General features: G+C 49.7%; 39 protein-coding genes and 2 pseudogenes. 29 read left to right on the forward strand and 12 right to left on the reverse strand.

Annotated features, from left to right (window positions below; all coding sequences use genetic code 11):
• Positions 1 to 19: 19 nt before the first annotated feature.
• From J4F31_03655 to sucC, 4 genes are all read right to left on the reverse strand, one after another.
• Positions 20 to 658 (reverse strand): DUF4294 domain-containing protein, encoded by a 639-nt coding sequence (locus J4F31_03655; protein ID MCE2495667.1) that lies wholly within the window; start codon positions 656 to 658, stop codon positions 20 to 22.
• Positions 659 to 685: 27 nt separating this feature from the next.
• A complete protein-coding gene (gene accC / locus J4F31_03660; protein MCE2495668.1) occupies positions 686 to 2,176 on the reverse strand; it encodes an acetyl-CoA carboxylase biotin carboxylase subunit in 1,491 nt (496 codons plus the stop codon).
• Positions 2,177 to 2,179: 3 nt separating this feature from the next.
• A complete protein-coding gene (locus J4F31_03665) occupies positions 2,180 to 2,806 on the reverse strand; it encodes a T9SS type A sorting domain-containing protein (GenBank protein MCE2495669.1) in 627 nt (208 codons plus the stop codon).
• Positions 2,807 to 2,975: 169 nt separating this feature from the next.
• Positions 2,976 to 4,166, reverse strand: a complete 1,191-nt coding sequence (gene sucC / locus J4F31_03670) for an ADP-forming succinate--CoA ligase subunit beta (GenBank protein ID MCE2495670.1) — start codon at positions 4,164 to 4,166, stop codon at positions 2,976 to 2,978.
• Positions 4,167 to 4,333: 167 nt separating this feature from the next.
• On the opposite strand from sucC, the gene J4F31_03675 reads away from it, so the two are divergent.
• The 6 genes from J4F31_03675 to J4F31_03700 all read left to right on the forward strand — a co-directional run bounded on the left by J4F31_03675 (position 4,334) and on the right by J4F31_03700 (position 11,537).
• The gene (locus J4F31_03675; GenBank protein ID MCE2495671.1) at positions 4,334 to 5,080 is read left to right on the forward strand and encodes a carbohydrate binding family 9 domain-containing protein; all 747 of its coding nucleotides are present in this window, start codon (positions 4,334 to 4,336) and stop codon (positions 5,078 to 5,080) included.
• 66 nt (positions 5,081 to 5,146) lie between these two features.
• Entirely contained in the window at positions 5,147 to 6,754 is a 1,608-nt protein-coding gene (locus tag J4F31_03680; protein ID MCE2495672.1) for a hypothetical protein, read from the forward strand.
• Positions 6,751 to 7,419 carry an ABC transporter ATP-binding protein gene (locus J4F31_03685; protein ID MCE2495673.1) on the forward strand — a complete coding sequence of 223 codons (669 nt, stop codon included), beginning with the start codon at positions 6,751 to 6,753 and terminating at the stop codon, positions 7,417 to 7,419. Before J4F31_03680 ends, J4F31_03685 begins: the two co-directional genes overlap by 4 nt.
• Positions 7,412 to 8,173: a TIGR02757 family protein gene (locus tag J4F31_03690; GenBank protein MCE2495674.1), complete on the forward strand. Its 762-nt coding sequence runs from the start codon at positions 7,412 to 7,414 to the stop codon at positions 8,171 to 8,173. The genes J4F31_03685 and J4F31_03690 overlap by 8 nt, the downstream gene beginning before the upstream one ends.
• Before the next feature lie 86 nt (positions 8,174 to 8,259).
• On the forward strand, positions 8,260 to 10,284 hold the full coding sequence (locus tag J4F31_03695; protein ID MCE2495675.1) for a BatA domain-containing protein: 2,025 nt from the start codon (positions 8,260 to 8,262) through the stop codon (positions 10,282 to 10,284).
• Positions 10,281 to 11,537 carry a dihydroorotase gene (locus J4F31_03700; protein MCE2495676.1) on the forward strand — a complete coding sequence of 419 codons (1,257 nt, stop codon included), beginning with the start codon at positions 10,281 to 10,283 and terminating at the stop codon, positions 11,535 to 11,537. The genes J4F31_03695 and J4F31_03700 overlap by 4 nt, the downstream gene beginning before the upstream one ends.
• A 1-nt stretch (position 11,538) precedes the next feature.
• On the opposite strand, the gene J4F31_03705 is transcribed toward J4F31_03700, so the two are convergent.
• Positions 11,539 to 14,463 (reverse strand): T9SS type A sorting domain-containing protein, encoded by a 2,925-nt coding sequence (locus tag J4F31_03705; GenBank protein MCE2495677.1) that lies wholly within the window; start codon positions 14,461 to 14,463, stop codon positions 11,539 to 11,541.
• Positions 14,464 to 14,556: 93 nt separating this feature from the next.
• Complete coding sequence (locus tag J4F31_03710; protein MCE2495678.1) at positions 14,557 to 15,312, reverse strand: MBL fold metallo-hydrolase; 756 nt, start codon at positions 15,310 to 15,312, stop codon at positions 14,557 to 14,559.
• 61 nt (positions 15,313 to 15,373) lie between these two features.
• Here J4F31_03710 and J4F31_03715 point away from each other — a divergent pair, with 61 nt between their 5' ends.
• Positions 15,374 to 16,804, forward strand: coding sequence for a TonB-dependent receptor (locus J4F31_03715; protein MCE2495679.1), 1,431 nt, complete (start codon positions 15,374 to 15,376; stop codon positions 16,802 to 16,804).
• On the opposite strand, the gene J4F31_03720 is transcribed toward J4F31_03715, so the two are convergent.
• A complete protein-coding gene (locus J4F31_03720; GenBank protein MCE2495680.1) occupies positions 16,805 to 17,941 on the reverse strand; it encodes a cysteine desulfurase in 1,137 nt (378 codons plus the stop codon).
• 5 nt (positions 17,942 to 17,946) lie between these two features.
• Positions 17,947 to 19,332: a phosphoglucosamine mutase gene (glmM, locus tag J4F31_03725; protein MCE2495681.1), complete on the reverse strand. Its 1,386-nt coding sequence runs from the start codon at positions 19,330 to 19,332 to the stop codon at positions 17,947 to 17,949.
• A 139-nt stretch (positions 19,333 to 19,471) separates the two neighbouring features.
• On the opposite strand from glmM, the gene J4F31_03730 reads away from it, so the two are divergent.
• From J4F31_03730 to J4F31_03800, 15 genes are all read left to right on the forward strand, one after another.
• Positions 19,472 to 20,866: a tetratricopeptide repeat protein gene (locus tag J4F31_03730; GenBank protein MCE2495682.1), complete on the forward strand. Its 1,395-nt coding sequence runs from the start codon at positions 19,472 to 19,474 to the stop codon at positions 20,864 to 20,866.
• 3 nt (positions 20,867 to 20,869) lie between these two features.
• Positions 20,870 to 21,172 (forward strand): rhodanese-like domain-containing protein, encoded by a 303-nt coding sequence (locus tag J4F31_03735; protein MCE2495683.1) that lies wholly within the window; start codon positions 20,870 to 20,872, stop codon positions 21,170 to 21,172.
• Positions 21,172 to 22,095: a DUF368 domain-containing protein gene (locus J4F31_03740; GenBank protein MCE2495684.1), complete on the forward strand. Its 924-nt coding sequence runs from the start codon at positions 21,172 to 21,174 to the stop codon at positions 22,093 to 22,095. Before J4F31_03735 ends, J4F31_03740 begins: the two co-directional genes overlap by 1 nt.
• Positions 22,095 to 23,012 (forward strand): DUF368 domain-containing protein, encoded by a 918-nt coding sequence (locus J4F31_03745; protein MCE2495685.1) that lies wholly within the window; start codon positions 22,095 to 22,097, stop codon positions 23,010 to 23,012. The genes J4F31_03740 and J4F31_03745 overlap by 1 nt, the downstream gene beginning before the upstream one ends.
• Positions 23,009 to 23,764 carry a shikimate dehydrogenase gene (gene aroE / locus J4F31_03750; protein MCE2495686.1) on the forward strand — a complete coding sequence of 252 codons (756 nt, stop codon included), beginning with the start codon at positions 23,009 to 23,011 and terminating at the stop codon, positions 23,762 to 23,764. The genes J4F31_03745 and aroE overlap by 4 nt, the downstream gene beginning before the upstream one ends.
• Positions 23,765 to 23,824: 60 nt before the next feature.
• Positions 23,825 to 26,191, forward strand: a complete 2,367-nt coding sequence (locus tag J4F31_03755) for a DUF349 domain-containing protein (protein ID MCE2495687.1) — start codon at positions 23,825 to 23,827, stop codon at positions 26,189 to 26,191.
• A gap of 2 nt (positions 26,192 to 26,193) precedes the next feature.
• Positions 26,194 to 28,209, forward strand: a complete 2,016-nt coding sequence (uvrB, locus tag J4F31_03760) for an excinuclease ABC subunit UvrB (GenBank protein ID MCE2495688.1) — start codon at positions 26,194 to 26,196, stop codon at positions 28,207 to 28,209.
• Positions 28,209 to 28,829, forward strand: a complete 621-nt coding sequence (locus J4F31_03765) for a LysE family translocator (protein MCE2495689.1) — start codon at positions 28,209 to 28,211, stop codon at positions 28,827 to 28,829. The genes uvrB and J4F31_03765 overlap by 1 nt, the downstream gene beginning before the upstream one ends.
• 46 nt (positions 28,830 to 28,875) lie before the next feature.
• Positions 28,876 to 29,493, forward strand: coding sequence for a GAF domain-containing protein (locus J4F31_03770; GenBank protein MCE2495690.1), 618 nt, complete (start codon positions 28,876 to 28,878; stop codon positions 29,491 to 29,493).
• Between the two features lie 8 nt (positions 29,494 to 29,501).
• Positions 29,502 to 30,053, forward strand: coding sequence for a HAMP domain-containing histidine kinase (locus J4F31_03775; GenBank protein ID MCE2495691.1), 552 nt, complete (start codon positions 29,502 to 29,504; stop codon positions 30,051 to 30,053).
• A gap of 52 nt (positions 30,054 to 30,105) precedes the next feature.
• The gene (locus J4F31_03780; protein ID MCE2495692.1) at positions 30,106 to 32,061 is read left to right on the forward strand and encodes a tetratricopeptide repeat-containing sensor histidine kinase; all 1,956 of its coding nucleotides are present in this window, start codon (positions 30,106 to 30,108) and stop codon (positions 32,059 to 32,061) included.
• Positions 32,062 to 32,076: 15 nt separating this feature from the next.
• Complete coding sequence (locus J4F31_03785; protein MCE2495693.1) at positions 32,077 to 33,714, forward strand: amidohydrolase; 1,638 nt, start codon at positions 32,077 to 32,079, stop codon at positions 33,712 to 33,714.
• Positions 33,715 to 33,931: 217 nt separating this feature from the next.
• A complete protein-coding gene (locus tag J4F31_03790) occupies positions 33,932 to 34,531 on the forward strand; it encodes a hypothetical protein (protein MCE2495694.1) in 600 nt (199 codons plus the stop codon).
• A gap of 6 nt (positions 34,532 to 34,537) precedes the next feature.
• Positions 34,538 to 34,972 (forward strand): hypothetical protein, encoded by a 435-nt coding sequence (locus J4F31_03795; GenBank protein ID MCE2495695.1) that lies wholly within the window; start codon positions 34,538 to 34,540, stop codon positions 34,970 to 34,972.
• A gap of 41 nt (positions 34,973 to 35,013) precedes the next feature.
• A complete protein-coding gene (locus J4F31_03800) occupies positions 35,014 to 35,256 on the forward strand; it encodes a hypothetical protein (GenBank protein MCE2495696.1) in 243 nt (80 codons plus the stop codon).
• Here the strand turns inward: J4F31_03800 and J4F31_03805 are convergent.
• Positions 35,251 to 35,667 carry a TonB family protein gene (locus tag J4F31_03805; GenBank protein MCE2495697.1) on the reverse strand — a complete coding sequence of 139 codons (417 nt, stop codon included), beginning with the start codon at positions 35,665 to 35,667 and terminating at the stop codon, positions 35,251 to 35,253. The two genes, J4F31_03800 and J4F31_03805, sit on opposite strands and share 6 nt — an antisense overlap.
• 47 nt (positions 35,668 to 35,714) lie before the next feature.
• Here J4F31_03805 and J4F31_03810 point away from each other — a divergent pair, with 47 nt between their 5' ends.
• Genes J4F31_03810 through J4F31_03830 form a run of 5 tightly spaced genes read left to right on the forward strand, consistent with a single transcriptional unit; the run spans position 35,715 to position 38,316 of the window.
• Positions 35,715 to 36,650 (forward strand): hypothetical protein, encoded by a 936-nt coding sequence (locus tag J4F31_03810; protein MCE2495698.1) that lies wholly within the window; start codon positions 35,715 to 35,717, stop codon positions 36,648 to 36,650.
• A 37-nt stretch (positions 36,651 to 36,687) separates the two neighbouring features.
• Complete coding sequence (locus tag J4F31_03815; GenBank protein MCE2495699.1) at positions 36,688 to 37,380, forward strand: PorT family protein; 693 nt, start codon at positions 36,688 to 36,690, stop codon at positions 37,378 to 37,380.
• A gap of 1 nt (position 37,381) precedes the next feature.
• Complete coding sequence (locus J4F31_03820) at positions 37,382 to 37,549, forward strand: LysR family transcriptional regulator (protein MCE2495700.1); 168 nt, start codon at positions 37,382 to 37,384, stop codon at positions 37,547 to 37,549.
• Positions 37,507 to 37,959, forward strand: a complete 453-nt coding sequence (locus J4F31_03825) for a hypothetical protein (protein ID MCE2495701.1) — start codon at positions 37,507 to 37,509, stop codon at positions 37,957 to 37,959. Before J4F31_03820 ends, J4F31_03825 begins: the two co-directional genes overlap by 43 nt.
• A 42-nt stretch (positions 37,960 to 38,001) precedes the next feature.
• Positions 38,002 to 38,316 carry a hypothetical protein gene (locus J4F31_03830; GenBank protein MCE2495702.1) on the forward strand — a complete coding sequence of 105 codons (315 nt, stop codon included), beginning with the start codon at positions 38,002 to 38,004 and terminating at the stop codon, positions 38,314 to 38,316.
• Between the two features lie 364 nt (positions 38,317 to 38,680).
• Here the strand turns inward: J4F31_03830 and J4F31_03835 are convergent.
• The 3 genes and pseudogenes from J4F31_03835 to J4F31_03845 form a co-directional block, all read right to left on the reverse strand.
• Positions 38,681 to 39,379 (reverse strand): annotated as a pseudogene (locus tag J4F31_03835) (S46 family peptidase).
• A gap of 2 nt (positions 39,380 to 39,381) precedes the next feature.
• Positions 39,382 to 40,230 carry a S46 family peptidase gene (locus J4F31_03840; protein ID MCE2495703.1) on the reverse strand — a complete coding sequence of 283 codons (849 nt, stop codon included), beginning with the start codon at positions 40,228 to 40,230 and terminating at the stop codon, positions 39,382 to 39,384.
• 67 nt (positions 40,231 to 40,297) lie between these two features.
• A complete protein-coding gene (locus J4F31_03845; protein MCE2495704.1) occupies positions 40,298 to 40,873 on the reverse strand; it encodes a S46 family peptidase in 576 nt (191 codons plus the stop codon).
• Between the two features lie 193 nt (positions 40,874 to 41,066).
• Here J4F31_03845 and J4F31_03850 point away from each other — a divergent pair, with 193 nt between their 5' ends.
• Together J4F31_03850 and J4F31_03855 are read left to right on the forward strand one after the other, a co-directional pair.
• The gene (locus J4F31_03850) at positions 41,067 to 41,378 is read left to right on the forward strand and encodes a hypothetical protein (protein MCE2495705.1); all 312 of its coding nucleotides are present in this window, start codon (positions 41,067 to 41,069) and stop codon (positions 41,376 to 41,378) included.
• Positions 41,379 to 41,565: 187 nt separating this feature from the next.
• Positions 41,566 to 41,811 (forward strand): annotated as a pseudogene (locus J4F31_03855) (SulP family inorganic anion transporter).
• Positions 41,812 to 41,906 lie beyond the last annotated feature (95 nt).

A 41,906-nucleotide genomic window follows, 5' to 3' on the forward strand; every position in this document is an offset into this window, starting at 1 on the left:
TTTTATCTATCCACTGCACTCAAGCACCATCCGCGCTCTTGACCTTATCCGGGTCAGGCTTTTCGACTGACTCTATAAGTCCGGCTTCCAAGGCGCGATTGACGATATTTTCGATCCAGGCATCGTCGCGATTCGACGCAGGATCGAACTCGGACTTCAGGTCATTGTCGTAAATGGACGCCATGGTTTGCCAGAAAACGGCGTTGACTCCCCCGCGGTATTCCTTAATGATATCGTGTGTGGTTCGCCCCGTTTCGCGATTGACCAGCTTTACGAGCACTACGCCCTCGCTTCGAGTTAAAGTCTTCAGCGTGTCCTTGAAATTCTCGGACATATACTTCTGGATGTACTTGGCATATTTTCGCCGTTTTCTTCGGCGATCCTCACCCTCGAGTTCGGCCTCCATCCCGTACAGCTGCTCTGCCGCTTCTTTGGCGTAAGGCCACACCTTAAGCACTTTTCGGCGGAGAATGTAGTAATCGCGTCGGTCGTCGTAACTACTTAGGTCCGGTAATGCCGTGATCGTAACCTCTTGTAGCATGCTGATCTTCAAGGTGTCGTACCCACGCTCCTGATCGAGTAAAACGGAATCGGGTTGAGCCATTGCCGTTGAACGGCTCAAGAACAAAAGAAAACCAATGATGACTAAGGCTCTCACGATATAAAAACGCCCTTGAAAGGCCTATTATTGGAGGCGGTTACGCTTCCATTTCGACGCACTTGTTCCAGTCTCGGTGGCCGGTTTCAACATTTTTGATTGATTGGCGTGACGAATGAGTGCCGCTGCCACTATCGCCGCGATGGTCTCTTCATCACCTTCTGTGCGATCGAGCATTTGGGGCTCAAAGTACTTCTTAACGAAATGAGTATCGAAGTTTCCGCTCGTAAAAGCTTCGTGATTCATAACGAAAGCTCCGAACGACAAGGTGGTCTCTACACCTGAAATCTCGTAGTCGGCGATAGCTCTTTTCATTCGCTGGATCGCCTCGGTCCTATCTTTCCCATAAGTGACCAGTTTGGAGATCATCGGGTCGTAGTAGATAGGCACATCCATACCCTCTTCGAATCCGTCATCGACTCGAATACCCGGCCCTGCCGGACGTTTATACGTTTTCAATCGACCGATGTCCGGCAAAAAGTTGTTCTGAGGATTCTCGGCGTATACCCGCACTTCAACAGCGTGTCCAACCAATGGAATATCTTCCTGTGAATAACCTAACTCCTCCCCTCGAGCTACGCAGATCTGTTCGCGAACTAAATCGAATCCAGTGATCATCTCGGTAACGGGATGCTCCACCTGCAGACGAGTATTCATTTCGAGGAAGTAGAAATTTCGATCTTCATCGACCAAGAACTCCACAGTTCCAGCACTAACATACTTGCAAGCTCTGGCCACATCACATGCCGCTTCGCCCATTCGCTTGCGCATTTCTGGAGTCAAGATCGCCGATGGCGCTTCCTCCACGACTTTTTGGTGACGGCGCTGGATCGAGCATTCGCGCTCGTGGAAATACACCACATTTCCTTGCGTGTCGGCCATGATCTGAATTTCGATATGTCGAGGTCCGGCTACATACTTTTCAATGAATACCGCTCCGTTTCCAAAAGCACTTGTGGCCTCCGACACGGCCAACTCCATTTGCTCCAAGAACTCCGAACTTTCCTCTACGATGCGCATTCCTTTTCCCCCACCTCCGGCAGAAGCTTTGATCAAGATGGGAAACCCGATCTCCTCCGCGATCTTCTTCGCCGCTTCAATGTCTGAAATAGCTTCATCGGTACCCGGAACCATAGGAATATCGTAGCCTTTAACCGCAGCCTTGGCCGAAAGCTTATCACCCATAACTTCCATGGCTTCCGGTGATGGACCGATCAACGTAAGACCGGCATCGGTTACCTTTCGTGCGAACGCGGCATTCTCCGACAAGAACCCGTAGCCCGGATGGATGCCTTCGACACCGAGATCTTTGCAGATGGCAATGATCTTGTCCATATCCAAGTAACTCTGATTCGATGGCGGGGGTCCTACGCAAACGGCTTCATCGGCATAGCGTACGTGAGGAGCCTTTCGGTCGGCTTCACTGTAAATGGCTACTGTCGAAATCCCCATGTCCTTGGCTGTACGCATGACCCGCTGTGCAATTTCTCCTCGATTGGCTACTAAAATCTTCTTCATCACTTATTTTTTGATAAGGCGTACCACGCCCTGATACTGTTCACTTTCCCAACGAACTAAGTAGTTTCCCGCCGCTAAAGCACTCAAATCCCATTCCAACTCATGGCTTCCATTCACCCGGGCCTCACGGACGATTCGCCCATATAAATCGTACAGCTCGATTCGCTCAATTTGATCATTATTCTCCCAACGAATGGTTATGCGACCTGCGGTCGGATTTGGACCTATGGCAACCCATACATCATTAAGCTCACCTATCGACGCCGTGGCCGTTTGAAAACTCACATTTCCCCCATACCACTCTCCGGTAAAATCCTGAGCAAAAGCTCGGACGTAGTACTGGGTATTCGGTGAGAGTCCATTCATGGTCACATCGTGCTGACCCGTTCCTTGGCCATTGGACATCATTCCGGCATTTGTGTCAAGCGTCGGATCCATGACTAGATCCCATACGACACCGCGCGAAAAAATGAAATTACCTCCATCGCTGAGGATGTCGCCACCCGATGTAGCAGAAGTGGAAGTAATGTTAGATACTGGTAGCGTTACCAAATTGGGGCCCTCGATATCGCTCTGAGCGAATACTAAAAACGGAAGAGAAAAGGTAAGTGTGACAAGGAGTTTTTTCATCTCGGCTAATTTAGCTCGAAGATATAAAAAAGGGCTCCACGGAGGAAGCCCTTTTAGAACCTATTCAGGTTGCGCTATGTCTATCATCATCTTCATGATGACACTTCAAAGATGCAACCTATATGCCGAGTCGTGTTACAACCTCGTTGCAACATGTTGCACTATTGTTTCATGCCAAAACCTCCCTCACTTTGTCAGCAGCTTCTTGAAGCAGAATAGCTGACTCTACCTGTAGTCCACTGTTGTCGATGATGTCTTTAGCTTCTTCGGCATTAGTTCCCTGAAGACGCGCGATGATCGGAACATTGATATCTTCCATGTTGCGATAAGCATCAACGATACCCTGAGCCACTCGGTCGCACCGAACGATTCCTCCAAAGATGTTCACGAGTATGGCCTCGACATTCTCATCTTTCAAAATGATGCGGAAAGCATTCTCAACGCGCTTTGCATCGGCCGTTCCACCAACGTCGAGAAAGTTCGCAGGATTACCACCGGCTTGCTTGATAATGTCCATGGTCGCCATAGCTAGTCCGGCACCATTTACCATACATCCGACATTACCATCCAACTTAACGAAGTTCAAGCCGAACTCTCCGGCTTCAACCTCGGTCGGATCCTCCTCGCGCTTATCGCGCAATTCAGCGAGGTCTTTGTGACGGAACAAAGAATTTCCATCCAAAGTCACTTTAGCATCTACGGCCAATATCTTGTTGTCCGAGGTCTTGAGTACTGGGTTGATCTCAAACAAGCTCGAGTCGGCACCTGAGTATGCGTTCCATAAAGACATGGAAAACTTCACCATATTCTTGAATGCATCTCCTTCAAGTCCAAGGTTAAATGCAATACGACGTGCTTGGAAAGGCAACAAGCCCAATGCCGGGTCAATTTCTTCTTTGTGGATGAGCTCCGGAGTTTCTTCGGCAACTTGCTCGATATCCATTCCTCCCTCAGTAGAGTAAACGACCATATTGCGGCCCGTTTCGCGATTCAACAGAATCGACATATAGATCTCTGAAGTTTCGAATTCTCCCGGGTAATACACGTCCTCGGCGATCAAAACCTGATTGACCAACTTTCCTTCTGCCGAAGTTTGTGGCGTAACCAAATGCATGCCGATGATGTTCGACGCATGCTCGCGCACCTCATCCAAACTTTTAGCCAATTTAACACCACCACCTTTTCCGCGTCCACCAGCGTGAACCTGAGCTTTCACGACCCACCAAGAAGTGCCGGTTTGCTCCGTCATTTTCTTTGCCGCTTCCACTGCCTCGTCGGGAATACTTGCGACAATTCCTCGTTGAACGTTTACACCGTACGATGCTAGGATGTCTTTACCTTGATATTCGTGTAGATTCATCTGGAAATTTGTTTGAATGCACGGCAAAAGTACATCGTTAAGCCCAATTATCGAAAAACCCAGAGCGCCTTTAATCCATTAAGGTTACGTTAACGTTCTAATATGCCTATAGTCCTTACCTTTGCCCACTCGAGCTCCTTTGTCCTGGGCTCTTCAAATGTCCTTTAATGAAGTGGTCCGCCCTATTTTTAGTGCTTGCTGTGTCGCTGTATGTTTTTGCTCAATCGGGCGAACAAAAGCGCATTCAAGCAGTTCGAGTGGATTCGCCCCCGAAGATCGATGGAGATATTTCCGATGCCATCTGGCTATCCGCTCCAATTGCGACGGGTTTTACTGAGTTGGATCCGGACAATGGCGCTCCGCCTGCGGCGGGAATGGAAACTGAGGTGCGTATATTGTGCGATGACGACGCCTTGTACTTCTCGTTCAAAAACTTCGATATCCAACCCGACAGCGTTCTACGCGAACTTGGATCGCGCGATAGCCAAAACAAGAACGCGGATTACGTCGCCGTTTGGCTCAACCTTTACGCTGACGGTCAAAACGATATCAACTTTTTCCTTTCCGCCTCAGGAGTTCAAATGGACAGTCGGACTACTATTTACGGTGACGATCTCGCGTGGAACGCCGTATGGGAGAGGGCCGTTGAAATGACCGACTACGGCTGGAGTGCCGAATTCAAGATTCCCTACTACGCCCTGAGGATTCCAGAAACAGATGTGCTATGGGGGTTGAACATGGGCCGTTACGTTCGCCGCACAAGCAAACTGTATACATGGAATTTCATCGACAAATCATTCGGCACCTACGAACAACAAAATGGCCGCATCGAAGGGATCAGTAATATAGAACCTCAGGTTCGACTAAGCCTCATGCCGTACGTCTCCGGTTACCTCAACAATTACGACGGGTAAGCGAGTACCGACTACAATGCTGGATTAGACCTCAAGTACGGAATCAATAATGCCTTCACCTTGGACATGACCCTGGTCCCTGACTTTGGACAAGCTAAGCTCGACAACCAAGTACTGAATCTCTCAACTTTCGAAGTTCGATTTCAAGAAAACCGACAATTCTTTACAGAGGGAACCGAACTCTTTTCAAAAGGTGATTTCTTCTATTCCAGACGTGTCGGCGGTGTTCCATACGATGTTGGCAAGCTAGGCGCAATTGCTGATTATACGGGCGAAACAGTAGTGTCAAATCCCCTCCGGGCACGGGTGATCAATGCTACTAAGGTATCTGGACGGAACGCCCAAAAGCTCGGCGTTGGAGTCTTCAACGGAATCACGATTAATACATGGGCAACCCTCGAAGATTCGTTAGCTAATCAACGGGATGTACTCACCAACCCCACTTCAAATTACAATATGCTCGTTTTGGATCAGCTATACGGAGATAACAACTATGTCACCCTGGTCAATACCAATGTTCTGCGTCAAGGAGCCCAATACCACGACGCCAATGTAACGGGCCTTATGATTCGCCACCAAACCAAAAATTGTGAGGTCGTGGCTGAAGGTGATGTCCGCTCCGGCCAGTTGTTCTACGAGGATTCCGTTTCGGTGGGTTATTCGACCAACCTGCAGGTTATGCGCGGCCGTGGGCAGTACCGCTGGTATTTCGGTCATGAAATGTTGACCGACAAATACGATATCAACGACATGGGCTTCCTGACCAACAATAATGAGCTCAACCACTACGTAGGATTGAATTACCTCACCTTTGAATCTACTGATTGGTACAATAACCTTTTCGGGGATATCTATTTCTACCACGGCCTATTGCAAAACCCCGTGGCCTATCAATATGTGGGTATGGGAATGAATTATCGGCTTACCTTTAAAAACTTCCTGACCATTGGAGGTAATTTCGACACCGATATACGGGACCAGCACGATTACTTCGAGCCTAGAGAACCGGGCCGATACCTCATCCGTCCGGTAAGGACATACGCTGAGTTTTGGTATTCAAGTGATTACCGAAAACCCTTCGCGCTCGATTTTAGACTTGAACGAGCTTGGTATCAAGGCTTTGGGGCCAATGATTACGGTCTAACTGTATTGCCACGTGTGCGTGTAAACAATCACCTAAGCTTCGTATATCGTTTTCAGAATTTCTGGAATATCAATAATGTGGGCTGGGTAAACACAGAAGCGGACGGCGATATAATAATGGGTAAGCGTGACCGTACCACTATGATTAATCCGCTGACCGCCGACTACGTTTTTGACGAAAACACCTCTATCAACCTTATATTCCGCCATTATTGGTTCACTGCGGATTACAATGACTACGGAGCGCTCCAAGATGACGGTTCGGTAGTTTGGATGGGCGATTACAGCGAAAACTACGATGTCAACTTCAATGCTTGGAATATCGACCTCACGTTCTCCTGGTGGTTCGCCCCGGGTAGTCAAATGACATTCCTGTACCGACAAGCTATCCTATCATCAAATGGAGACCCCGAATTGGCCTTCGCAGATAATTTGCAGGACCTCTTTTGGCGTGAACAACAAAATAATTTTAGCTTGCGCCTCATCTATTGGCTCGATTACAACACCTTGATCCATAACAGAAAGAAATGATTCGCGCAGAGAATATTTTCAAATCCTACGACGACCTACGGGTTCTTAACGACGTTAGCCTGCACGTTAAAACCGGTGAAGTGGTGAGTATTGTTGGAGCAAGTGGCGCGGGTAAGACGACCCTCCTTCAAATCCTCGGAACGCTCGACAAACCCGATTCGGGCAGTGTCTATATTAATGACCAGCGCATCGATCAACTTGGCTCCAGAAAACTGAGCGATTTCCGAAATCGACACGTGGGATTCATCTTTCAGTTTCATCATCTCCTTCCCGAATTCACGGCCATCGAGAACATCTGCATGCCTGCTTTCATCCGCGAAGTACCAAGAGCGGCTGCAACTGAACGCGCTAAGGAACTCTTGGGATTCCTAGGCCTAACCTCACGAGCAGAACACAAGCCCGGCGAGCTGTCAGGCGGGGAACAACAACGCGTGGCCGTGGCCCGCGCTTTGGTGAATCATCCCGATGTGGTTTTTGCCGATGAACCCTCCGGTAACCTCGATAGCCAGAACGCTACGGAACTTCACGAACTCTTCTTTCGCCTTCGAGCCGAATTTGGGCAAACCTTCGTCATCGTCACTCATAATAAAGAGTTGGCCGAAATGGCCGACCGCACGTTACACATGATGGACGGCCGTATCGATCGCGACGAACCCCATGCATAAAACGGAACTCAAAGCATATCTCGACGAAAAGGTTGATCAGTACGAGCACCCGCGCTTCCTTCTCGACGATCCCATTCAAATTCCGCATCGTTTCTCCCTTCGGGAGGATGTGGAAGTCAGTGCTTTTTTCAGCGCCACGATTGCCTGGGGTCAACGCAAGACCATTATTCAAAACGCTTCTAGGTTGATTGAGCTCATGGGAAATAGCCCCTATGACTTCGTTATGGAACACAGAGAAGAACACCTCGATCGATTTTCAACTTGGTGCCACCGGACTTTTCAACCCGAAGACCTCGCCTACTTCCTTAAATCGCTCAGAGAGCTCTATCGCAAATTCGACACCTTGGAATCGGCCTTTCTCGATACCGATAACCCAACCCTCAAAAACGGCATTCATAATTTTCATCGAGAGTTCTTCACTTTTGATCCTCCGATACGCACACTCAAGCACGTAAGTGACCCATTCAAAGGATCAGCGGCCAAACGACTGAATATGTTCCTCCGTTGGATGGTTCGCCCGGCTGATCGAGGAGTGGATTTTGGTCTTTGGACCAACATTGAACCGGCACAGTTAAGTTGCCCACTCGATGTTCATAGCGGCAACGTTGCACGTAAACTCGGGCTACTCAAACGGAAGCAAAACGACTGGAAAAGCGTCGAAGAACTCGATACTACTCTGCGCCACTTCGACCCCAAAGACCCTGTCAAATACGATTTCGCCTTGTTCGGACTGGGGGTTTTCGAAAAGCTCTGAATGTCATTTCCGATACTTTTTCAATACAAATTCAGTCACAATAAAGGTTGTATTAACCGCCGTCCTTTTCCTTACCTTTGCCCCCAATGAAATTTGCACACCCCGAATTTCTTTACGCCCTTTCAGCACTGGCCATACCGGTGCTCATACATCTCTTCAATTTTCGTCGCTTTAAAACGGTCTACTTCACCAATGTTCGCTTTTTGCGCGAACTGCAGGAGCAAACCAAGCGTCAATCGCAGTTAAAACACTACCTCGTACTCCTGAGCCGCTTGCTTGCGATTACCTTTTTGGTGCTCGCTTTTGCAGGGCCCTATCGGGCCGATAAGGACCTTGATTCGGGTAGCGTGAATTTCGTTTCGCTGTATCTCGACAACTCGTTCAGCATGGACGGACAAAGCTCCGAAGGGCGGTTGCTGGACGTAGCAAAACAACGGGCGATCGAGGTCGTAGAAAGCTATGGTACCGCCGACAGGTTTCAAATCCTGACCAATGATTTTGAGGGACGCCATCAACGCTGGCTTACCCAAGAGTCCGTCATTGACGAAATCGAGCGAGTCGGGCTAAGCGAAAATGTCCGATCCCTTGAACAAGTCTATCGCCGCCAAGCCGACCTTCGGTCACAAGCCGCCGCCGATGCGCGCTATCAGCCACTATGGTTGAGCGATTTTCAGCGAAATTCGAGCGACCTTACCACGTGGCAACCCGATTCGGCATTTCCAGTGCGATGGGTGCGTTTTGAGCCCGAACTCGAACAAAACCTATTCATCGACAGCATCTCATTTGATCGCCCTTTACGCCAACCCGAGCAGAACGAGATTCTGCGAGTATGGATTGAATATACGGGCGAAGATTCCCGCGCTGATATCCCTTTGCGCTTGCTACTCAACGGACAGCAAAAGGCCTTAAGTACTTTCAGCATCGCACCCGGTGAACGGAAAGAGGTAGTCTTGAACTACCTCAACGGAGCGGCCGGAAACTATCGTGGCGAAGTACAACTCGAGGACTATCCCATTACGTTCGACGACCGATTCTTTTTCCAGTACCAAGTCCGGGAGCAAGTCTCCGTTCTCGAGATACACGAGGATGTTTACTCAGCCAGCCCGTTGGCCATGCTCTTTGAACGGATGGAATTTCAATACGAAAGAACCTCTATTCAGGCCATCGACTACGCTCGTTTGGGGAACTTCGACTTGGTCATCCTGAATTACCCGAAACAACTCCCGACCGGGTTGGCCGGTGAACTCAACCGCTTCATGGAACAAGGCGGATCCGTGGCACTATTTGCAGGCACGGAGAGTAATTACCTCGAACTTTTAGGAAACCTGGGGCTGGGCAACGCTTTGAAGGATACGGTAAAGCTAAATAAGATCGAATACCGGCACCCGCTGTTCGCCGATGTCTTCGAAGCTCAACCCGAACGTATGGATTTCCCTACTGTATTTGAATACCGCCCGGCTGTCATCGCGCCGCAGGCGGAAATCCTTATGGAAATGGAGAACGGACTCCCCTTCCTATACCGATTGCCAAAAGAAAACGGTAGCCTTTTCGTCTTTGTGACCGATCTACAGAATGCATCGGGCAACTTTCCACGTCATGCGCTATTCCCTACCACCCTGTACAACCTTGCGTATTTAAGCGTTCCCGAACCCGCTCCGTATTACACTTTGGTGCGAACCGATATGATCGAACTCCGTGGAATCGTGGACCCTACGGAAAACAGCGACATTCCGTTCCATTTGGCGGGTCAAGAAAGTAACAGCATTCCAGGGCAGCGCATTCAACAAGGGAACTTACTGCTCGAAACCTTTGAATCCGTTGAGGACGCCGGGTGGTACTCGCTACAACGAGCTGATAGCACCTACGGGTACCTGGCCTTTAATTACGATCGAACGGAAAGCGACCCAACGGTATGGACCGATGAAGAGCTCGACATCGCCTTGGCTCAATGGCCCGATCAAGCCCGCAACCGATATTCCGGGGAACGAACACAACTGGCTGGCGTCATGCAAAAAGATGCGGTCGGTCATTCGTATTGGAAACTGTGTATTCTCTTAACTTTGTTATTCGTACTCGTTGAAGTACTACTGCTAAAATTCTGGAAGAGATGAAAATAATGCTGCGCTCCGTGCAGGTCATCGACCCGCAATCACCCTGGAACGGTAAATCCGTGGATGTGGAATTAAAAAACGGACGCGTTAGCGCTATTGACAAAAAGCTTCAGCTCTTAGACGGATTCAAGGAAATCAAAGCCAAAGGACAGTGTTTGTCCCCCGGCTGGTTCGACCTGCACGCTGATTTCGCAGAACCGGGAAACGAATGGCGCGAAGATATCAGTACCGGTGCTGAAGCAGCTGCGCGTGGGGGATTTACAGGAGTTGCGCTGAGCCCACTGACCGATCCGGTAATCGACAATAAGGCCGGTGTCGAATACTTCACCCGTCGATCTGATGACACCGTGGTTGAACTATTCCCCAAAGGCACCCTCACCGTTGGAGCCCGGGGAGAACAGATGGCCGAGCTATTCGATATGCATCGCAGCGGAGCCGTTGCTTTTACAGACGATACTCACGCCGTACAAAATCCCAACCTCATCAAACTCGGATTGCTCTACACACGCGATTTTAATGGAATCGTCATGAGCTTCCCCCACGAGCCCAATATTTGTGGCAAAGGCGTCATGAACGAGGGCGAAAACAGCACGTACCTCGGGCTAAAAGGAATGCCAAAAATGGCCGAGGAGATCATGGTCCAGCGCGAGATCGACCTCGCCGAATATACGGGCGGACGACTTCATCTGCGCACCATCACAACCGCCCGAAGCGTGGAGCTTATCCGCAGAGCTAAGGACCGCGGCTTCAATATCACCGCCGACGTTTCCGTAGCTCACCTGCTCTTCTCAGATGGTGAACTGCGCGAATACGATACGCGATGGAAAGTTATGCCTCCCTTACGGGAGGATTCAGACCGCCGCGCCTTGCTTCAAGGTCTTCGCGATGGAACCATCGATGCGGTCAGTACAGACCACAGCCCTCAGGACATCGAAACCAAGAAGTGTGAGTTTGACCTCGCGAGTTTCGGTATGATCGCTCTTCAAACGGCCTATCCTCTTTTGAAGCAGAACCTGAGCGACGAAGAGATCGTTCGTTACCTCGGCGTTCAATCGCGCCAAGTCATCGGAATGGAAGCACCTGTTATCGATATTGACAACGAAATCAATTTCACCCTTTTCGACCCAGCCGCGAAATGGACGTGGACCGAAAATGAGGCGGCATCAAAATCAAAGAACTCCCCACTTTTTGGCAGGGAGTTCTCTGGAAAGGTCGTGGGCGTTTTCCGAGGAAAACACTCCGTTCAGTTTTAAATTACCGCTTAACGAATGATTTGGTCTTGACGTAACCATTTGCCGTTAACACCAATTGATACGTTCCGGGGGCTAAACCACTGACGTTGAGTCGCGCTTTGTTGTTTCCCGCATCTTGTTGGCCTAAAGAGGTCGTCATGACCGTTCGGCCCATTATATCGACAACAGCTACTTCAGCATTTCTACTTTGCACCAAGTCGAAATCGACTACGAGCTCTTCAGCGGTCGGATTCGGGTAAACGTTGAAATACGTCACATCCTCTTCTGCAAGGCCAATGCTGGTAGATTTCCAGATCTCCAAGTCGTCAATCGCCGCTTCAACTACTGCTCCCGGATCAAAGTCAGAGGCAACGAAACGAACACTCACCGTCGAGTTTGGAGTGACATAGTCGCTCACGCGGTGAACGGCACGTCGCCAGCTAGCATCCCAAGCACGGGTATTTTCGATCTCGACCCAAGTAGTACCACCGTCATTGGAAATATACACGATCCACGGATCCGTTCCGGGGTTACTTCCAGAATTATTCGAGAACCATCTGTAGTATGAGATGATCGGATCTGAATAACCGGTCAAATCAAACTCAGGTGAAATGAGCGTGGTCTCTCCACCGTCCACGTCATCTTGTGTAAATACTCCACCGCCGTTGTTTCCAGTAACGGCACAGATAAAGCCTCCTTGTGTATTCTGACTTCCTGGCTGTACAAAGCCAAGCGACATATCATTGCTCGCATAGGTTGGATCCGGAACATCAATGATCCACTGACCGGTAGTAGCACCGTCGGTTGGCAGTCCCTCGATCCAGCTTCCCTGAGTAAAGTCAAAATCCTCGATGTGCATTTGGTTGAAGCCCACCAAGATGTTGTACGCTAGGTTACGTTGCAAAGGATCTTGTTCAATTGCCTTTGAAGGCGATTCAAGAGCAGCCAATCCATTGGCATCATCTACGGTCACGAAGTACTCAACGATCGTTCCCGCAGGTTGACCCGGAATTTGGCCTTCGTACGTAATGCCCGAAGTATTCGCCATTGGGGTCGTCATCCACGGTCCGGTTTGATTGAGGCGATAGTGAGCCGTTACACCACCAAAATACTGGCTGAATTGAACGTTCACCTGAGCACTCAAGTCAATGGCCGCGTTGATCGCCGCATTCGAAACAGGAGAATGGGTTAGGTCCCTGATTCCCATCAAAGCGATTCCATGATCATTGAAGCCTTGTGTTATACCGAACCCGTTTGGTGTACCGTTCGTGATATCATTATCTCCCCCATTCGCGGGAACATCGTCGGCCAGCAGAGTCTCAACCAGCACGTCGTAGTACAGCTGTCCGGTTCCGCTCAAAGTATGAGGTTGCATCGGCAAACCAAACCAACCTTGCGTCCATATCTTTGTTAACGAATCCATGGAGATTCCGGTATAGCGGAAGCTGTCCCAGAACGATCCCGCAATGATCTCACCATCATTGTGCACCTGACCGCTCCAATCGTCCGGATATACCTTTATACCTTGGTCATAACGGCGAATTGAGCTTGCAGTATCGCCAGGTGTGAGTCCTTGAGCCAACAAGCTGTCTTGGGTGATCGAAATTCCCCAGATATCGGCGTAACCTTCGTTCATTCCTCCGTTCGAAAAAGACAGTCCATGCGAAGAGTAAAAACGCCCATTGATCCCATGACCGTACTCGTGATAAACTACATCCTTTACTTGAGCAAGGGAGTAACAGCTCGTCGCCGCTGTGAAGAAATTAATTGAACTTCCGTTGTAATATGCGTTGCACTCGTGTGGAGTGATCTCGATGTTACACGGCAAAGGAAGATCGAGTCCCGTGAAATTGGGGAAATACTTCTTCATGTGGTCGTGAACCAAATCGGTGTGGTAATAAGCCGCACGGGCTTCAACGGTAAACAGATCGCTGATGTCCAAGGTATCACTCGAAGGTGTCAGGCTCAAGGTACTCGACGATACCGGCAAAATAAGGGGATCTTCTCGAACCGATACCCAATGGCCGCGGAGTTTAATAATGGCCGCGGACGGACTCGCCAATGGCGCTACCAAATCACCGTTATCGTCGGTCTGGTAGGTCGTTCCGTCAACCTCTACCTCTACACGGATGAACGGCTCGTTGGTTTCGGGTTGAAATACCTTCTCGGTGCGAACATTTCCACGAATATGGGTCGTGTCAGTTGTGAATTGATGCACCTGATTTTCTCTGTAGAGCACAGTTCCATCGTTCACATCGACATAGGTCGTGTAAATGGCCGGAATTCCTTGCTGTGCATGAACGGTGATCTCCGCGATCTTGTGGTACTCATAAGCCCCTTCTACCGGAAGTGGATATATGAAGTAACCTTCAACTTCTGCTTCGGTGACGGTAGGCAGACCCGCCGAGGCAGCAGCGGTCAATGCGCCCTCCGAAAGTTCGCTTCCGCCCGAGAGGGCGATATTCGGATGAATATCGAGACCCAACAACACCAGGCGGCCGTCTTTGGTGAATTTTAGATCGGCCCGCGCATTCTTAACCAACAAGCCCTGATGACGTTGCTGCAAGATCAAGTGATCGTATGCCGCCGTTTCGGTCTTGGTTAGGAATTCGAGCTCCCCCATCGGCAAGCCTGCACTTTGAAAAGTCTGATTCAAAAAGTTCAAGGCCGTTGATTCATCCGCATTCCCCACGAAAAATGGAGTTCCGAACGCGCGATGCGGCAAGCCTGTACGCTCGTCGAAACGGGCTATCCAATCAGGATGATCAGCGGTGAAACTCTGCCACACGGGGCCATTCTGTAAAGCCTTTTGAACTTGTACGTTGGGTAATTGATGGTCGTAAAGGTATCCGATACGATAGGGGTCGATGTCGTGATCTCCTCCGGCTACGGCTGTAAAAGTCGCCGCCATAGCCAAGAAGAAGTTCAGTAAAAGCCTCTTATTCATGTAGTTCTATTTGGGTTAATGAATTGCCAAGATACAACCTATCCGGCACTCTATTAGTTCAATACGACCGATTTTGGCTCGAGGTTGGCGAAATCAGAATTGAAGTTCTAAACCGTCGTGGGCCAGATGTGCAAATTCCGGCAAACCGCGTTCCACATCGGCATGTCTTCCAAGCTGGTGGCTGATATGAGTAAAATAAGCCCGCTCTACTCCAATGCTCTCGACTTGTTGCAGAGCTTCGTCCAACGTAAAATGACTGTAGTGGGGCTCGTACCGCAAAGCGTTCAACACCATCGCCTTACTTCCCTTTATTTTTTTCTGCGCCTGCGGCGCGATGTGGTTGGCGTCGGTTATGTAGGTGAAGTCGTCGAAGCGGAACCCATAAGTTTGCAGGTCGCGATGCATCACGGAAATCGGCACGATCCGATGCCCTTTGATCTCGAACGGCTCATCGGCCAATCGCTCAAAATGGATCGAAGGTACACCCGGATAATCGCCAAAGGCATAGCCAAAGCGGGTTCGTAGATCCTCTTCGGTATGATCCGAGGCATATAAAGGCATAGAGCCTTTTTGAAAGTAGTTGAACGCCCTTACATCGTCAAGCCCGGCCACATGATCGGTATGCTCGTGAGTATAGAGCACGGCATCGAGCCTTTTCACCCCGGCTCGAAGCATTTGATAGCGGAAATCAGGCCCCGTATCAACCACTACCCTACAATCGTCCCATTCGATCAATATCGACGAACGCAATCTTTGATCTCTCGGGTCGTTGGAACCACAAACGGAACAATCACAACCGATCATTGGTATACCTTGAGAAGTACCTGTGCCGAGAAACGTGATTTTCATGCTAGTAATTTATGATAAATAGATAGGGTCTTATACCTTTGTTCAAACGCACGCGTCAAATATGGACCGAATCATTCTCCCGACCAAGCAGAAGGCTCTGCAAATAAACCTCGACTCCGATATCTACGGTACTTTCGCAGAAATCGGGGCGGGACAGGAAGTCGTGCGACACTTCTTCCGCGCCGGTGGCGCCTCCGGGACCATCGCAAAGGCCATGAGTGCCTACGACAAAGACTTTTCCGATGCGATCTACGGGAAAGGTTCAGATGGTCGTTATGTGACCGAGGTTCGTCTGCGTCAAATGCTGAAGCAGGAATATGGCCTCATGGTCGAGCGCCTCGATCGCAAGAAATTCCCGACCAAGCGTTTTTTTGCTTTTTCGGATACCATTGCCACGATCAATTTCGCCAAGACCTTCAAAGGCCATGGATGGCTGGGGATTCGGTTCCAAATTGAGCCGAATACCGAACCTTCAGAGATCGTAGTGCATATTCGCATGCACGAGAATAACGCGCGTTCGCAACAAGAGAGCATTGGAGTACTCGGTGTTAACTTGATCTACGGTGCATATTACTTCTATCGCGACCCCAAGAAGTTACTCATGTCGTTGTACGACAACCTTAGTCGCGAGCAAATCGAGATCGACATGATCAACTTCCTCGGCCCCATGTTCGAGAAGGTCGACAACCGACTCATGAGCTTGCAGTTAGTGAAGAACGGTATGACCGACGCCGTGATCTTTGGACCGGACGGAAAAAACATTCAGCCATCCGATCTACTCTACAAAAAGAATATCCTCACCCTGCGCGGTTCTTTCAGACCCGTGACCAAGGTGAATATCGACATGATCAAGAACGGCTATAAGCTGTTCGTGAAGACCAAAAGAGTTCAAAAAGAAAAGCTTCAGGTACTCTTTGAGATCACGCTTCACAACCTCAGTATGGATGGGTCACTCGATGAGCAAGACTTTATCGATAGAGCCGACATTCTCTGCAGCTTGGGACAAACCGTATTGATCTCCAACTACCAGGAATACTACAAACTAGTCGAGTACTTCTCGCGCTTTACCAAAGCGCGAATGGGACTCATCATGGGTGTGAACAACCTATTGGATATCTTCGACGAAAGTTACTACCGCGACCTCAGCGGAGGTATCATGGAAGCTTTTGGAAAACTCTTCAACCGAGACCTCAAAGTATTCTTATACCCTTATCAACCGAATAAGGAGGAGCCATTGCTCAACAGTAAGAATCTCAAGGTTCACCCGCGCTTGAAGCCGCTTTATCAGTACCTGCTCTACAACCGCCGTATCGAGGATATCGAGAATTTCGACCCCGAGATACTTCAGATTTTCTCTCCGGCCGTACTCAGCATGATTCGCGAAGGAGAACCCGGCTGGGAAAAGATGATACCGCCATACGTCGACAACATCATCAAAGACAAAAAGCTCTTTGGTTATAAGCCCGTAAAGGAAGAAGTAGAGAGCGAATAATTATTCGTTGTACAACCTTACGATCTGATCAACGGCGTAATCGACCTCCTCAGGAGTATTGTATCGGCTAAAACTCAAGCGAACAGAAGGCCGCTCGGCCGGACTCCCAATGGCGGTTAGTACGTGAGAACCTACATTACTTCCCGATGAACAGGCGCTTCCTCCCGAGACACAAATACCGAGAATATCCAGATTGAACAGGAGCATCGAGCTCGCATCGTTTTCCGGTAAACAGGCATTCAAGACCGTGTAGAGGCTGCGCTCCAAATTAGCGCTGTCGCCATTGAAACGAACGCCTTCGATTCCGGCTCGTAATCCGTCGATAGCTCTTTGCTTAAGTCCCTCAACATGTTTGCGGTGCCCGTCCAAATCGCCGTAAGCGAGCTCCATGGCTTTTGCCAGCCCTACGATACCATAAACGTTTTCGGTTCCACCGCGCATGTTGCGCTCTTGAGCACCCCCGTGAATGAACGGCTCTTGTGCAAGCCCTTTGCGGATGTACAAGAATCCGGCTCCTTTTGGGCCGTGGAGTTTATGAGCCGCGCATGTAATGAAGTCCACTTCGGTATTGGCCAGGTCAAAACTGTAATGGGCCATGGACTGAACGGTATCCGAGTGGAAAAAAGCACCGCGTTTACGGCACATACGCCCGACCTCCTCCAATGGAAGTAGGTTTCCGATTTCGTTGTTGGCATGCATCAAGCTTACCAAGATCTTTTTGTCACTATCGGCCAATAGCCGATTGAGATCAGCTAAATCTACGTGGCCGAGCTCGTCGAGTTTTACGTGAACGACCTCTACTTCGCCATGAGCGCCGAGGTGATCTACGGTATGCAATACGGCATGGTGCTCTACGGCACTCGAAATAATGCGACGCACACCGTGATCTCGAACGGCACAATGGATCGCCATGTTATCGGCTTCGGTACCACCCGATGTAAAGAAGATCTCTCCCGGACTACAATTCAAGAATTTCGCGATCTGTTTGCGCGCCATTTCAACCTTTGATCGCGTTTCGCGCCCCTTGTGATGGGTTGAACTCGGATTACCAAAACAATCGCGCATGATCGATACCATCGCGTCCACGACCTCCGGGGCCATAGCAGTAGTAGCAGCGTTATCGAGATAGACTTTCATAGGGTTCAGGTTAAGGCCAATAATTCGGTACGGAATCTGTCGGCCAGTGCTTTCGCGTTTTCAGCCGTCCCACTTTCGGAATACACCCGAATAATGGGCTCCGTATTCGACTTGCGCAAATGTACCCACTCTTTCGGAAAATCGATCTTTACGCCGTCGATGGTCGTTGGTGACAACTCCGCATACTTTTCGGCCATCTGCGCCAATAACCCATCAACGTCCATTCCGGCCGCTAACTGGATCTTTTGCTTGCTCATGAAATAGCTTGGATACGAAGCCCGGAGCTCCGTCATTTTTTTTCCGCCTGCGGCGAGATGGGTAAGGAACAGGGCCACGCCAACTAATGCGTCACGCCCGTAGTGCAGTGCGGGTAATATGATGCCTCCATTCCCCTCTCCACCGATAGTGGCATTGGTTTCTTTCATGGCCTTGACCACATTCACCTCTCCCACTGCTGAGGCCTTATAGCTTTGTCCGTGCATTTCAGTGACATCGCGCAACGCTCGCGATGAAGACATATTACTGACGGTATTTCCCGGATGTATCTTCAAATAATGGTCGGCACAAGCAACTAAGGTGTACTCCTCACCAAACATGGAACCGTCTTCCGAAATAAAGGCCAGTCGATCCACATCCGGATCTACCACGATCCCGAGATCGCAGCCTTCCTGAACTACAGTTTCACTCAAGTCGGTCAAATGCTCGGCCAAGGGTTCCGGATTGTGCGGGAAATGGCCGGTCGGCTCACAGTACAAAGCCGTTACCTTGCGCACACCCAAAGCCTCCAACAACCTCGGAATGGCGATTCCGCCCGTGGAATTCACCCCATCGACCGCAATGGAGAAATCGGCTTGGCGAATGGCCTCTACATCGACCCCATCGAGCTTGAGCACTCGATCGATGTGGCGATCGATGTAGTCGTTCTTTTTCTCTACTTCGCCCAATTCAAGCACGGGAGCGTAATCGAAGTCTTCAGCTTCTGCGAGCCGAAGAACCTCTGCTCCGGCTTCGGCATCCAGGAACTCGCCCGCACTGTTGAGCAGCTTCAAGGCATTCCATTCAATAGGATTATGACTCGCTGTTAATATGATTCCCCCATCGGCATTTTCGAGGGGCACGGCGACCTCCACGGTTGGGGTTGTACTGAGTCCAAGGTCGATCACATCGATTCCGACCGAGCGCAAACTCGCTACTACGAGATCTTGTACCACGGGTCCGCTGATTCGGCCGTCGCGCCCAACGACCACACGAGGACGTGAACTGACAACTTGTCGCTTGATCATCGTGCCGTAGGCACTAGCGAATTTTACCGCGTCTACAGGGGTTAAATTGTCGGAAACAGTGCCTCCAATGGTGCCGCGGATTCCGGAAATGCTTTTTATTAAAGGCATGGAATGAAATTTGCTCGGCCAAAGATAGAAGTTCGAACATGCTTTTCCATATCGTGTTGTTAAGAACTTTGGATAATTAGACGGACATTTGCACCCGATTTGGGGTATTTTCGGAGAAACGAGTAACCTCCGACAGTTTATGGACTACGAAGAATACGAAGCGACCGAGGAGTTGATTGAGCGGTTTGAGGAGATGTTGAAGAACGACTTGGTGGTCTTTTTCGACGTTCACGAATTCGAAGCGCTGGCCGATCATTACATGATGACAGGCAGCCTTAAGAAAGCTCTATTAACGACTAAGTACGGCGTACAGCAGCATCCGAATGCGGTGAGTTTACCCTTGAAAAGGGCTCAGCTTTTGGCGGCTTATAACAGGACCGATGAGGCACTGCACGAATTGAATCGTGCGGAGGGGCTAGACCCGTACAACGAGGAGCTATATATTTCGCGCGGAATGATCTTTTCCAAGAAAGGACTTGCTCATCAGGCCATTCGCATGTTCGAACGAGCCTTGGAGCTTGCCGACACGCCACCGGCCGATGTGTACATGCTGCTCGGAAATGAATATCAGAACTTAAAGCAATACGAAGAGGCGATCGAATTCTACAAGCTCGCATTACACGAGGACGGAGAAGATGAGCTCGCATTGTACAATATCGCATACTGCTACGACCTTATAGGCAACAATCGCTACAGCATCGAATTCTTTCAGGAGTTTCTCGAAGAGAACCCCTATTCGGAGATCGGTTGGTATCAATACGCCGTGAGCTGGCATAACGAGGGTATTCTCGACGAAGCTTTGAGCACCGTTGAGTATTCCATATTGATCGACGATGGGTTTGCCGCTGCTTACCACGAAAAGGCCTCGATCCTCGAAGACATGGAGGATTACGAGCAGGCCATCAATGTGTACAAAGAACTCATAGAGCTCGATTCGCCTACGGGCATTTCCTACCTCAAGATCTCGAACATTTACAAGCGTATGGGTAACCCCCGTGCTGCTTTGGTGTACTCAATAAAAGCCACTCACGAAGATCCACAGCTCGACGAAGCTTGGATGGAGCGCGGATTGCTGCTCGATGAAATTGGCAAGCTCTCAGAAGGCATTTACTTCATACGCAAAGCAACGGAGTCGATGCCGGACAATGTCGACTATCAATTCATTTGCGGAACCTCGAATCGCAAAATGGGCTTTTTAGGTGAGGCAAAAGAGAATTTCCAAAAGGTCCTTGACCTCGGACATATAGAGCCTAGAGTTTGGATAAATTACGCCGATCTCATGATCGAACTGGAAGAATACGAGCGCGCCATGCAATTGCTTTCGAAGGGAATCGAATTGAACCCCGAAGATGCCTCGTTGAACTTCACTTATGCGGGCTATCTCTTCCTGATCGGATCGGGTGAAGAAGCGGCCGGATTCCTCGAAAATGCCTTACATTTGGACAGTGAAGTCGGACCCGAATTCCTTCAACACTTTCCGCTGTTGACAGAGAATGAACAGGTTCAGGCCTTGTTGAACAAGTATCAAAGCTAAACCATGCTGAACGAACTGGCCCCTGAAGATCTGCTCCGGATGCTGGAACGGAACGAAAAGGTGCATCTCATCGATATCCGTGAAGATTACGAATTCGAAGACGGGCACCTCCCCTGCATACATATGCCCATGGAAACTGTTTTTGAGCGAGCCGATGAGCTTCCTCGCGACATTCCAGTAGTGATCTACTGCCAGTCGAGCAAGCGCAGCAGCGCAATGGCTTATATGCTCAATCGCGAAAAGGGGCTTCAAAACGTATTTTCGGTACGCGGCGGCTACAAAGCCATTGCTGAACTAGCGAGCTAATGCGCACTACCAAAGATTATATCTTTCTCACGCTCAAAGGATTAGGTATGGGTGCGGCCGATGTAGTTCCCGGCGTATCGGGCGGAACAATTGCCTTTATTTCGGGCATCTACGAAGAGCTCATCAACACGTTGAAATCCATTGACCTCAATGCCGTGAAACTGCTATTCAAGGGCAAGATCAAGGATTTCTGGAAGGCTATAAACGGCAGTTTTCTGGCGGCTGTTTTCGCCGGAATCGCCATAAGCGTGCTTAGTTTGGCCCGAGTGCTGGGCTATTTACTTGAGAATCACCCGGTCCTGATCTGGTCCTTTTTTTTCGGGCTTATCCTCTCCTCTGCCCAGCCGGTCGGAAGAAAGATCCAAAACTGGAATGCCCCAGTATATATCGCTACACTTGTAGGGGCGGCGATCGCCTTCTACATTACCGTGGCCACACCGGCTACCACACCAACCGCACTTTGGTTCGTGTTCGTCAGCGGTGCCATCGCCATCTGCGCCATGATACTCCCGGGCATCAGCGGGAGCTTCATACTTCTGCTTTTGGGCCAGTATCGTTTCATTCTCGACAGCATTAGCGCCCTACGGGCAGATGTGTTGGCTGCGTTTTTGGCGGGCTGCGCGGTCGGACTCCTAAGTTTTTCGCGATTGCTGAGCTGGATGTTCGCGCGGTATCACGATTTAACGGTAGCCTTGCTCACCGGTTTCATGATCGGTTCGCTCAACAAAGTTTGGCCGTGGAAAAACGTGCTTTCATACCGAACCAATAGCCATGGTGAAGAGGTCCCTTTCTTGGAAGAAAGTGTTTTACCCAATAGTTTCGATGGCGACCCTCAACCGGTGGTTGCTGTTGCCTTAGTTGTCGTCGGATTCGCCCTGATTTACTACCTTGACCGCCTTTCCACGAGGAAATCGGCGGCCTAATGAAAGACCTCAGATCTTTTCTGATCGTAGTACTGAAAGCTACCCTCATGGGTACGGGAAACATCATTCCCGGCGTCTCGGGAGGTACCATTGCACTAGTCGTCGATATTTATGAGGAGCTCATCGACTCGCTTCGCCGTCTCGACCTCAAAGCCCTTAAATTATTGTTGCAAGGTCGACTTAGTGAATTCAACCTCTACGTCAACGGCAGGTTCTTGCTTGCGATCATTATCGGAATCGTATTGAGCGTTTTGGTCATCGCTCAGATTTTTGATTACCTTTTTGAACATTATCCGGTATTTATTTGGTCGCTGTTCTTCGGGCTAATTTTAGGTTCGGTGTATTTTATTGGACAACGGGTCGAAAAATGGGATCTCAGGTCGAAGCTTTGGTTGGTCATAGGAACCGTCGTGAGTATTAGTCTTGCTTTTTTACCCCAAGCCCAGGAAAATGATGCTTGGTGGTATGTGTTGATCTGCGGAGCTGTGAGTATAAGTGGCATGACACTCCCCGGGATCTCCGGGTCGTTCTTGCTGATTCTCATGGGAAACTACGAGCTGTTGCTTATTCGAAGCGTCACCAGTTTTGACCTTCCGATGCTGAGCCTGTTCATTGGCGGAAGCATTATGGGGTTGATCGGTTTATCGAACCTACTGGCCTGGGTGTTGCAGCGCTTTCACGACCAAACCATGGCCCTCTTGACCGGATTCGTATTGGGTTCGCTATTGATCATTTGGCCCTGGCAACGCCCCGTTCGCACCGCTTTGGATGCCAATGGACGAGAGATCGTTTTGCTGTACCAGCGCTACTGGCCGGATCTGTCAATAGCGCATACTTGGGTAGCCATGGGAATCATGTTCCTCGGATTGGCATTGATCTTTGGATTGGAATTCTACGCTAAAAGGCAACACTCATGAGGAGGCTTGGGCTTATTGGTCATCCGTTGACGCACAGCTTTTCGCCGAGGTATTTCGAAGAAAAATGGTTTCGCGAAGGAGTCCATGGATATCGGTATGATCTTTTCGACGTTGAGGAGTTTCCCGCCTCGTTGGCTGATTGGTGGCAGGACCAAGAGGGGCTTATTGGGGTCAATGTCACCATCCCGTATAAGATCGAGGTACTCAAGGAAATCGAGAAATCTCGGCAAAGCGAGCACGTTCGGGTTATTGGCGCGGCGAACACCTTGGTCATGGATCCGACCGATGGCGAATTGAGGGCCGAGAATACGGACTGGCGTGGGTTCTTGGACGTATTGGATCAGGAGCAGGTTCTCGCCACGGGGCGACCGGCATTAATCCTGGGTAATGGTGGAGCTGCAAGGGCGATTCGCTATGCCTTGGAGCGGATCGGTGTTGATTTCGGAGTTGTGCATCGGGCCGCAGGCCCAGATACCATTGAGTATTCAGCGTTAAAGAGGCAAATGGAAAGTTACGGTTTGATCGTGAATACGACACCATTGGGGACCTACCCGAACGACGATCAATATCCTCCGATTCCCTACGATGAGATCGACGAAGAACACTATTATTTTGACTTGGTTTACAGACCCGAGAATACCGTTGCGATGAAGATGTGTGCCTTGGGCGGAGCGTTCGTTCAGAACGGTTATGGAATGCTTGCGGCGCAGGCTGAATACGCGTGGGAATTCTGGCGTGAATACTACCGATAGATTCGTTAAATTTGCACTCCTTTGCTCGAAAATTAGGGCATTTCAGAAGAAATTGAAGTGATGACGGAAGACAAGAAAAATATTCCTTCGGAGGAGAATTCTGAGGATAAATCTCAGAAGGAGGTATCTGCGGAGGAAGTTGCTGAAGCTGCGCTTCAGCAGGATGTGGAGTCCAAGGAAGAATCTGCTCAAGAGGCCGAAACTGAAGTTTTTGCCTCGGAGGAGGTTGCTGAGGACCAGCCACAAGAGGAAGTTTCTGTGAAGGAGGTTTCTACGGAGGTCGTTGCTGAGGACAAGCCACAGCAAGACGAAGACATTCCTGCGAAGGATGTTTCTGAGGACAATCCTGAGAAGGACATTGCAGCGCAGGACGTTGCTGAAGCAGAGCTTCAGCAGGATGTGGAAACTCAGGAAGGTTCGACTGCTGAGGTAGAATCTGAGGCTCGCTCAGAGGCTGATACGGAAGATAAAATTGAAAGCGAAGATAAGGCTGTCGCTGATGCTGATTCAGGTGGCGATACCGAAGCTGATACTAAGGCTAATGCTAAGTCAAAGGCTAAAGCTCAAACAGAATCAGACCACGACATCGTAGCCGGAGAGGAAGATGAGGATCACGAAGATGAGGACGAGGATCACGAGGAAGAGGACGAGGATCACGAGGAAGAGGACGACGAGCACCACGAGGGTGCCGTGGAGGTGCCTGATTTAGAGCCTCTTTCATTAGAAGAGCTTTATTCGCTTACCAAAGAATTGATGCAGGAGCATCCTGTGCAACGAATCAAAGAGCACGTAGATCAGATCAAGCACCATTTCTTTACGAAGGCCAAAGCGGAGCGACTAGAGAAACTCGAAGCGTTCGTAGCCGATGGCGGAAAGGAAGAGGACTTTGAATTGGAGCAGCCCATTCGCGAGACTTTTAAGCAGCTGGTCGACACCTACCGCAAGGAGCGCCAAGCGTATATGAAGGATCTCGAGAAGCGTTTAAACGAGAATTTAGTCGCTCGTGAACAGGTGATCGAAGAGATCAAAAACCTGTTACAAAGTGAGGAGAAATTTTCTGAGACCTTCCAGCATTTTCGTGAGCTACAAGAAAAATGGCGAAGTATTGGGCCGGTACCCAGAGCCCAGAATAGTGAGATTTGGCGTACCTATCACCACCATGTAGAGAATTTCTACGATTACTTGCGTTTGAATGAAGAGCTGCGAGATCTGGACTTTAAGAAGAACTTGGAGCACAAGAAGCAATTGATCGCTCGAGCCAAGGAGCTCGTAGCCATGGAAAACGTCCACGAGGCGTTCAAAAAGCTACAAAAGCTCCACAAGGAATGGAAGGAACAAGGTGGACCGGTTGCTAAAGAACATCGCGACACCACTTGGGATGAGTTCAGTGAGCTTACGAAGCAGATACACGACAAGCGACACGCTCATTACGACGAGCTACAAGAGCACTGGGAAGAGAACTTAAAGTTGCGCGAAAAGATCTGTGAAAAGATCGAGGAGGCGTCAAGAGCCGAATTGAAATCGCACGGCAAATGGCAAGCGAAGATCAAAGAAGTTCGAGCATACGCCGAAGCTTTTAGAGCGGCGGGACGAGTTCCTAAAGGTAAGAGCTCGGAGATCTGGAATCGTTTCCGCGAAGCCCTTCGCTTGTTCAACCACGCAAAGAATGAGTTCTATAAAGAGCTGAAAGACAAGTACAAAGGCAATTTAGAAGATCGTAAAAAGCTCATCGATGCCGCTGAGGCCATCAAGGACAGCGACGACTGGAAAGGTACCGCCGAAAAGCTAAAGCGCTTGCAGCGCGATTGGAAGAAGATCGGTCCTGTCGCACATGCGGACAATCAAAAGACGTGGAGGCGGTTCCACGATGCTTGCGACCATTTCTTTACGAAGCGCAAAGAACACTTTGCCGAACAGGATAAAGAATACGAGGACAACTACGCAGCCAAAGAGAAGCTCATATCGGAGTTAGAAGCTTATGAGCCGGGGGCAAACGCCGGTGAAGCTGTAGCTAAACTCAAGGAGTTCATGGCCCAATGGCGCGAGATCGGTTTTGTACCGCGAAGTAAAATGGGGATCGATAAGAACTGGAAACAGTTGGTGGACATGAAATTCGACCAGTTAAAACTCAGTGGTAAGGAAAAGAGTTCGGCTCGCTTCAAGAACAAGATCGAGATCCTCGCCGCTAAAGGTGGTCGCGACCTCAATCGCGAGAAAAGCCAACTTAAGCGCGACCTAAATTCGGCTCAAGACGAATTGCGAACTCTGGAAGCCAATATTCAAATGCTTTCTCCAACGGGCAACAAGGACAATCCATTGGTGGCTCAGGTTGAGAAAAGCATTGCAGCACAGAAAGATAAGATCCAGAAGCTTAAAGATAAGATGAAGCTCATTCGAGAAGTTGAAAAGAGCGAAGGCTCCAAGTAAGTATGGAATTTAAGCTCGCATCGGATTATAAACCAACAGGAGATCAACCCCAGGCCATTAAAGAGCTGAGTGAAGGCCTTCGTCGGGGAGACAAGAATCAAGTCTTGTTGGGAGTTACCGGTTCGGGTAAGACATTTACCGTTGCCAACGTAATTCAAGAGGTTCAACGCCCTACTCTAGTGCTCAGCCATAACAAAACCTTGGCGGCACAGCTGTATGGGGAATTCAAGCAGTTCTTCCCAAACAATGCGGTAGAGTATTTCGTCAGCTATTATGACTACTATCAGCCGGAAGCATACATACCGGTTTCAGGAACGTACATCGAAAAGGACCTCAGCATCAACGATGAGATCGAAAAGCTGCGTTTGAGTGCCACCTCTTCCCTGCTTTCGGGCCGCAAGGACATTATTGTCGTTGCATCGGTCAGTTGTATCTACGGAATTGGGAACCCGGAGGAATTCAGTAAGAACGTGATCGAAATTGCCCGGGGCATGGTAATCCCGCGTAATAAATTCCTTCACCAACTCGTAGGAAGTCTCTACGCTCGCACGGAGGCGGAATTCCATCGAGGTAATTTCCGGGTCAAAGGCGATACCGTTGATGTTTTCCCGGCCTATGCCGATACGGCATTTCGCATTCATTTCTGGGGTGATGAGATCGAAGAGATCGAAACTTTTGATCCGTACACCAATGCACGTTTAGAGAAGTTTGATCGGGTCACTATTTATCCCGCCAATATTTTTGTTACCTCGAAAGGAAATCTACAGCGAGCGATTCACGATATCCAAGATGATTTGGTCTCTCGTGTTCAATTCTTCAAAGACGTAGGGCGCCCTCTTGAGGCCAAGCGACTCGAAGAGCGGACGAATTTCGACTTGGAAATGATCAGAGAGCTCGGTTATTGTAGTGGAATTGAAAACTACTCGCGCTACCTGGATGGTCGCGAACCGGGAACTCGCCCCTTCTGCTTGCTCGATTACTTCCCTGAAGACTTTTTAATGGTGATCGACGAAAGTCACGTTACCGTGTCTCAGATATCGGCGATGTACGGCGGAGATCGCTCACGAAAAGAAAACCTTGTGGAATACGGCTTCAGGTTACCTGCAGCTATGGACAACCGCCCCTTGAAATTCGAAGAGTTCAAGGAGTTGACCGATCAAACTCTTTTTGTTTCTGCTACTCCTGCCGACTATGAATTGGAACAATCAGGAGGTGTGGTCGTCGAACAGGTCATACGCCCTACGGGTCTACTAGATCCGAAGATCGACGTTAGGCCCAGCGAAAATCAAATCGACGACCTACTGGAGGAGATTCGGCAACGGGTCGAAAAAGAGGAAAGAGTACTGGTTACCACCTTAACCAAGCGTATGGCTGAAGAGCTGACCAAGTACCTCACGCGTTACGATGTGCGCACTCGTTACATTCACAGCGATGTAGATACGCTCAAGCGGGTCGAGATCATGCGTGATCTAAGGCTCGGTGTATTTGACGTACTCGTTGGCGTGAACCTTCTTCGCGAGGGATTGGATCTACCCGAGGTATCCCTGGTTGCAATACTGGACGCGGATAAAGAAGGTTTTCTAAGGTCTGAGCGGTCCCTGACTCAAACTGCAGGACGAGCGGCCAGGAATATCAATGGACTTGTGATCATGTACGCCGATAAGATCACGAAAAGTATGCAGCGCACGATCGACGAGACGAATAGGAGGCGTGCAAAGCAGATGGCGTACAACGAGGAGCACAACATCACTCCCACTCCGCTTAAGAAATCCAAAGAACAGATTCTCGGTCAAACTTCGGTTAGCAGGTATTCGAACAGAATAGAGGAAAGCGAGATTCCCAAGGCTGCCGCTGATCCCGTGATTCGGTTCATGAACAAAGAGCAACTGCAAAAGTCCATCATCCACAGTCGAAAGGAAATGGAAAAGGCGGCTAAAGAGCTGGACTTCATAGCGGCTGCAAAATACCGTGATGAGCTTCAAGACCTCGAGCGCTTGCTGGCCGAAAAGAACGACTGATGTCCTTTGGTGATTTCTTGTACTTCCTTACCGCAAGCGTTTTACTTACGCTCTCTCCCGGACCGGATTTGATCTTTGTCATTACACAAAGTGTGAGCCGCCACTGGAAAGCCGGTGTTGCAACCGCATTGGGTTTATGCTCGGGATTGATCGTTCACACTTCCGTAGTGGCCCTGGGAGCGGCCGTTTTTCTCAAGTCGAATCCTCTGTTGTTCAGCCTCGTCGAATACGCAGGAGCCGCTTACTTGCTATATCTCGCCTGGATCGTCTTTCGATCCAACGAGCAAATCACTCTTGGCAAGGCCAATATTGCGGATCTCAGAGGACTGTACAAAAAAGGGGTTACCATGAATCTGTTAAATCCGAAGGTGACCCTGTTCTTTCTGGCCTTTTTACCACAGTTCATTCCCAATGACACAAGCACTGTTTCACCCGCCCTCTACGCCCTTTTTCTCGGAGGAATTTTCTTGGCACAGGCACTGGTCATTTTTTCGATGGCTTCATTCATTGTAGGTAATCTGGCTGCACGCTTTTGGGAGAGTTCGTGGTATGCACCAACGATGAAATGGGGTCAAATCATAGTTTTCGTTTCCATCGCGTTGCATTTGGTGATCACTTAACAATTCGTTGGGATAATCGCTCAATTGAATTTGTACCTTCAGCGCAATGAATAAGCCCCCGATTCCAGTAAACGAAATAGAACGTCTAGACTCTATAGAGCGTCTGGCGATCATGGATACTTCCCCGGAACAGGAGTACGACGACATCGTGCAGCTCGCTTCTTTGCTTGCTGGAACCCCCATTTCTTTGATCAGCCTTGTCGATGCCGACCGTCAATGGTTCAAAGCGAAAGTCGGAGTTGATGAGTCGGAAACGGATCGCGATATCGCCTTTTGTGCCCATGCGATCTTGAGTAGTGGCCCAATGATCATTGAAAACCTCATGGAGGATCGTCGATTCGTAGATAATCCCTTGGTGCTCAATGACCCGAATGTTCGTTTTTATGCGGGATTTCCGCTGATTACTTCGGAGGGTCATGCACTAGGTACCTTGTGTGTACTCGATAGGGAACCAAGAGCGTTGATCGAAACGCAGATCTTTGGGCTCAAAACACTGGCCGATCAAGTTCTGAGGAATTTTGAACTGCGACGCTCCGCAATAGAAATCAGAAAGAACGCCGAGTTGATCGGAAAACAGCGCGATGTGCTTTTGCGATCGTCCAAAATTCAAAAAAATTCTTGGGCACGGTTCAAAAAGACATTTAAGAACCATTGTCCGGATTAAAATCTCTGTTGCAACTCATACTGCGGGGCGAATTGACCCAGGGCGAGTTGGATGAGATCGGTCCGGAAGCCATGAACAAGATCCAACAGACCCAGGAAACCATTGATCACCTTCTTTATTGGGGAAATGTACAATCCGTTGCGCCTCCCACCCTCTCTGAAGTTCCTCTTAAGGGCATCGTGCAAGAACAGCTAGATAGACTCAGACCAGCCCGGCTCGAGCAAAAAGTGGAAATTGAAGTATCTATTGAAAAGGAGTTGTCGGTAAAGTCCGATCCGGAACGATTGAGATTCGTATTGAAAAATTTGTTGGGAAGATCCCTTCAACACACTCAGGAGCGGAAGATTTCGATCGTGTCGTCCGTAGTGGAGGATCGAGTCAATTTGTCGATTGAACATACGGGCTGCACAAAAACACATGTAGATCACCACCGGTCCGAAACGGAATTAGTAATGGATTTCATGACAGAAATGAAGGGCAAACTCGTCATCGAGGATAAAGAAGGCGCCACTTTGATTGCCCTTACTCTCCCTAGGTTCTCCGAGGTGGTTTTGGGTTAACCCTTTCACTTTTTTTTCGGACTTTTGACAGGCTATGTCCTTGTCAGACAACATGAAACTATTCCCTATCATAGGGCTGGTACTCTGGTGCTCCCCTTCTTTTGCTCAGGAATCGAATGAGGTGCGCAAGAATGCCGAGGCCGATCGAATCGAAGCACTCATAGTGGAAAGCGAGGAATTCTGGTATCAGAATACCGATTCTGCTATCTACTATGCAGGGAAAGCCATTGAACTCCTGCAAGAGTACAATGACTCCGTCTTACTCGGTTGGGCAGAGATCAGCATGAGTACCGCGTACTACTACAAGGGCGTGCTCGATTCGGCTCTGATGCATGGGCAAAAGGCCATGTCCATTTACGAAAAGGTGGGCGACGAATACGATATTTCGGACGCACACAACAATATTGCCAACGTTTTGGGTGACATGGGAATGATCGAATCCGCGATTGTCCACTACTACGAAGGCCTGCGCGTTTTTGAAAATTGGGAGCGGTCCGAAGATTACTCCCATTACATCTATAACAACCTCGCCACGGTGTTTATGGATGTAGAAGACTACCCACGTGCTCTGGAACATCTGAACCGATCACTGGAAATGGCGATCGCATTTGAAGACACCGGGCTGATCGCTCTTTCACTGAGTAATATGGCCTCGACCTATCTCGAATTGAAGGATTTGGAAAAAGCCGAAGAAATGATCGATCGAGTGATCGAGATCGCCAGGTCATTTCCCGACGGAAAAACGGACTTGGCCTTTGGCATTGGGCTGTGCGCCGACCTTTACGCCGAAAGAAAGGAATGGGAAGAGTCGATCGAAGCGAATTACGAAAGCCGTCGTCTTTTTGCCGAGACCGTGAGTTTGTCCGATGTGGCCATTGCCGACATCGGAATCGCGGAGGCATACACTGAACTGGGGCAGGCTGATAAAGCCCTTCAAATCACGGAGCGCCTCCTCTCGTTACCCGAGGTCATCGAAAATCCCGTAACTCTGTTCGACGCATTGAACCAACACTCCAAAGCCGCGGAAACGCTTGGGCTGCACGAACTCGCATACGCATCGGCCCGCAGGGCCATCGAAATAGACGACACGCTCAGATCGCGCGAAGCCATGACCCAGGTGCGGTACATGGAAATGAGGGAGTTACAGCGCGAGAACAACAACTTGCTCGATATCACCTCGATCCAGCGCGAAATGAACGAAAGCACCCAGGAACGGATCGCACTTCAACGCTACCTCATCATTGGAGCCATCGTGCTCATTCTCGTAACCCTTGCATTCCTGTATTTCCTCTTCAAGAACGATCAACGCAGAAAGGCATCGGAGATCGAACTGCGAGAGCTCAATCGCAGTAAGGACCAACTGCTCAGTATTATCGGGCACGACTTACGAGGGCCTATGGGCGGACTCGAAACGCTACTCGAAATGATGAATCGGGGCGATCTGAGTCAAGAAGAGATCAAAGCCATAGCTCCATCGGCCATTGAAAACCTTTCCCAAGCACGCAATCTCCTCGAAGACCTCTTGCAGTGGGGTGTCCACCAATTGAACAGTCGATCCGTAGATTTCACCACCATCCATGTGAAAGCCTTGGTGGAAGACGTTTTCCATTCGCTTAACATGTTGGCTGAAAACAAAGGAAATCGCTTGGTAAATGACGTTCCGACCGAACTCCTTGTTCGAAGCGATCGGAATATCCAGAGCTTCATTCTCCGGAACCTGCTACAAAACAGCATCAAATTCACCCATAACGGCACTATTCGCGTGCGCGGGATCGACTCGGGCCGCGTTTCGATCTTCGTCGAGGACGAAGGCGTGGGAATGTCCGATGCAGAAGTCGATCGCATCCTTCGCGGTGAAGTATTCTCCGGTCACGGGATCCATGGCGAAACCGGGACTGGCCTCGGTATGAGTCTCGTTCGGGAATTCACGAACGCCCTCGGCGGCGAACTCGATATCCGCTCCGAAAAGGACCGCGGAACCTCCACCGAACTGCGCTTTAAACGCTAAGCATAATCCCTTTCTATGCGTTTTGTCCTTGTTTCCCTATTCTCTATTTGTATTTTCTGTGCCTGCGGCACGATGGAGCCCTCTCGCGATCAAGTCGACCTCATCGTATACGGAGGAACCATCTACACCTGCGACACGGCCTTCGGCACCGCAGAAGCCATGGTTATTGACAATGGACTCGTAGTCGCTACAGGCACGGTCAAAGAGCTCTTTGGATCGTATAACGCTGAGGATTCGCTCGATCTGGACGGAAAGGCATGCTACCCCGGACTCATTGACGCCCATGCCCACTTCAGAAACTACGCTCGTCAAAAACTACGGGTCGATCTTACAGGTACCAAATCTTGGGACGAATGCCTCGAACGCGTTCGATCATTCGCTACACGCGTAACTGAAGGGCCCATCCTCGGACGCGGCTGGGATCAAAACGACTGGGACACCAAGGAATATCCGACCAACGAAGAGCTGAATGCCCTGTTTCCAAATCGCCCGTTGGCATTAACGCGTATCGATGGGCACGCGCTCGTCGCTAACGATGTAGCCCTGGCCATCGCCAAGTTCAATGAAACCACACATATCCCCGGTGGTGAATTGCCCACTCTGGATGGAAAACTTACCGGCGTTTGTATCGACAAGGCCGAGGACAGCCTGCGAAGGAGTTTGCCCGAAGAATCAAAAGACCAGCTCGCCAAGGCCATGATCGAGGCGCAGGGCGATTTGTTTGCGGTCGGACTCACAGGCCTAATCGATGCCGGCCTTCCAATGGAAACCATCTATTTCATCGACAGCCTTCAGCAGATCGGCTCGCTTTCATTCCCACTACAGATTTGGGCACAAGCCGAGAACCGGGAGCTCGATCACTTTATAGAGCACGGGGTGTACGAAACCGACTTGCTCACTGTACGCGGATTCAAGGTCTACTGCGATGGTGCATTGGGATCGCGCGGTGCGTACCTCAAGGAGCCCTATCACGATCGGCATGATTGGCGCGGATTGTTGGTTACCGATAGTGCTCGGCTGTTCGAGATCGCTCAACGCATTGCCGATAGCGATTTCCAGTTGAACACTCATGCCATTGGCGACAGTGGTAATGCTTTGGTATTATCGGCCTATGCATCTGTTTTGGATCCGAAGAATGATCGCCGCTGGCGTATAGAGCACGCGCAGGTCGTGACGCCGACCGACTACCCCTCCTTTAAGGAGTATATTGTAATCCCAAGCGTTCAGCCCACGCACGCGACGTCTGACATGTACTGGGCCGAAGACCGCTTAGGTCCGGAGCGAATTGCTCATGCGTACGCCTACAGTGATTTGCTCGACTTGCACGGTTGGATGCCACTGGGAACGGATTTTCCCGTTGAGCGTATCGATCCGAAATGGACCTTTTACGCTGCCGTATTCCGGCAGGATGTCGATGGGTTTCCAGCAGGAGGATTCAACGGGGAGAATCGACTATCGCGCCGCGAGGCGCTACTCGGCATGACCCTTTGGGCCGCGAAGTCGGGTTTTTGGGAAGGTTCGCGCGGAAGTTTGGAGGCCGGAAAACGGGCCGATTTCGTTGTGCCTTCCGTGGACTGGATGGAAGCTGAAGCGACGCAAATCGCCGACAGTCAGATAGAGTTAACGTATTTAATCGGAAAACGCGTCCATTAATTCTTATATTAGAAGCGGTCGTGAAACATTAGGGCACGAAAGCGCTCAGGCCTCAAGTGGTTTTTAGGTTGCCGCTTTTGGCTCTAGGTGGCACGGCTGGTCTCGTTTGTTCGGGGCCGGCTTTTTTAACCAACCAAGAATTATGACGCCTCGCTCGCTATATTGGATGCTCCTTTCAGGGGCTCTTTTGTTTTTTGTCCAGTGTAAAAAAGACCCTGTGGACAACTCGCCCGTGGGCGACAACTTCCAATCGATCGACTCCGAACCCCAGCGCAATGGGGATCCGGCCGCAGGCCGAGATTACCTCATTAATGGCGACTACATTAGCTCGGGAATTCCGTACGATCTGTTCACCGCGGCGATGGGCACCGACCCGGAAAACGTGCTGAATCGGTCGGGCGACAATGCCGTTATTTCACCCGCATTCACGGCCATAGATCACGCTAATGGAGCCCGTGTGGCAGCTCCGAATTGTTTGCAATGCCACGGTCAAAAACTGATGGGACAGTACATTATTGGGTTGGGTAATTCATTTGGAGATTTCACGAACAACGGGGCCTCTGCCCTGCCATTGCTCGATGCTGGAATTGCGGCGATCTACGGTGCCGGAAGCGATGAAGCCGAGGCCTTTGCGCGCTTTCGCCGCGGAACGGCCATTACCGGTCCGAGGATCATCACCGAGGTCATTGGTGTGAATCCGGCCGATAAACTCACCCAAGTCCTCGTTGCCCACCGCGATGCCCGGGATCTCAGTTGGATCGATGACGCTCAATTCGCCTACGACGACGTGGTAGTTCCAACCGATGTACCGGCCTAGTGGCTGATGTCGAAAAGGAACGCGGGATTCTACACGGGGAGCGGTCGCGGGGAACATTCCAAGATCTCTTCGGCAGCTGCCTTGCTGACCATGACCGATAGTTCCGAAGCGCGCGCCATCGACGCACATGCACCCGATCTCATGGCTTACATCAAAAGCATTAAGCCTCCGATTTTCCCGGAGACGGTGGAGCCCGCCTTGGTTGAACAGGGTAAAATGATCTTCGAAAACACTTGCCAACGCTGCCACGGAAGCTACGGCGACCAGGCCAGCTACCCGAATTACCTGATTCCCGTGAGCGAAGTGGGCACCGACCCCCTACCGGCCAATGCGCACTTTGCTTTGAACGAATTCGAAAGTTGGTACAACGGAAGTTGGTATGGGGTTTCTGCACCTACGGCGCGATTCGCGACTGAAGGGGGCTACCTGCCCCTCCGTTAGATGGAGTTTGGGCCACCGCACCCTACTTGCACAACGGGAGTGTGCCTAATTTGTGGACACTGCTGAAGAGTGGCGCACGACCACAGTTCTGGCGAAGGACCATGGACCACAGTGATTACGATCTCGGACTAGTGGGTTGGAATTTCACCGAAGAAACGAGTGCCGTCGATAAGCAGACCTACGACACTACACTTCCCGGTTACAGCAACCAGGGGTACTATTTTGGCGATACCCTCAGCGATGCCGAAAGGACGGCCTTGATCGAGTACCTGAAGACCCTATGATTTCTTACTCGGCGTGTAGTGGTATGTGATTCGCATTCCACCCTGCTGAGGTTTGGCTTTGTTTTCCCCTGTGGAAATGGGCTTCGCTTTAGGCGCTGGCGGATTAAACCCAACGTTGAACTGCTTGTGATAGGTCACTCTAATATCCCGATTCTCAGGAACTAAGAATCTGAGCAACTTGACGACGCGCTGAGCCTCTTGATCGAATTCCGGTCCGAGTCCGGCAACGACCTTGGTCCCGACTACCTTTCCGGATTTGTCGATATCGGCTTTCACCCGCACGACCCCTTTGATTTGATCCGGAATACGCGACACGGGATACTTTAATCGGCTCTTAATGAATCCCGATAAGGCTTTGGTTCCTCCGGGGTATTCGGGTTGTCGAATGGACCGATGTTTGTGTTGCTTCACACGGCAAAGGTACTTTTTCGCCGTTAGAAGATTATATTCACCGTATCATGAAATCGATCCTTATTGCTTTTTTACTGTTCCCCTCGGCCCTCTTGGCTCAAGGGTCCGATTGGCTATTACTGCTGCCCAAGTGGGAAGTTGGCGAAGAGCGACGGCTGACGATCACGTATAAAGAACGAATCACGAGGAACGATTCGGTGATCAGCGAACGGCTCGATAGCACTAATGACTTCATTGAGGTATTGACGGCATCAAGCAACGGATTCACGCTGAAATGGCTTGCTCAGCGTTTTAGGGTCGACGTCTTTACAGACGTACCGGAACTACAGTATGCCGTGGATCAGATATTGGCCCGAACCGACAGCCTCACCATGGAAGTGAAGGTTCATCCCGCGGGTCGACTCCGGGGATTGCGGAATTGGGATGAAGTCCAAAGCGTGTATTTCGCCATGTTCGACTACGTAGGCACGTCGCTCAAAAAGAGCGGGATCGAAATGTCCAACGAAGAAGTCGACCAGATGGTGGTTGAAATGAAGAATAGAGTTGATCAGCGGGTTCAAGTCGAAAAAACCGCTCTTCAGCCATACGAAACGCTTTTTAACGCCTTCAACATCGCCATGCATCGCGACTCCGTTAAACGTCAAGAAAAGGACATTCCCATCGATTTCGCAAACGAACCTGTTCCCGGGGAGCTCGTCACCCGAATCGTTGAATTAAACGACAGCATTGCCGTGCTGCAAACACAAACTACGATCTATCCCGAAACAGCCCTCAAAGCGATCAACGACTACCTGAAACTACGCGAAGCTATGGGCGAAGAGCCTCTGGAGCCCTTAGTTTCAGGGGTATTTTCGTTTGAAGAAACGAACACCTGCCGGTTCGAACGCATGTCAGGATGGTGGAAAGAGGTCACTTTTAAGGCGCATACACAGATCAACGAGACCTACATCGAACAGGTTGTGCGGTACACCTTTCGAGAATAGTCCCGTTTCGTATATTGCCGGCTCATAAATAACACTTATGAAGAAGATAATTCTACTCGGTTCGTTTATAGCATTTGGACTTAGCACTCAAGCGCAATTGACCCTCGGGCTTAAAGGGGGTTCGGCCCTAAGCGACTGGAATGCCTCCAGTGACACTTCTGAAATCGACATTATCAGCAAATACGGGAGAAACTTCGCCTTTGCCTTGGAGTATCAAGTAATCGAACGACTTTCTGTTCGGATCGAACCAGGTTGGAGCGGTCGAGGTGCTACGATCCATCAAGAAGGGTCTGCATGGATTGATGGAATTCAGTACGAGGGGTACTATCGCGAGGAATACGATATCAACTATTTCGATATTCCACTCATGGCTCAATTGAACCTCGGTGACGGGCCTCTACGACTGAGGTTCTTGGCAGGATACAACTTCAGCTATGCTACGGGCGGAGAAGTAAAGGAGATCTTCAACATCGACCCTCCTATTGCGGGAGTTTCAAATTTGGAGAACACGGAGAACCTGAACTTCGAAGATCGCGACTGGAACACCAGAGATAACGCGGTAATCATTGGTGGTGGACTCAACTTCTTCTTTGGTCGACACGTGGGACTGAGGCTCGATGCCCGCTATTTTATTGGGCAGAGCGATCTGTTTCTGGACGAGGTGCGCGAGGCGTATAACCGTACATGGATGTTGAACATCGGTCTCGAGTACCGCTTCGAATTCTATTGAGATGACCATACAACAGCTTGAATACATCATGGCGCTCGATACGCACAGAAGTTTCGTTCGCGCTGCCGAATCGTGTTATGTCACCCGGCCTACCCTTACCATGCAGATCAAAAAGCTCGAAGAAGAGTGGAGTATGCTCCTATTCGACAGGACCAAGAAGCCTATATAGAGCCAACGGAGTTCGGCAAGCGTATTGTCCAAAAGGCGCGCCAGGTGTTGCGCGAGATCCACCAGCTCAAAGACATTATCAAATCGGATAAGGAAACGATGGATGGAGAATTCCGCATTGGGGTAATACCAACCTTGGCTCCTTATGTGATGCCCCGTTTTCTCAAGCTATTCACAGGCCGACACCCCGAAGTGCGCTTAGTAGTTGAAGAACTACAGACCATGGAGATCATCGACCGACTCAAAGGCGATCAACTCGATATCGGACTACTCGTAACACCACTCGACGAACCCGAGATCAGAGAGATTTCGCTCTTCAACGAATCGTTCATGATCTATGCTTCTAACCTTCACCCCTTGTATGGGCAAGAAAGCGTAGACCCTGAAAAAATCCCCGATGAAGACCTGTGAATCCTCAATGAAGGTCATTGTTTTCGATCGTAGGTCCTCAACATCTGTAGACCGAAGAGCGAACAAATCGATCATCAAGGCTTCGCTTATGAAAGTGGAAGCATCGAAACCCTCAAACAACTGGTCGATCAAAATGGTGGCTTTACACTTATCCCGGAGCTCTCTGCACGAGAAGGTTCAAAACCCGAAAACATCATTCCATTTGAAGACCCTCAACCGGTTCGAGAAGTTAGTTTAGTGGTTCACCAAGGCTTTACAAAAGAGTTTCTTTTGGCGGCGCTTCGCGATGATTTTTTAGAGAGCGTACCCGCAAAAGTTCAGAAGAAAAGATCGTACATCAGAGTCAACTGGAAGTAGGCCAAAACAGGCGAATAAGGCTCAAAACATCACCGTGACAGATTGTCATATACTGTGTATATATATATGTTTTCCAGTTTTTTATATTCGATAATCTAAACATACGGTCGAATATCCTCTTTCACCTCACGCTCTAATCTCGACGAACCATTTTAGAACGAAATTCAGAAGGATTGACCTCGCGCTGTTAAGTAAAATTGTATTTTGAATACTTGGATCCGTTGAGTTTAGCTGACCTGTAATTTCACGATCGAACCTAGCCGGAATGGCCTCCTTCCCTTCTCTTAAAAAAACACCCACTCGGATACCGAGTGGGTGAAAAAAAGGGCGGCCAATAGTGGTCGTCCAAGTATTTTTTAATGCCTTATTCTGCCACTTCCATTTCGGTAGGAATATTGTCTTCACCGACGACCTCCTCCTCCGCTCCATAAACGAGGTCCATCTCATCGACCAAATGGCTGGCTCCGGCCAATTTATCAACAATGAACAACACGTAACGAATTATCCACCATGATATTTCGACAAATGCGTTCGTCGAAATTGTAGTCGCTCATGGTTCCCTCCCATACGCGATCGAAATTAAGCCCGATCAGCTCACCGCGGCCATTGATCGCCGGAGACCCGGAATTTCCGCCACTAGTGTGGTTGCTGGCTATAAAGCATACCGGCAATTCTCCATGTTCGTTGGCGTAATCGCCATATTCCTTTGACTCCTCCAGTTCGAGAAGTCTTTCCGGAAGGTCGAACTCGTAATCGCCGGCACATATTTTGACACCACTCCGCTAAGAGTAGTATAATGGTCATAGGTAATAGCGTCGCGAGGCGCAAAACCTTCGACCTTTCCATAACTCAATCTCAATGTACTGTTCGCATCCGGAAAGAAGCGATCGCGAGAAAACACCTCCATTTGAGCATTCATATACAAGCGATCCATGCTATCGAGTTGGGCTTTCACCGAGTTGTAGTTTGGCGCGAGGTTCGACCTGTAGAACTGATACATAGCAAGGGTCAAAGCAAATAATTCGTCCTTCTGAAGCTTTTTCAGAGCCTTCTTTGGGCTCATGGTCAAAGGTCATTAAATCGCTCCTCGCTCGTAAAGTACGAGTCGTTAAAAAGCTCCAGGGCCTTCTCGGCATTCCAGCCATTGAGCTCCGGAGCCCGCATTTCGCTGTTAACGTGATCGACGTAATACTGCATCATTTCTACGAAAAGCGTTCTTTCGAGCTCGTCGTTATAGTCTTTGAAATGGCCAGCAGCTTCTACGAGTGCACTGCTCATTTCCGCTTCAGCCCCTTCGGCTTGTAGTTTTTCTTCGAGGTCGCGTAAGCGATAGATGAAGTACGTGCTGCCCATCGCACGGAAACACGTTTCGAAATAATAGTCGCGCGCCATCACGGTTGGCGACCATTGACCATAGAGCATGTCGTAATTGGGCAACAAGGTTTTATAACGCGCATCGAACCTTCGATTAGTGGCCACAGCTTTCTGGAATTGCTCCTCCCGGACCCTCTTCTTTTCAATGGCCTTGGTGAATTCGATTCTCTGCCCAATACCGATCCATTTTTTCCAGCTGTTCGATAAGCCGGCTTGGGTACTTGCGTATTGAATCTTGATCTGCTCGTCGCCCTTCATTGCTTCGACCATAAGTTCAATGGCCTTTGTTCGCAATTCTATTTTGGCCGGATTCCACTGTCCAACCATAAGTTCGAGCTCCGTGGCCGGCATATATTCGTCCGTAGAGCCGGGAAATCCGAAAACCATGGTGAAATCACCCGCCTGAGTCCCGGCGAGAGAAACCGGTAAATAGTGTTGTGGCTTGTAAGGGACGTTCGATTCGGAGTAATCGGCCGGTGCACTATTCGCATCTGCATAGATTCTAAACATGGAGAAATCACCCGTATGGCGCGGCCACATCCAGTTGTCGGTATCGCGACCGTATTTTCCGATGCTCGATGGAGGCGCGCCAACTAAGCGGATATAGTTAAAGGTTTGAGTTAAGAAAACGAAATATTGATTTCCTGCATAAATAGGATCGAATCTCAGCGTCGAATTCTGTTTCGGCCTCGTACTTTTCGATAAGCGTATCCACGTTTTCCTTGATCTTATCGCCTCGTTGTTTTTCGGTCATATCGTCCGTTACCTCGTACAGGACCAATTTAGATACATCCTCGATCCGTTTGATGAACTCAACATACAAGCCATCGTTCGGCAATTCTTCGGAGTGATTCATCGCCCAGAACCCATCTCGTAAGTAGTTGTTCTCCAGAGAGGTATGACTCTGAATCGCTCCATATCCGCAATGGTGATTAGTCAGCACCAGTCCTTGCTTACTAATGACCTCCCCGGTACAGAAACCACCGAAATGGACGATAGCGTCTTTGAGGCTCCCTTGATTAACGCTGTAGACATCTTCAGCGGTGATGGTCATTCCCAAGTCCTGCATTTCCTGCTCATTCAACTTCTCGAGCAGCCATGGAATCCACATACCTTCTTTGGCGGACAAAGATGTCCATCCGCCCGCTAGGGCGAGAAAAACAATTAGAACAAACTTCTTCATTCGGTCAAATTTTAGGTGCTCAAGATACGCAACGAAAAAAATAAAACTGAGGGCTTTGGGGAGCGGAATGAACGGGGTAAATTTGGTTCTGAGCCCCTTGACGGGGACCATTAACATCAAACCCTTTAGAATGAAAAAATTGATCCTATCCCTGCTCATGCTCGCGGCAACGACCTTTGGCCGGGCGTAGAACGTGAATGACTATTTGGAAATGACCCGCGAGGTGTTGCAGGTCGAGAAAAAAGCCGCGATCGCTGAAGTAATGCAGTTGACCGAGGAGGAATCTGAAGTATTTTGGGCGTTGTACAACGAGTATCAGGCGGCGCAATACAAGATTCAGAACGAACGTATCGCCGTTATCCGTGATTTTGCGGAGAACTACGAAACCATGACCGATGAAAAAGCCGATGAGCTTTGGAACGGAATGGTTCAATACCAAATGGATTTATTGAAGCTGAAAAAGACCTGGTACGCAAATGTTCAAGAAGTCGCTTCCGACCGGTAAGGTAGTGACCTTCTTCCAGGCCGAGAACAAGATCGAAGCATTGGTCAACGCTCAGCTCGCTCTTGACATTCCGATGTTGGAGGTCGCTGACTAAGATAGTGTCAACTATATAGAGAAGCCCCGGGCTGGGCCGGGGCTTTTTATTTTCGTATTTTTGCGGCCTTTTTAGCGAACGAAAAGAAATCCCATGCGCAAACTCTTTCACAACTTTACCTTCGACCCTAAATCGGATATTTTATCCGGCCTGACCGTAGCCCTTGCATTGGTTCCAGAGGCCGTGGCTTTCGCTTTCGTGGCCGGAGTCGATCCCTTGGTTGGTCTTTACGGTGCCTTTATGATGGGTTTGATCACCAGTTTGTTCGGAGGTCGTCCGGGTATGATATCGGGTGCGGCTGGTGCCATGGCGGTGGTGATGGTTCACTTGATACAACAAGATTCCTATGTATAAACCGGGAGTGTTCACTAAAGTGTGTCATTGGTTAAAAATCTATCTTCAAAATAGTCACATAAATCCCTGCGGACATTAGA

The sequence above is a fragment of the Flavobacteriales bacterium genome, from assembly GCA_021296215.1.
In the GTDB taxonomy this organism is placed as follows: domain Bacteria; phylum Bacteroidota; class Bacteroidia; order Flavobacteriales; family ECT2AJA-044; genus ECT2AJA-044.

Coding starts and splice junctions, on each gene's coding strand:
- accC (MCE2495668.1), bottom strand. CDS start 2,176: ATGAAGAAGATTTTAGTAGCCAATCGAGGAGAAATTGCACAGCGGGTC.
- J4F31_03665 (MCE2495669.1), bottom strand. CDS start 2,806: ATGAAAAAACTCCTTGTCACACTTACCTTTTCTCTTCCGTTTTTAGTA.
- sucC (MCE2495670.1), bottom strand. CDS start 4,166: ATGAATCTACACGAATATCAAGGTAAAGACATCCTAGCATCGTACGGT.
- J4F31_03675 (MCE2495671.1), top strand. CDS start 4,334: ATGAAGTGGTCCGCCCTATTTTTAGTGCTTGCTGTGTCGCTGTATGTT.
- J4F31_03680 (MCE2495672.1), top strand. CDS start 5,147: ATGACCCTGGTCCCTGACTTTGGACAAGCTAAGCTCGACAACCAAGTA.
- J4F31_03685 (MCE2495673.1), top strand. CDS start 6,751: ATGATTCGCGCAGAGAATATTTTCAAATCCTACGACGACCTACGGGTT.
- J4F31_03690 (MCE2495674.1), top strand. CDS start 7,412: ATGCATAAAACGGAACTCAAAGCATATCTCGACGAAAAGGTTGATCAG.
- J4F31_03695 (MCE2495675.1), top strand. CDS start 8,260: ATGAAATTTGCACACCCCGAATTTCTTTACGCCCTTTCAGCACTGGCC.
- J4F31_03700 (MCE2495676.1), top strand. CDS start 10,281: ATGAAAATAATGCTGCGCTCCGTGCAGGTCATCGACCCGCAATCACCC.
- J4F31_03705 (MCE2495677.1), bottom strand. CDS start 14,463: ATGAATAAGAGGCTTTTACTGAACTTCTTCTTGGCTATGGCGGCGACT.
- J4F31_03710 (MCE2495678.1), bottom strand. CDS start 15,312: ATGAAAATCACGTTTCTCGGCACAGGTACTTCTCAAGGTATACCAATG.
- J4F31_03715 (MCE2495679.1), top strand. CDS start 15,374: ATGGACCGAATCATTCTCCCGACCAAGCAGAAGGCTCTGCAAATAAAC.
- J4F31_03720 (MCE2495680.1), bottom strand. CDS start 17,941: ATGAAAGTCTATCTCGATAACGCTGCTACTACTGCTATGGCCCCGGAG.
- glmM (MCE2495681.1), bottom strand. CDS start 19,332: ATGCCTTTAATAAAAAGCATTTCCGGAATCCGCGGCACCATTGGAGGC.
- J4F31_03730 (MCE2495682.1), top strand. CDS start 19,472: ATGGACTACGAAGAATACGAAGCGACCGAGGAGTTGATTGAGCGGTTT.
- J4F31_03735 (MCE2495683.1), top strand. CDS start 20,870: ATGCTGAACGAACTGGCCCCTGAAGATCTGCTCCGGATGCTGGAACGG.
- J4F31_03740 (MCE2495684.1), top strand. CDS start 21,172: ATGCGCACTACCAAAGATTATATCTTTCTCACGCTCAAAGGATTAGGT.
- J4F31_03745 (MCE2495685.1), top strand. CDS start 22,095: ATGAAAGACCTCAGATCTTTTCTGATCGTAGTACTGAAAGCTACCCTC.
- aroE (MCE2495686.1), top strand. CDS start 23,009: ATGAGGAGGCTTGGGCTTATTGGTCATCCGTTGACGCACAGCTTTTCG.
- J4F31_03755 (MCE2495687.1), top strand. CDS start 23,825: ATGACGGAAGACAAGAAAAATATTCCTTCGGAGGAGAATTCTGAGGAT.
- uvrB (MCE2495688.1), top strand. CDS start 26,194: ATGGAATTTAAGCTCGCATCGGATTATAAACCAACAGGAGATCAACCC.
- J4F31_03765 (MCE2495689.1), top strand. CDS start 28,209: ATGTCCTTTGGTGATTTCTTGTACTTCCTTACCGCAAGCGTTTTACTT.
- J4F31_03770 (MCE2495690.1), top strand. CDS start 28,876: ATGAATAAGCCCCCGATTCCAGTAAACGAAATAGAACGTCTAGACTCT.
- J4F31_03780 (MCE2495692.1), top strand. CDS start 30,106: ATGAAACTATTCCCTATCATAGGGCTGGTACTCTGGTGCTCCCCTTCT.
- J4F31_03785 (MCE2495693.1), top strand. CDS start 32,077: ATGCGTTTTGTCCTTGTTTCCCTATTCTCTATTTGTATTTTCTGTGCC.
- J4F31_03795 (MCE2495695.1), top strand. CDS start 34,538: ATGTCGAAAAGGAACGCGGGATTCTACACGGGGAGCGGTCGCGGGGAA.
- J4F31_03810 (MCE2495698.1), top strand. CDS start 35,715: ATGAAATCGATCCTTATTGCTTTTTTACTGTTCCCCTCGGCCCTCTTG.
- J4F31_03815 (MCE2495699.1), top strand. CDS start 36,688: ATGAAGAAGATAATTCTACTCGGTTCGTTTATAGCATTTGGACTTAGC.
- J4F31_03820 (MCE2495700.1), top strand. CDS start 37,382: ATGACCATACAACAGCTTGAATACATCATGGCGCTCGATACGCACAGA.
- J4F31_03840 (MCE2495703.1), bottom strand. CDS start 40,230: ATGTGGCCGCGCCATACGGGTGATTTCTCCATGTTTAGAATCTATGCA.
- J4F31_03845 (MCE2495704.1), bottom strand. CDS start 40,873: ATGAAGAAGTTTGTTCTAATTGTTTTTCTCGCCCTAGCGGGCGGATGG.